Raw genomic sequence first — 55,709 nt, 5'->3', positions numbered from 1 at the left:
CGCCGGCGACGATCACGCACAGCAGGAAGAAGGCCTGGAACGCGAAGCGCAGGTGGTCGGGGCCGACGATGCCCCAGACCAGCCCAGCAGCCAGGAAGCCGTTGTAGAGCCCCTGGTTCCCGGCGAGGACCTTGGTCTGCTCGGCGAACTCCGGCGTCAGGCCGAAGGCGACCCGGCCCCGAGGAGTCGTCCAGAGCGCCATCTCGAGCACGACGATGTAGACGTGGATCAGGGCGACGAGGGCGACCAGCACCGTGGCGACTGCGTTCATGGCCTCAGGGTGGCAGACCCGGCCGGCCCGCGTGCCCGACTCGCTGGTTCAGGTGGTCCGAGTGCTGGCCTCAGGCGGTCAGCAGGATCTTCCCGATGTGCCCGCTGGCCTCGAGCTCGCGGTGCGCGTCCACGGCCTGTTCCAACGGGTAGCGGCTGTGGATGACGGGCTTGACGCGACCGGCCGCCACGAGCGGCCAGACGTGCTCGCGCACCGCCGCGACGATGGTGGCCTTCTCGTGGGCAGGGCGGGCCCGCAGGGAGGTGGCGATGACGGCGGCTCGCTTGCGCAGCAGCAGCCCGAGGTCGAGCTCCGCCTTCGCGCCACCCTGCAAGCCGATCACGACCAGGCGTCCGTTGGGGGCCAGCGCGTCGACGTTGCGGGCGAGGTACTTCGCTCCCATGTTGTCGAGGATGACGTCGGCCCCGGCCCCGGCGGTCGCGGCGCGCAGCTCTTCGACGAAGTCCTGCTCTCGGTAGTTGACGAGGATGTCGGCGCCCAGCTGGCGACACACCTCGAGCTTGTCCGCCGACCCGGCCGTGACGGCGACGCGCGCTCCCACCTCACGGGCCAGCTGGATCGCCATCGTCCCGATGCCCGACGATCCACCATGAACCAGAAAGGTCTGTCCCGGAAGGAGATTCGCCGTCATGAACACGTTGGACCACACCGTGCTGACCACCTCGGGCAGGGCTGCCGCGTCCACGAGCGAGACACCGGTCGGGACCGGCAGGAGCTGTTCGGCGGCCACGCACACCAGCTCGGCATAGCCACCACCCGACAGCAGCGCACAGACCTCGTCGCCGACGTGCCAGCCGTCGACCCCGTCGCCGACCTCGTCCACCGTGCCGCTGACCTCGAGCCCGGGATAGTCCGGCGCCCCGGGTGGGGGTGGGTAGAAGCCCATCCGCTGCATGACGTCGGCCCGGTTGACTCCGGCCGCCACCACGCGGACCCGGACCTCGCCGGGAGCGGGGTGCGGGTCGGGGACCTCGGTCTGCACGAGCGCCGAGGCGTCGCCGGGCTGCGGGATGGTGATCGCCTTCACGGGTCGAGCCTATGGCGCGCCGACTCGAGGTCAGCGGTGGTGTCGACGTCAAGTGCCGCACCCTCAGGAAGGGTCACCACGAGGGTGCGCAGCGCGTCGAGCAGCCGCATCAGCGGCGTGCCCGCCGGCGGGTCCGGCAGCGCGTCGCGCAGTGCAGCCGCCCGGTATGCCGCGAGCAGCGGTTGCAGCCGTCCGTCACCGTCCCTGCCGAGGACCGCTTCGACGTCGGGGGACGCCGCGAGGCGGGAGGCGAGGCTGGGAGCCGGGCCCGCGGCATACGGCATGTCACCGCCGAGGACGACGACGAGGGGCCGCTCGACGTGGGCCAGGGCAGCCGCGATCGCGGCGACCGGGCCACCCCCTGGAGGGGACTCGCGGCACCAGGTCGCCGGTCGTCGGGTGGGGCGCGGTTCGCCGACGCAGATGACCGCCCAGTCGGACGGCAGGCCGTCGAGGACGTGGTCGAGCACCGGGCTCCCGGCCAGGTCGGCGCGGGTCTTGTCGCCCCCGAAGCGCCGCCCCTCGCCCCCGCAGAGCACGACCGCCGTCACGAGGGCACCCACCGGTGCGGTGGAGACGAAGGCCGAGGTCACAGGCCCATTGTGGGGGGTCCGGGAGGGCGCTGTGGGGGTTCCGATGCGCGCGGGTCCGGTCTAGGTTGGCGAGATTCGACGATCTCGAAGGGAAGAGGATCATGACGCTCGAAAGACGCACATTTCTGAAGGGGAGCGCTGCGGTCGCGGGAGGGGCGGCGTTGGCCGGCCCGTTCGCCGGTCTGGTCGCGGGTCCCGCATCGGCCATCGGTGCGGCGCCTTTCCGCGGCCTGCGTGCCACGCCTGACCTGCGTGACGGCAAGGTGCGGTTGCACCTCCCGGAGGGGTTCAGCTACCGCTCCTTCCACGACACCCAAGCGGTGCCGCCGCCCCTCGTGGACGGCAAGCCCATGCCGGGACGCCACGACGGCATGGGTGCCTTCGAGGGCCCCGACGGCGCCGTCACCCTCATTCGCAACCACGAGGTCGCGGGCACCGGAACGCCTTTCGGCGCCGTGGGCTCGTGGACCTACGACACCGGCGCCCGGGGCGGGTGCATCCACGTCGACGTGACCGGCGAGGGTGAGGTCCTGGGGGAGTTCACCGCCATCAACGGGACCGCGAACAACTGCTCCGGTGGGCAGATGCCGTGGGGTGCCTGGGTGACCTGCGAGGAGACGGTCAACGGCCCCGACGTCGGGCCGGACTTCACCGGGGCGTCCAATGTCCCGTTCGCCAAGAAGCACGGCTACGTCTTCGAGGTCCCCGTCACGGGCCGCTCGGCGGCGATGCCGATCACGAGGGCAGGTCGGTTCTCCCACGAGGCGGTGTCCTTCGATCCGCGCGAGGGACGGCTCTACCTCACCGAGGACAACTTCGCCTTCCCGTCCGGCTTCTACCGGTACACCCCGGGAACCAACCCGATGGAGAGCGGCCACCTCGACAACGACGGCCACCTGCAGATGCTCGCCGTCAAGGGTCAGCCGAACGCCCACCTCGAGGCACACCAGGACAAGGGAGCGGTCTACGACGTCGAGTGGGTGGACATCGCCGACCCCGACCCGACCTTCCCCTACACGCCGGGCCAGCCGGCGCCGACGAAGAACGACGACGCACTGGTCCACGTCAGCAACCAGGGTCGAGCGCTCGGCGCGGCAGGCTTCTCCCGGCTCGAGGGCCAGATCTACGACAACGGAGTCGTCTACTTCACCTCGACGCAGGGCGGTGGCGACGCCGAGACCGGGCCCGAGCTCATCGCCGGGTACGGCAACGGCTTCGGCCAGGTGTGGGCCTACGACACCCGCTCCGAGAAGCTGCGGCTCGTCTACCAGTCGCCCGGCAAGGAGACGTTCGACTTCCCGGACAACATCACCGTGAGCAACCGCGGCACGCTCGTCGTGTGCGAGGACCACGACGTGGACAACTACATCCGTGGACTGAACAAGGGCGGCCAGCTCTGGGACATCGCACTCAACCGAGCAGCCAACGCCAACGGCACGCCGAGGTTCGACGACGAGTTCGCGGGGTCGACGTTCAGCCCAGACAAGTCGACCTTGTTCGTCAACATCCAGGCCAGCGCCGGACTGAGCTTCGCGATCTGGGGGCCCTGGCACACGATCGGCGTCTGACCCGCCCCCCGTCAGCCGGCTGCGGTCGGCTGGCGGGGCGGGCACGTCGAGGTGGCGAGGTACTCGAAGTGCCACCACTCGTTGTCATAGGTGCGACAGATGCCGTATGCCGCGCCGTGCGTCTGGAGCCACGTCGCCGCCGCCTGCGGGTGCACGTCGACCGCATAACCCTTGACGTGCGCCGACTTGGCCGGGGCGAGTACCCACTTGGCAGCCTCCCCGCGTGAGCCGTACTTCGTCACGGCCCGGTCGAACAGGATCTGCTGCCACTCGGCGCTGCGCCAGGCCGACCTGATCTCGGGAGCCAGCCCGTCAGCGCGCGCGTCGGCGAAGGCACGGGTGAAGGCGGCTGCGGCTGCGGCCTGCATGTTCGTGGTGCCCGGGATCGGAGCGGACAGTGCCAGGCTCGTCGTCGGCGCGGGGATCCGGTCGGTGACGACTGGCGCAAAGCCTTTGCCAGCAGCGGTTTTCGGTCTCCCCGTCTTCGTCTTCGCCTTCGACGCGGCGAGCGCCGCCCCCCGGTCGGCCTCGCTGGTGGCTGACGCCTGCGGCCCCGCGGCAGCCGAGGAGTCGTCGTGCCACGCGGCATACCCGGCTGCTCCGCCGAGCCCGACCAGGACGGCGGTCACGACGAGGGTGCGGCGCAGCCGTTGGCGCCGTCGCCGACCAGCCGACACGTGCGTCGTCGTCATGGACTCACCCCCTCTGCTGCGGCCCTCTGGAGTCTGGCAGGCCGGGGGTGGATGTCAGCGGACGCCGCCGATTCGCGCGGACAGCGTGGCGGCGGCGCGGGACACGGCGGCGACCAGCCGACTGCGTTCCGTGTCGTCGACCCCGTCGCGCGGGAACGTCAGCGCCACACCGGCCACCGGGTGTCCGGTGTGGTCGAGGACGGCCTGCGCCACCGACGACAGCCCGGCGCTGACCGAGTCGTCCTCGAGGGCGTAGCCGCGGGTGCGGACCTCGGTCAGCTCACGCCGTAGCTCGCTCACAGTGGTGGGGCCGTGTCCGTCGCGCTGCACCAGGGTGTCGCGGTGTGGGAACAGGGCCCGCACCTGGGCCGCCGGCAGCTGGGCGAGCATCGCGAGGCCGCTGGCGGTGAGGGTCGCGGGCAGCCGCACCCCGACGTCGGTGACGAGAAGGGGACGGCCGGGGGCGCGTTCCTCGATGACGTAGAGGACGTCGCGGCCGTGCAGCACCGCGAGGTGGGCGTTGTGCGTCGTGGTGTCGACGAGGCGGCCGAGCAACGGCCGGGCGATCCGCTGCAGGGGCGCCTGTCGCTGGTAGGCAGAGCCCAGCTCGAACGCCGCGACACCCAGGCCGTAGCGCCGCTCCTCCTCCAGGTGGGTGACGAAACCGTGGTCGCGCAGCACTGCGAGCAGGTGGTACGTCGTCGAGCGCGGCAACCCCAGCTCGCGCGCGATCGACCCCGCCGGAAGCGGTTCGGTGTGCCGCGCGAGGAGGGTCAGCAACTGGAGCGTGTGCGCGGCTGCGGGTGCGTTGGCCACGCCACCAGTGTCTCAGGTGTCAGACATCCTCGGACGCGACGCGCGAACCACGACCGGGTGTGCCGCGAGCGCAGGGCGCGCACGCGGCATACCCGAGGTGGTGGTCGTGAGGGGTGAGACGCGCGGTCAGGCGCGGGTGGCCAGGACTCCGTCCTCGTCGGCGAAGAGTCGCTGGCCGGGGGCGAAGTCGACCCCGCCGAAGCTGACGACCACGTCGCGTTCGCCGACCCCGCCCTTGGCGCTCTTGCGCGGGTTCGACCCCAGGGCGAGGACGCCGAGCGGGAGCTCACGCAGCGCCACCACGTCGCGGACCGCGCCGTGGATGACCACGCCCGCCCAACCGTTGGCGACCGCGCTCGCAGCGATGAGGTCTCCCATCAGCGCCGACTCCAGCGAACCGCCGCCGTCGACCACGAGCACCCGGCCGGAGCCGTCCTCGGTGAGCGTGGACTTCACGATGGCGTTGTCGCGGTGACATCGGATCGTGGTGATCACGCCCTCGAAGGAGGAGTGGGCACCGTAGTGACGGAACTGCACCGAGCAGGACTGCAGGTCGTCACCATGTTCGTCGTAGAGGTCGGCGGTGGACACCGAGGCCATCAGTCCCTGGCCGCCTTGACCGCCAGGACCGGCGCCTCCGCCTCAAGCAGCACGGTCTGGGCGGCACTGCCCATGATGAGCTTGCCGACCGGTGACCGGCGCCGCAGCCCGATGACGATGAGCTCGGCGTTCGTCTCCTCCGCGACACGCAGCAGCTGGTCGGCCGGGTCCCGGGCCTCGACTGCCTGGGCAACCTCGTGCTCCACCCCGGACTCCTCGAGCTGGGCCTTCACGGCGTCCCAGTCCGAGGACGACGCGAACCTCGAGTCGACCAGGGCGTCTCCCCGGCTGACGTTGAGGACGACCAGCCGGGCACCGCGCAGCCTGGCTTCCTCGATCGCTCGGTCGAGGGCTGCGTGACCCTCCGGACGGGGGACGAAACCCACGACGATGGCCATGACTACTGCCCTTCCTGGTTGGCGTGCTGGTGGCCGAGCGGGGACACGTCCTGGATGCCCCTGTCGCCGTCGCCGCCACCGCGCCGCGACCGCACGCGATCGATGACCACGGGGACCACGAGCAGGAGGACGACGATGACGTAGACGATCTTGGAGAAGGGCGTGTTGACCAGACCGGACAGCTCGCCGTCGCTGATCTGCAGTGCCCGTCGCAGCTGCTCCTCAGCCACCGGGCCGAGGATGATCGCGATGATGGCCGGGACCACGGGCAGGCCGAAGCGGCGCATGAAGAACCCGAGACCGCCGATGATGAGCAGCAGCCACAGGTCGAAGGTCGAGGTGTTGGCGGCGTAGGCCCCGATGCTGGCGAAGAACAGGATGCCGGCGTAGAGGTAGGGGCGCGGGATGTTGAGCAGCCGCGCCCAGATGGTCGCGAGGGGCAGGTTCAGGGCGAGCAGGATCGTGTTGCCGATGAACAGCGAGGCGATCAGGCCCCACACCAGCTCCGACTGGTCGTCGAGCAGGCGCGGTCCGGGCTGGATGCCATAGGACTGGAACGCACCGAGCATCACCGCCGCCGTCGCGGTCGTGGGGATGCCGAGGGTCAGCAGTGGCACCAGGCCACCGGCGGCCGAGGCGTTGTTGGTCGCCTCGGGCCCGGCCACGCCCTCGATGGCCCCGTGACCGAACTCCTCGGGGTGCTTCGTGAGCTTCTTCTCCATCGCGTACGACAGGAAGGTCGGGATCTCCGCTCCACCCGCGGGGATGGCACCGAAGGGAAAGCCGATCACGGTGCCGCGCAGCCAGGGCTTCCACGAGCGCCGCCAGTCCTCGCGGTTCATCCGGGCGCCGTCGACGTGGATGATCTCGGCGGGGTTGCGGCGCAGGTGCGCGGCGATCCAGAGAGCCTCGCCGACCGCGAAGAGGCCGACGGCGACCACGACGACGTCGATGCCGTCGGCGAGCTGGGGGATGCCGAGGGTCAGCCGCTGCTGGCCGGAGGTCGGGTCGATGCCGACGGTCCCGATGAGCAGTCCGATGCCGAGTGAGGCGAGGCCACGGATCTTCGACGACCCCAGCACCGTGGTCACGGCGATGAAGGCCAACATCATGATGGCGAAGTAGTCGGGTGAACCGAGCTGGATCGCGAGCTTGACGATCTGGGGGGCGACGAGGGCGAGGGCCAGGGTGCCGATGGTGCCCGCGATGAAGGAACCGATCGCCGCCGTGGCCAGGGCAGCTGCGCCCCTGCCCTTCTTGGCCATCAGGTTGCCCTCGATCGCTGTGATGACCGACGCGCTCTCGCCTGGCGTGTTGAGCAGGATCGACGTCGTCGATCCGCCGTACATGCCGCCGTAGTAGATGCCCGCGAACATGATGAACGCCTGGGTGGGCTCGAGCGTGAACGTCAGCGGCAGCAGCAGGGCGATGGTCATCGCCGGGCCGATGCCGGGGAGCACGCCGATGGCGGTGCCGAGGACCACGCCGATGACGGCGTAGAGGAGGTTCGTCGGCGTCAGCGCGGTGCCGAAGCCGTCGATGAGGGCGTTGATTCCGTCCATCAGAGGATTCCCTTGAGCAGCCCGACCGGGAGCTTGATGCCCAGGCCGAGGAAGAAGAGGTACCAGGATCCCACCGAGAGCACGATCGAGATCAGGGCCATGCGGACGTAGTGCCGCGCACCGAGGGCGTAGGTCGTCCCGAAGAACAGGATCGCCCCCGAGATCGGCCAGCCGAGCGGGTCGATGAGCAGGGCGTTGGCGGCGAACGAGCCCACGAGCAGGCCGATCGTGCGCCAGTCGCTGCCGTGGCTGAGGTCGACGTCCTCGCCACCCTCGGCCTCACCCCGCCCACCACGGACCAGGTCCACGGTGAGCAGGGCCGCCATCAGGATGAGCAGCAGCCCGACCGCGATCGGAACGGTGCGGGCATTGACGGGACCACGGGACGCGGTGTCGGTCACCCCGAGCGCGTCGACGATCGCCCAGGCGCCGAGGCCCAGCAGGAGGAGGGCCACCCCGTACTCGGAGCGGCCCCCCTTCTCTGCCGCAGTCGGGCTGCTGGACATCAGGCCAGTCCCAGTTCCTTGAGAACGCCGGCGACGCTGTCGTTCTGCGCGGTGAGGAAGGTCTTGAACTCGTCACCGGTCTGGAAGGAGTCCGTCCAGCCCTGGTCGGCCAAGGTCTTCTTCCACTGGTCGGTAGCGTGCATCTTGGTCAGCAGGGCGACGTACTCCTTGGTCTTGGCGTCGCTGAGCCCGGGGGGACCCACGATGCCGCGCCAGTTGGTGAACTCCATGTCGACACCGAGGCTCTTGAGGGTGGGAGCGTCCACGCCCTCCACGGGCTTGGCACTGGTGACGGCAAGGATCTTCACGTCGCCGGACTTCGCCTGCTCGGCGACCTCGCCGATGCCGGTCGCCGCGAAGGCGACCTTCTTGCCGAGGACCCCGGTGAGCAGCTCGCCACCACCGTCGTACGCCACGTAGTTGACGTCCTTCGGGGTGATGCCCACGGCCTTGGCGAGGAGCATCGGGGTCAGGTGGTCGGGGCCACCGGCGTTGGAGGCACCACCGACGGGGACCTTGCCCGGGTTGGCCTTCCACGCCGCGACGAGCTTGTCGAGGGTGTCGTAGGGGGAGCCCTTCGGCACGACGATCGCCTCGGACTCCTCGATCAGCTTGGCGATCGGGACGGTGTCGTTGAGCGTGGCCTTCGACTTGTTCGTGTAGACGGCGCCCACGACCCCGAGCCCCATCTGCATGAGGATGTCGTCGTGGCCCTTCTCGTTGACGAGGCGCTGCAGACCGACGGTGCCGCCGGCGCCTGCCGAGTTGAAGACCTCGATCGTCTCGCTGAGCTTGGCGTCCTGCATGGCCTTGGCCGCGAGGCGGGCGGTGGTGTCGTAGCCGCTGCCGGGTGAGTTCGGTACGAGGATGCGCAGCCCCTTGACGGGGCCAGAGGAGCTGCTCGTCTCGGTTGACGAGTCGTCGCCGCTCACGCCACAGGCGCTCAGGGCGAGACCGGCGACCGTGGCGGCTGCCACGACCTTGAGGGGGGTCCGTACTTGCACGGGAGACTCCTTTGTCTGAGGGGGTTCGAAGCACACCGTGCCCGGCCTCGATCGCGGTGTCACGGTTAGGTGCGCAAACTCTGTTTTGTCCTTTGTGCTCACGCGGTGCTGGTCGGACGCAGGCAGCCCAGACACAATCGAGCCGTGGACGATCGATGGCGCGCGTGGCTGGCCCGACGGCGCTGGCCCTGGCGGCGGCGCTGGACGCTCGCCAGCCGCATGCTGGCGATGCAGCTGGCCATCGTGTGCGTCGTCCTCGTCGGAGTGGCCGCGGTCTCCCTGGCCCAGTCCGACGCCCGCGCCCGCGAGACCGAGGGAAGCCGGGCCCTTGCCGTCGCGGAACGCCTGGCGGTCACCGCTGGAGTGCGGGAGGCCGCGGCATCGGGCGGTGAGGACTTCCTGGGCCAGGCCCAGTCGGTGGTCGAGTCGGGGCGCACCTTCTCGAGCTCGACCACGGTGCTGCTCGCGCTCAGGGACCGGCGGGTCATTGCCTCCAGCGACGCGCTTCCGCGGAGGGCCATGTACCTGCAGCCGACCGACGCCTTCGAGGGGCGGTCGTGGGTCGGTGCGCAGAAGGGCACGGGAGCGGCACTCGCGATGGCCCCGATCATCAACGTCGACACCCGTGAGACCGACGGTGTGGTGGCGGTCGTCCGCGCCTATCCCTCGATCCTCGACAACTTCGAGACCGCCCTGCCCAACCTGCTGACCTACCTGGGGATCGCGAGCCTGCTCGGGGTGGTGGGTTCGCTGCTCCTCGCCGGGCGCGTGAAGCGCCAGACCCTGGGGCTCGAACCACGCGAGATCGCCGGACTCGTCGAGCAGCGCGAAGCCCTCCTGCACGGCATCAAGGAAGGCGTGCTCGCGGTCGACCTCGACCACCGCATCACCATGGTCAACGACGAAGCGGCGCACCTGCTCGGCATACCCCTCACGTCCGGGGGGCGGACCCTCGCGGAGGTGGACGGCACGGGGCGGGCTGACCAGATCTTCGACGACGGGACCGAGCTCACCGACCATGTCATGCCGGTCCGTGGCAGGGTGCTCACCGTGAACCGGATGCCGGTCACCAGCCGTGGCAGGCACATCGGCTGGGTGGCCACGATGCGCGACCGCACCGAGATGCTCGAGCTCCAGCGCGAGCTCGACCTGACCAAGAGCACCACGGACACGTTGCGGGCGCAGGCCCACGAGTTCAGCAACCGGATGCACGTCGTGAGTGGTCTGATCGCGCTGGAGGAGTTCGACGGGGTGCGCAGCTACATCCGGCAGATCACCGACGACTCGAGCACCCTGACGACCAATGTCGCTGCGCACGTGCAGGATCCGGCGGTTGCCGCCCTGCTCATCGCCAAGGCCAGCCAGGCGGCGGAGCGCGGCGTCGAGCTGGTCGTCGACGCCACCAGCAACGTGCCCCCTCTCGACGACGCGCTGGCGGCGGACGTCAACACCGTGATGGGCAACCTCATCGACAACGCCTTCGACGCGGCCGCCGGTGGTGGCGCCGATCCCGTTGTGCAAGTGACTCTTTCGCACTCCGGCGACGCGATGACCGTGACCGTGCGCGACAGTGGCCCGGGCATCGACTCCACGATCGGTGAGCTGGTCTTCACCCGGGGGTTCAGCACGAAGTCCACGACGACGGCGCAGGAGCGCGGCATCGGACTGGCGATCGTGCGGCTCATCTGTCGCAATCGCGGCGGGGACATCATCGTCACCAACGACGAGGGCGCGGTCTTCGTCGCCACGCTGCCCGTGCTGGTGCACCAGGAGGCATCGTGATCAGGGTGCTGGTCGTCGACGACGACTTCATGGTGGCGCGGCTGCACTCCAGCGTCGTGGCGAGGCAGCCGGGCTTCGAGGTCGCGGGCATTGCCAGCACGGGCACCGACGCCCTCCGGGCGGTCGAGGTGACCCGGCCCGACCTGGTCCTGCTCGACATCTACCTCCCCGACATGACCGGGCTGGAGGTGCTGGCGCGCCTCCGCGAGGGGAGCGGCGAGGACGTCGACGTCATCGTGATCAGTGCCGCGCGCGACCTCGACACCTTGCGAACCGCCTTGCGTGGCGGGGTTTTCCAGTACCTCGTCAAACCGTTCGAGATCGAGTCCCTCCAGCAACGACTCGGGGAGTATGCCGTGCACCGGGCTGAGCTCGCCGAGCTCACCGAGGCGGGTCAGGACGACGTCGACCGGGTGTTCCGGGCGAGCGGGGCCCGCCTGGTGGGAGGCTCACCCAAGGGCATCAGCCCGGAGACGACGGACCTGGTGCGCCAGGCGCTCGAGGCGGCCGACGAGGACGGGCTGTCGGCGACGGAGTGTGCCGAGTCGACGGGCCTGTCCCGCAGCAGCACCCGGCGCTACCTCGAGCACCTCGTGTCGGTCGGCACGGCCGAGATGCGCCCGAGGTACGGCGCGGCCGGGAGGCCCGAGCGGCGCTACCGGATTCGCTGACGCCGTGGACCGGCCGCGGCAGGTCAGCCGGACTGCTCGAGCCGGTCTGAGATGGCGCTGAGCGCGGTGTCGCGCGCCGCGAGCACGTGCGCCTCGGCAACGGCGTGGGCGCGGACGGGGTCCCGGGCCACCAGGGCCTCGAGGATGTCCTGGTGCTCGCGCAGGGCAGTGGTCCGGCGTTCCTGGGACTGGTTGGTGAACGCGCGGTAGCGCGCCATCTGCCCGTCGACCTGGCCGTGCAGCCGAGAGGCCCACTCGTGCCCTGCGATCGCGCCGATCGCCAGGTGGAAGTCGTGTCCCGCGTTCATCGCATCGCTGGGCAGGTCGACGAGCTTCTCGTTGCGGTCCACCAGTCGACGCAACGTGGCTGCGCCCTCGTCGTCGAGGCGGGCCGCGGCCTCGGCGGCCATCAGGCCCTCCAGCGCGGCGCGCACCGAGTAGAGCTCCTCGATCTCGCGGGCGCTCAACAGCCGGACCACCATCCCGCCGGTGGGCAGCTGGTCGAGCAGGTCCTCGGCGAGCAGCAACCGCAGCGCCTCGCGCAGGGGCGTGCGACTCACCTGCATCCGGGCGGCCAGCTCTGGCTCGTAGAGCCGCTCTCCAGGCTTGAGCTCGAGGTCGAGGATCTGGCGGCGCAGCTCGCTGTAGACGAGCTGTCCGCCGGACGCCCGGCGTGGACGATCCACCATCTGGTCTCTCCCATCTTGCACACTTGTATACAAGTATGCTTTCGTTCACCCAGTCTCGCACAGTCCCACCAAGGAGCCCCACGTGACCCAGCCCGAGCCCGCCGGAGGCGCTGCCCCTCGAGGGGCCAGCTTCGCGGCCACGGACCTCGCTGACTTCGCGACCCGCCTCCTGCACGCCGACGGAGTGCCCGACACCGACGCCGCGCTCCTGGCCGACTCCCTCGTCACCGCAGAGCTGTGGGGCCACGCCTCGCACGGGATGCTCCGACTGCCCTGGTACCTCACGCGGCTGCGCAGCGGAGCGATGGCGGCGGTCACCGCCCCGGACGTGGCGCGGGACGGTGGCGCCGTGGTCGTGCTCGACGGACGGCACGGCATCGGCCAGGTCATCACGCAGCGGGCGGTCGACCTGGGGATCGAGCTCGCCCGGGAGCACGGCATCAGCGGGGTCGCGGTCCGCAACTCCGGACACTTCGGCACGGCGGCGTACTTCACCCGACAGGCGGCCGAGGCCGGCTGTGTCGCCCTGCTGGTCACCAACGCCAGCCCTGCGATGGCGCCCTGGGGCGGGACCGCGAAGAGCATCGGCACGAACCCTTGGTCCATCGCCGCCCCCGCAGGTCGTCATGGCGTGGTCGTCATGGACCTGGCCAACACGGCGGTCGCCCGCGGCAAGGTCTACCTGGCTGCCGAGCGTGGCGAGGAGATCCCCCAGGGCTGGGCCGCCGACAGCGATGGCGCGCCCACGACCGACCCTGCGGCGGCGATCGCGGGCCTGATCCTGCCGATGGCCGGCCCCAAGGGCTACGTCATCTCGTTCATGATGGACGTGCTGGCGGGGGTGCTCACGGGCAGCGCGTTCGGTGACGGCGTCGCGGGCCCCTACGACCCGGAGCGTCGCAGCGGCGCCGGGCACCTCCTCATCACCATCGACGTGGCCGCGGTGTCCGACCCGGACGAGTTCTCGGCCCGCATCGAGGCGTTGGTCGACCAGACCCGCGGTGGGGCCCTCGCGACGTGGGCGGACGAGATCCTCGTCCCCGGTGAGCTGGAGGACCGCAGCCGGCGCCGGCTCTCCGCCGACGGCATACCCCTGGCCGATGGCACGACCGAAGCGCTCGCAGCGCTCGGGCGGGAGGCGGGCATCGCCCTCCCCGCCCCACTCGCCGCCAACCCGACCGCCCCTGACGGACCGGAGGTCCCCGCATGATCGCCCTCGTCGTCTCCCTCGACGTCGTCCCGGCGAGGCTCGACGAGTTCGTCGCCGCCATCGCCGTGAACGCCGAGCGCACCTTCGCCGACGAGCCGGGGTGTCTCTACTTCGACGTGACCCAGGACGTCACCGACGACCACCACTTCGTGTTCTACGAGGTCTACGCCGACGACGACGCAGTGGCCGCCCACCGCGCGACTCCGCACTTCGCCGACTGGCGCGCGGCCGCGAGCCGGTGCGTGGTGCCGGGCAGCCAGGTCAACACCCTCGCCACACGACGGTTCCACCACGACGGGAGCGAGCTGTGAGGATCCTCGTCCTGCCGGGGGACGGCATCGGCCCCGAGATCACCCGGGCGACCGTCGAGGTCCTGCTCGCCCTCGATCGCCGGCTGGGTCTGGGGCTCGAGCTGGAGCACCGTGACATCGGGCTGGCCTCGCTGGAGTCGGTCGGCACGACCCTGCCGGACGACGTCCTGCAGCGGGTGACCGAGGTCGACGGCACCGTCCTCGGACCGGTCTCGCACTACGACTACCCGGCGCGGGAGCAGGGTGGCATCAACCCCAGCGCGGAGCTGCGGACCCGCTTCGCGCTGTACGCCAACATCCGCCCGTGCCGGTCGGTCGACGGCCTGAGCGTGCTGCGCACCCCGATGGACCTGGTCATCGTGCGGGAGAACACCGAGGGCTTCTACTCCGACCGCAGCATGTATGCCGGCAGCGGCGAGTTCATGCCCGACGAGGACTCCGCGTTCGCGATCCGCAAGATCACCGCCCCAGCCTCGCGACGCGTGGCTCGCGCAGCCTTCGAGCTGGCGCGCACCCGCCGGGGTCACGTGACCGCGGTGCACAAGGCGAACGTGCTCAAGCTGTCGGACGGGCTGTTCCTGCGCTCGGTGCGGGAGGTCGCGTCCGACTTCCCCGACGTCGAGCTGCGCGAGCTAATCGTCGACGCTGCCGCGGCCAGGCTGATCCGCGACCCCGGGTCGTTCGACGTGCTCGTGACCACCAACATGTTCGGCGACATCCTCAGCGACGAGGCCTCCGAGCTCTGCGGCAGTCTCGGCCTCGGTGGGTCGGTGAACGCCGGGGACGGGGTCTGCGTGGCGCAGGCCCAGCACGGGTCCGCGCCCGACATCGCCGGGCAGGGCAGCGCCAACCCCACCTCGCTGATCCGTTCGGCCGGGATGCTCCTCGACTGGCACGGCGCACGATCCGGCAGGCCGGAGCTGCGCGAGGCAGGACGACTGCTCGACGCCGCGGTCACCGCCACCATCGCCGACCCGGCCACCCGCACCCGCGACCTCGGCGGCCCCCTCGGCACCGACGACTTCACCAGCGCCCTCGTCGGCACCCTGACCCAGGAGCCCTCCCATGCCTGACCAGCCTCTGGCCCCGACCCTGCTCATCCGCCCCGACGAGGTGCGGCCCTTCGACCGTGGCAACGGCGTCGTGACGGTCCCGTACGTCGGGAAGTGGAACTGCGAGGCCAACAGGATCACCACCGGCCAGACCCAGTTCCAGCCCGGCACCGGCCTGCCGCTGCACAGCCACAACGTCGAGGAGTCCGTCCTGGTCCTCGAGGGCGAGGCCGTTGCCGAGATCGGTGACGAGCGGTTCGACCTCGTCGCCGGCGAAGCCACGTGGGTGCCGGCCGGCATCCCGCACCGCTTCTACAACCGCGGCGCCGGGCCGATGCGCATCTACTGGGTCTACGGCGGTCGCGACGTGACCCGGACGATCACCGCCACCGGTGAGACGTTCGAGCACCTGTCGGAGAGCGACCGGGGCGGCCTGAGCACGCCATGACCACGATCACGACGGTCAACCCCGCCGACGGGAGGGTCCTCGAAAGCTACGACTCGATGGGGGCCGACGACATCGAGAAGGCGCTGGTCGCCGGCGCCGCCGCAGCCCGTGCCTGGGGCCAGATGGCGGTGGCAGACCGCGCAGAGCTGCTCGTCCGGCTCGCGGCACACCTCCGCGCCGATGCCGAGAGGTATGCCTCGCTCGTCACCTCCGAGATGGGCAAGCCGCTGGCCCAGGCCCGCGGCGAGGTCGAGAAGTCAGCGGTCACCGCCGACTACTACGCGAGTCAGGCGGCCTCGATCCTGGCGCCCCGCCACGTCGAGATCGACTCGCCCGCAGGGGTTTCCGCCTTCGTGTCACCAGAACCCCTGGGGCTGGTGCTGGCCGTGATGCCGTGGAACTTTCCCGTCTGGCAGGTGATGCGCTTCGCCATCCCTACCCTGGCTGCTGGCAACGGGGTCCTGCTCAAGCACTCGCCCAACGTCACCGGCTCCGCCCTCGCCCTCGCCGAGGCCTTCGTCCTGGCAGGGTTCCCCAGCAACCTGTTCACCACCCTGGTCGTGGCCGAGGAGGACGTTCCCGCGACCGTCGGGCGGCTCATCGAGGACGAACGCATCGCCGCGGTCACCCTGACCGGCAGCAACCGAGCGGGTGAGATGGTGGGCGCGGCCGCGGGTCGCGCGTCCAAGAGGTCGGTCCTCGAGCTCGGTGGGTCGGACGCGTTCGTCGTCCTCGCCGACGCGGACGTGCCCGCAGCGGCGGCGGCTGCCGTCGGCGCCAGGTTCACCAACTCGGGCCAGAGCTGCGTCTGCGCGAAACGGTTCATCGTCGAGGCGCCGGTCGCCGAGGAGTTCACCCGGTTGTTCCTCGCGGGCGTGCGGGCGCTGGTCGTCGGCGACCCCACCGACCCCACCACGACGGTCGGGCCGCTGGCCCGCTCGGACCTGCGCGACGCCCTGCAGCGACAGGTCGACCTGTCGGTGACCGCAGGGGCGACCCTGGCTGCCGGCGGGCACAGCGTCGACGGCGCGGGCTACTTCTACGCACCCACCGTGCTGCTCCACGCAGGTCCCGGGATGCCGGCGTTCGACGAGGAGACCTTTGGTCCGGTCGCGGCCGTCGCGGTGGCTTCCGACGAGGCCGACGCGATCCGGCTCGCCAACGCGACCCCTTACGGACTGGGCCTCAGCGTCTGGAGCCGCTCCCCCGAGCGGGCCGTTGCCGTCGCGCGACAGGTCACCTCGGGTGCGGCGTTCATCAACGCGGTGGTCGCTTCCGACCCCCGGGTCCCCTTCGGGGGCACCAAGCGCAGCGGTTACGGCCGTGAGCTGGCCGACGCGGGGATCCTCGAGTTCACCAACCAGCGCACCTACTGGGTGTCCGCCTGACCCATCGTCTCGCATCCGAGACGGTATGCCGCCTGCGCAGGGCGCGCACGCGGCATACCTCCGCTGCAATGGAGGCATGACCACCACTGTCACCTCAACTCCGACCGTCACCGTCGGGACCGGGCCCGTCTCGTTCGACGACGTCGTCGCGGTCGCCCGGCACGACGCCAGGGTCGAGATCTCCCATGAGTCGCTGGCGGAGGTGCGCCGCACCCGCGAGGTGATCGAGGCGCTCGCCGACGACACGGTCGCGCACTACGGCGTCTCCACCGGGTTCGGTGCGCTGGCGACGCGGCACATCCCGGTCGAGCTGCGCGCCCAGCTCCAGCGCTCGCTGGTGCGCTCGCACGCCGCTGGGTCGGGCGCCGAGGTCGAGCGCGAGGTGGTTCGCGCGCTGATGCTGCTGCGCATCTCCACGCTTGCGACCGGGCGCACCGGCATCCGCGAGGAGACCCTGCAGACCTACGTCGCGATGCTCAACGCCGGCATCACCCCGGTCGTCCACGAGTACGGCTCGCTGGGCTGTTCGGGCGACCTCGCGCCGCTGTCCCACTGTGCGCTCGCCCTCATGGGCGAGGGAGTCGTGCGTGACGCGGACGGGGAGAAGATGGACACGGCCGCGGCTTTCGCCGCCGCCGGCATCACCCCGGTCGAGCTGCGTGAGAAGGAGGGCTTGGCCCTCATCAACGGCACCGACGGCATGCTCGGCATGCTCGTGCTCGCCATCACCGACCTGCGCTCACTGCTCAAGACCGCCGACATCTCGGCCGCGATGAGCGTCGAGGGCCAGCTCGGGACCGACGACGTCTTCGCGGCGGACCTCCACGCGCTGCGCCCGCAGCCGGGCCAGGCCAGGTCCGCCGAGAACCTGCGAAAGATGATGCAGGACAGCGGGATCCGCGACAGCCACCGCGACCCCGAGGCTTGCACGCGCGTCCAGGACGCCTACTCGCTGCGCTGTTCACCGCAGGTTGCGGGCGCGGTCCGCGACACCGTGGAGTATGCCGCGACGGTGGCGGGCTTCGAGCTCGCCTCCGCGGTCGACAACCCCGTCGTCACGCCGGACGGCCGGGTCGAGTCCAACGGCAACTTCCACGGGGCGCCGGTCGCATACGTCCTCGACTTCCTCGCGATCGTCGCCGCCGACCTGGCCTCGATCTCGGAGCGGAGGACCGACCGGTTCCTCGACGTGTCGCGCAACCACGGGCTCAACGCCTTCCTCGCGGACGACCCCGGTGTCGACAGCGGCCACATGATCGCGCAGTACACCCAGGCGGCGATCGTGTCCGAGATGAAGCGCCTGGCGGTGCCCGCCTCGGTCGACTCGATCCCGAGCTCGGCGATGCAGGAGGACCACGTGTCGATGGGCTGGTCCGCGGCCCGCAAGCTCCGTCGCTCGGTGGACGGGCTGACCCGCGTCCTCGCGGTCGAGCTGCTGACGGCCGCTCGCGCCATCGACCTCCGCGCCCCCCTGACCCCGGCACCGGCCACCGGGGCCGTGGTCAAGGCGCTCCGCGACGCGGGCGCCCCCGCACCGGGTACCGACCGCTTCCTGGCCCCTGAGATCGAGGTGGCCGTCCAGCTCGTCGCGAGCGGCGCGGCCGTCGCAGCGGCAGAGTCGGTCACCGGCCCCCTCAACTGACACCACGGCATACCCCGCTCGTCACTGAACCGTCTGACCAAGGCACTGAAGGAGAACGACATGGAAGGCGCCCGCCCCGTCCGCTCACCCCGCGGCTCGCAGCTCACCGCCCAGCACTGGGGGGCCGAGGCCCCGATGCGCATGCTGATGAACAACCTCGACCCCGAGAACGCCGAGCGTCCCGACGACCTCGTCGTCTACGGCGGCACCGGCCGAGCTGCGCGTGACTGGAAGTCGTTCGACGCCATGGTCCGCACCCTGACCACGCTCAAGCAGGACGAGACGATGCTCGTGCAGAGCGGTCGTCCGGTCGGCGTCATGCAGACCCACGAGTGGGCGCCGCGCGTGCTCATCGCCAACTCCAACCTCGTCGGCGACTGGGCGACCTGGCCGGAGTTCCGGCGGCTCGAGCACCTCGGGCTGACGATGTACGGGCAGATGACCGCGGGCTCGTGGATCTACATCGGGACCCAGGGCATCGTGCAGGGGACCTACGAGACGTTCGCCGCGATCGCCGAGAAGCGTTTCGGCGGAACGCTCGCCGGCACCCTCACCCTCACCGGCGGTTGCGGTGGCATGGGCGGCGCGCAGCCGCTCGCCGTCACGATGAACGAGGGCGCCTGCCTCATCGTCGACGTCGACGAGTCGCGGCTCCGGCGCCGGGTCGAGCACCGCTACCTCGACGAGGTCGCCTCGTCGCTGGACGAGGCGATCGACAAGGCCGTCGCCGCCAAGAACGAGCGGCGCGCCTGGTCGGTGGGTGTGGTCGGGAACGCCGCCGAGATCTTCCCCGAGCTGCTGCGTCGCGGGGTGCCGATCGACATCGTCACCGACCAGACGTCTGCGCACGACCCGCTGTCCTACCTCCCCGAGGGGATCGAGGTGGGCGACTGGCACGAGTACGCCGAGAAGAAACCCGAGGAGTTCACCGACCGCGCGCGCGAGTCGATGGCCAAGCACGTCCAGGCGATGGTGGAGTTCCAGGACGCAGGGGCCGAGGTCTTCGACTACGGCAACTCGATCCGCGACGAAGCGCGGCAGGGCGGCTACGAGCGCGCCTTCGAGTTCCCCGGGTTCGTGCCGGCCTACATCAGGCCGCTGTTCTGCGAGGGCAAGGGCCCCTTCCGCTGGGTGGCCCTGTCAGGCGACCCCAAAGACATCGCGGCGACGGACAAGGCCGTCCTCGACCTGTTCCCCGACAACGACCGGCTGCACAAGTGGATCCGCGGCGCCCAGGACCGGATCGCCTTCCAGGGTCTGCCTGCCCGCATCTGCTGGCTCGGCCAGGGGGAGCGCGACAAGGCGGGTCTGGCGTTCAACGAGCTCGTCCGCACGGGAGCAGTGAGCGCCCCCATCGTCATCGGGCGCGACCACCTCGACACGGGTTCGGTGGCCAGCCCCTACCGCGAGACCGAGGCCATGCTCGACGGCTCCGACGCCATCGCGGACTGGCCGCTGCTCAACGCCCTCGTCAACACCTCTTCCGGCGCCTCGTGGGTCTCGATCCACCACGGTGGCGGCGTCGGCATCGGTCGCTCCCTGCACGCCGGCCAGGTCTCGCTCGCGGACGGCACGGAGCTCGCGGCGCAGAAGCTGGCCCGCGTCCTCACGAACGACCCGGCGATGGGCGTCATCCGCCACGTCGACGCCGGCTACGACATCGCCGAGCGCACTGCCCGGGAGCAGGGCGTGCGGATCCCCATGCGCGAGAGCTGATCTCGCACCAACGCGAGGTGTGCCGGGTGGTCACCACCCGGCATACCTCGCGTTGGGGGTGGGTCCAGGCGGGGGTTCAGGCCGGGTCGGTGACGTCGGCGACCTGGGCACCCAGGGCGGCGACCACGTCGTCGGCCTGCGCGGTCGCGGCGACGCCGTGGGCACCCGCCCCGATGGAGATGAGGCGTCCGGCCACGGAGGCGTCCGCCACGACGGGCCACGCCGTCAGCGAGCCGAACGGCGTGATGGTCCCGCGCTCGTAGCCGGTCACGTCCTTGGCGGTGGCGGCGTCCGGCATCGACATCCGGTTGACGCCCAGCAGGGCGCGCAGCTTGGGCCACGAGATCTCACGACCACCCGGCACGAGCACGAAGAGGTAGTCGTCCTCCGCCCGCCGCACCACGAGGGTCTTGATGATGTCGCCCGGTTGAACGCCCCGTGCCGCGGCCGCCTCCTCCAGCGAGTTGACCCGGCCGTGGCGCGTGATGGTGTGCTCGATGCCGCTTGCGGCCAGGGCTTCCGCCGCCCGCGCCGCGCCGTCGTCACTCACGCCGAAAGCCTAGCCGCCACCCTGGGCGCGACCCTCTCGCCCGGCGCCTGTCTGTGATCCGAGACGGAATGGTGGAGGAGCCCGCACATCATCACGCCCGCTGGTGTGGAATGGTCTGGTCGTCGGTCTGCGTCCACCGCGGACCGGCCCCAGTCCTGCCGCCGCCGCCAGAGAGGGCACCGTGAGCTTCGAGTCGATGTGGGCTGACCTCCAGCCCGTCGGACGCAGCGCCCAGTCAGGTGGCTACCGACGCTTTGCCTGGACCCGCGAGGACCACGACCTGCGCGAGTGGTTCACCGGCGAGTGCGGCGCGCGCGGGCTCGACCTCACCGAGGACCGGATGGGCAACCAGTGGGCCTGGTGGGGCGACCCCGATGCGGCGGCCGCCCGGGGGGACAAGGGTGTCGTCACGGGGTCGCACCTCGACAGCGTCCCCGACGGCGGTGCCTTCGACGGCCCGTTGGGGGTCGTCAGCGCGCTCGCGGCCATCGATGTGTTGCGGGACAGGGGGTTTGAGCCCTCCAGGCCGATCGGGGTGGTGAACTTCGTCGACGAGGAGGGCGCCAGGTTCGGCGTGGCCTGCGCCGGCTCCCGGGTCATCACCGGTGCCATGACCGCGCGTCGCGCACGCAGCCTGACGGACGCCGACGGCACCACCATGGCTGACGCGCTCAAAGCAGCCGGTCGCGACCCGCACCAGATCGGTCGGGACGACGACGCGATGCGCCGCATTGGGAGCTTCGTGGAGCTGCACGTCGAACAGGGACGCGGCCTCATCGACCTCGACCACCCAGTCGCCGTCGGCAGCGACATCTGGCCCCACGGCAGGTGGCGGCTCGACTTCACCGGCGAGGCCAACCACGCCGGGACCACCCGGCTCGAGGACCGCCACGACGCGATGCTCGGGTATGCCGGTGCGGTGCTCGCCGCGCGCGAGGCCGCCATCACGAACGGCTGCGTCGCGACCATCGGCAAGGTCGTGGTGACGCCGGGCGGTGTCAACGCCATCCCGAGCGCCGTGACGGGATGGCTCGACGCCCGTGGCGCCAGCCCTCGCGCCGTGCGCCGCGCGGTCGCCGACATCAGCGCGATGGTCGAGCAGTCCGGCGGGCGGATCACCGAGGAGTCGTGGACCCCGTCCACGCCCTTCGACGCCGGGCTGAGCGCGCGGCTGGGGACCCGGCTCGGCGGCATACCTGTCCTGGGCACGGGGGCCGGGCACGACGCCGGCATCCTCGCCAACGCCGGCATCCCCACCGCGATGCTCTTCGTCCGCAACCCCACGGGCGTCTCGCACTCACCCGAGGAGCATGCGGAGCTCTCCGACTGCCTCGAAGGGGTGGCGGCCCTGACGGCCGTCCTCGAGGACCTGACGGGGGCGCAGGCGTGACGGCTGGATCAACCCAGTACTGGGCGGAGCACGCGTGGCTCCCCACCGGACTGGCCACGGGTGTGCGGTTCGAGGTGGTCGACGGGGTCTTCGCAGGGGTGCACCGGGCCCGCCCCGAACCGGGTGACGAACGGCTGCACGGAGTGGTGCTGCCGGGCTTCGCCAACGCCCACAGCCACGCCTTCCACCGCGCCCTGCGCGGGCGCACCCACGGAGACGGCGGCAACTTCTGGACGTGGCGACAGCAGATGTATGCCGTCACGCGGCACCTCACGCCGGACACCTACCTCGCCCTGGCCAGGGCGGTGTTTGCCGAGATGGTGCTGTCGGGGATCACCGTCGTCGGGGAGTTCCACTACCTCCACCACAGCGTGGGTGGCCGCCCCTACGCCGATCCCAACGCGATGGGGGAGGCGCTCATCGCGGCCGCGCGGGACGCCGGCCTGCGGCTGACCCTGCTCGACACCTGCTATCTCGCGGGTGGGCTGGCAGGGGACGGGCACGTGCCACTGGACGATGTCCAGGTGCGGTTCAGCGACGGCGATGTCGACGCGTGGGCAGCCCGGGTGGCCGCCCTGGCTCCGGACGCCACGACCCGGATCGGCGCCGCGGTGCACTCGGTGCGCGCCGTGCCGCGGGACGACCTGCGGGCGATGGCCGAGGTGACGCGTGGCCGCACGGTGCACGCCCACGTGAGCGAGCAGCCGGCCGAGAACCTCGCGACGCAGATGTTCTACAACGCCACGCCGACCGAGCTCCTCGACGAGGCCGGTCTGCTCGGAGGGCGGTTCAGTGCCGTGCACGCGACGCACCTGTCCGACCGGGACATCAGCCTGCTGGGCGAGTCGGGCACGACGGCCTGCTTCTGCCCGACGACCGAGCGCGACCTCGCCGACGGCATCGGTCCCGCGAGGGCGCTGACCGCTGCGGGCGCGCGCCTGTCGCTCGGCTCGGACCAGCACGCGGTGATCGACCCGTTCGAGGAGGTGCGGGGGCTCGAGATGCACGAACGGCTCGCCAGCAACGAGCGCGGCCGGTTCAGCCCCGACGAGCTGCTGACGGCCGCCACCTCGGACGGCTACCGCAGCCTCGGCTGGCAGGACGCCGGTGTGATCGCGGAGGGGGCCGCGGCGGACTTCGTCGTCGTGCGCACCGACACCGTCAACACCGCTGGCGCCAAGGCGGGTCAGATCCTCTACTGCGCCACGCGATCCGACGTCGACCGGGTGGTGGTCGGCGGCAGCACGGTCGTGGAGGCGGGGCGCCACCGGCTGGGCGACGTGGCGGCGCTGCTCGGCAAGGCGCTGGCCGACGTGAGGGAGCACCAGTGAGCAGCACCGTCGTCACCGGGATCGCCGAGCTCGTCACCTGCGACGGGTCGACCCCTGACCGGCTCGGCCTCGTGCGCGACGCCGCAGTGGTCATCGAGGGAGGGCACGTCGCGTGGATCGGTCCGGCGTCGGGCGCCCCGATGGCCGATGACCAGGTCGACGTGGGGGGTCGAGCAGTACTGCCGGGCTTCGTCGACTCGCACTCCCACCTGGTGTTTGCCGGGGACCGCGGTGACGAGTTCGCCGCGCGGATGGCCGGCACGCCCTATGACGGTGGTGGCATCGGGGTGTCGGTGGCCGCCACACGGGCCGCCACCGACGACGAGCTGCGATCACTCGTCGCCATGCGGGTCGCCGAGATGCGCGCCCAGGGCACGACGACCGTCGAGATCAAGAGCGGCTACGGCCTGACCATCGAGGACGAGGCGCGGGCCCTGCGCATCGCCCGCGAGTTCACCTCCGAGACGACCTTCCTCGGGGCCCACGTGGTGCCGCGCGAGTACGCCGAGGACCGGGCGACCTACCTCGAGCTCGTGGCCGGCCCGATGCTCGAGGCGGCCGCTCCGTACGCGAGGTGGGTGGACGTGTTCTGCGAACCACACTCGGCCCACGCGTTCACCGAGGACGAGGCGCGCACCGTGCTGCTCGCCGGACGTCGTGCGGGACTCGAGCTGCGGGTGCACGGCAACCAACTGGGTCACGGGCCCGGGGTTCAGCTGGCCGTCGAGCTCGGAGCGGCCAGCGTCGACCACTGCACCTACCTCTCGGCCTCCGACGTCGACGCGCTGTCCTCCGCAGCTGACACCACGGTGGCGACCCTGCTGCCCGGGGTGGAGTTCTCCACGCGCTCGCCCTACCCCGATGCCGCTGCCCTGCTGGCGGCCGGCGTGTCGATCGCTCTCGCCACGGACTGCAACCCGGGGACCTGCTACTCGTCGTCGATGCCGTTCGTCATCGCGCTGGCGGTTCGCGAGATGGGCCTGACGCCCGGCGAGGCGGTGCTCGCGGCCACGACGGGTTCGGCGAAGGCGCTGCGGCGCAATGACATCGGACGGATCGTCGTGGGGGCTCGAGCCGATCTCACCGTCCTCGACGCGCCGTCGCACGTCCACCTGTCCTACCGTGCGGGCGTACCGATCGCCAAGGCCCTCGACCTGGACGGGGCCTGACGCTCAGGAGTCGTGGAGGTCTGCGCGGTCAGACCTCGTGGAGGTCTGCGCCCTCAGGCGTCGCCGTGCTGCATCGCCTTGGGCAGGTGCCCGGCGGACTTCTCGTAGTACTCGGCGGCCTTGCGGGTCGCGATCACCCGGGCAGCACCCGCCGCCAGTCCGGTCAGCGCAGCGAACGCGATGGCGTCCTTCCACGGGGTGCGCGGGTCACGCGGGTCGACGACGGCGTCGCGGCCGGCCTTCTTCCACGCGGTGGTGACCAGCTTGTTGGCGACCACACCCGCGAGCACCGCCGATCCGGTCCCCAGCAATCGCCACACCAGTGGTCCCATGTCGCACACCTCTCCCGTACCTGTCGCGGACCCGTTGAGGATCCGTGTCCCCGCGTCGCGACCCGTCGCCACGCGAAATTGCCGCTGACCTGCGACTCCACCCTGCCACACCCAGGAGTATGGTTCGACGGGTAACGACAGGGGAGCGCGCAAGCGCTGAGAGTGCGGGAGACCGCAGACCCTCACACCTGATCCGGTTCGCACCGGCGTAGGGAGTCGAGAATCTCAGACACCTGTCGGGTGAGGTGCGCCACCACAGGTGTCTTCTCCCGGCAAGGGGTCTCCCCGAGGCATCCACCGGATTCCACGGGAGAAGAACACATGAGCACCAAGAACACCCCGGCCACTTCGGCCGACACGGCACCATCCACCCCGGCCACCCAGGCCGACACCACCATCCCGGCCACCTCGGCCAGCGCGACCTCCACCGCTTCCACCGGGACCCGCCGCGGCAGCATCCGCGCCAGCGGGAACCTCTGGGGTTGGCGCACTGTCGACCTCTTGACGGTCTCCTTCCTCGGCGCCGCGTTCGGTGTCGCGTACTGGGCCTGGGGTCTGGCCTACACCGCACCGGCGGCTGGGCTCGAGGCCCTCTTCCCACCGCTTCAGGGCATCACGGGAGCCCCCTGGCTGATGGCCGGGGTGGTGGGCGGCCTCGCCATTCGACGCCCGGGCTCGGCCTTGCTGTGTGAGGTGGTGGCGGCCCTCGTCTCGATGCTGCCCGGCACCAAGTGGGGTTTCACCACCCTCGTCTCGGGCATCGTGCAGGGTCTCGGCGCGGAGATCGCCTTCCTGATCCTCGGCTACGCGGCGTTCGGCCTCGGCGCCGCCCTGCTTGCCGGAGCCCTCTCGGCTCCGCTGGAAGCTCTCTACGAGTGGCAGGTCTACTGGACCGACTGGGACATGGGCTACAAGCTCGCCTACGCCGGGATCCTCACCGTCGCGGGCGCGATCGTGGCCGGCGGTCTCGGGTGGCTGCTGACGCGCGGCCTGGCCCGAGCCGGCGCCCTGGGAGCGTTCCCGGCTGGGCAGGAAGCCCGGGAGTCACGCGCTGTCTGAGCACCCTCGTCCCGGCGCCCCCAAGGAGCGTCGGGGACATCTCGAGGTCCGGGGACTGACCTGGCGTCCGTACGGCCGCCGCGAACCGGTCATCCCCGGCCTCGACCTCGACATCCCCTCGGGACAGCGGGTCCTGCTCGTCGGTCCGAGCGGCTCCGGCAAGTCCACCCTCCTGCGTGGACTTGCCGGGGTGCTCGAGGTCGCCGACTCCGGGGAACGCACTGGCACCGTGCTGCTCGACGGCGCGGTTCCCGGGACGCGGGCCGGCGACGTCGGCCTCGTCCTCCAGGAGCCGGGCGCGGGCATCGTGTCGGCCACGGTCGGCCGCGACGTCGCGTTCGGCCTCGAGAACATCGGTATGCCGCGTGCGGACATGTCGGCGCGCGTCACCGCCGCGCTGGCCGCCGTCGGCCTCGACCTGCCCCAGGACACTCCCACCCATGCCCTGTCCGGCGGTGAGCAGCAGCGGCTTGCCCTGGCGGGGGCCCTCGCCCTCGAACCCACGGTCCTGCTGCTCGACGAACCCACCGCGATGCTCGACCCCGCCAACGCCGACTCCGTCCGCAGGACCGTCGACGAGGTGACCCGGTCCCGCCGGCTGACGACGGTCGTCGTGGAGCACCGGCTCGGTCCGTGGCTCGACGTCGTCGACCGGCTCGTCGTCCTCGACCACAGCGGCCGGGTCGCAGCCGACGGCGAACCACTCGCCGTCCTCGCCCAGCACGGAGAATCCCTCGCGGCCCAGGGGATCTGGGTGCCCGGATTCCCCGACCCGCAACCACGCGGCATACCTGCGGGTGTCTTCGACACCTCGTCGACCGGAGCCAACCTGCTCACCCTCGACGCCGCCGACGTCACCAGCACCCGGTCCGTGCAAGCGCTCGACGGCTCGACCCGCACCACGGTCGCGGTGCGGGACCAGTGGTTCCAGGCGCGCGCCGGGCAGGTGCACGCGCTGGTGGGCCCGAGCGGGGCCGGCAAGTCGACCTTGCTGCTGGCGCTGGCCGGGCTGCTGCGACGGCAGGCCGGTGAGGTGCGGCTGCGGCCCGACCTCGCCGTCGACGGGGAGCGCGACCCGCACGCGCTGGGCACCCTCGACCTGGCCCCGCGGGTTGCCTGGGTGCCCCAGTGGGCGAGCTCGACGATCGTCAGCCACACCGTGCTCGACGAGGTGATGACCACCTCGCGAGCGGTCGGGCTCGTCGAGTCCGAGGCGCTGGAGCGCGCCCGGGCCCTCCTGGACCACCTGGGCCTGGCCCACCTCGCGCAGGCTGACCCACGACACCTGTCCGGCGGAGAGCAGCGCCGGCTCGCCATGGCGTCCGCGGTGGTCCACCAGCCGGATCTCGTCTGCGCCGACGAAGCCACGGTCGGCCAGGACCGGCTCACCTGGGCCGCCGTCATGGGCATCGTCGAGGGCTTGCGGGACGCGGGTTCGGCGGTCGTGCTGACCACGCACGACGACGCTGTCATCACTCGGGCGGACGCGGTCACGACGATCGACCGGCCCGTGCAGCCACCCGTCGAACCGGCACGTCGACGCCCGCTGGTGGCGCGGGCCGGTCCCCTGTCGCTGATGGCGGGGGCGAGTCTCGGGATCCCCGCGGGCGTGGTCTCGCCGCGCTGGTCCACCAGCCTCGTGGTGCTCGCGGTGCAGGTCGCGCTCGCGGGCCTGGCGCTATGGGCGCCCGGCGACGGGCCAGCGCCCACCGGTCGGCTGCGCGGGGGGCTCCTGCGGCTCGGCCCAGGACTCCTCGGCGCCCTGTCCGTGGCGTGGTCGACGTGGCTGCTGGGGGGCCACGACCTCGACACTGCCTTGACCGGGGGACTGCGGGTGCTCATCATCGTGCTGCCGTCGGCGGTGCTCATCCAGCACGTCGACGCGGATGCCCTCGGCGACCACCTCGGGCAACGGCTGCGGCTGCCCGCCCGTCCCGTGGTGGCCGTGGCGGCAGCACTGCAGCGGGTACACACGTTCGGCGAGATCTGGTCGGAGATCGCGCGGGCCCGACGGGTGCGGGGGATCGGCGCCACGGCACGGTCGCCCCGGTCGGTGCTGGCCGAGCTCTGGGCCCTCACCATCGGGATCCTCGTGCGGTCGCTCCAGGCCGCGGCCACGCTCGCCGTCGCCATGGACGCCCGCGGGTTCGCCACGGCATCGCGCCGCACATGGGCCGCGCCGGCGCCGTGGCGGGGTGCGGACTGGCTGGTCGTCGCGGCGAGCGTGCTGCCGGTGGTCGTGGCGGCCGGCTGGCGCTGACCGGGTGTCGTCCGGGTCTTGTGCGCCGTGGGTGACCGGAGCAAGGTGAACCCATGAACCGTGTCAGCGACGCCGCGGGTCCCTCATCGCCCGAGCAGATCCGCAACGTGGTCCTGGTGGGGTCGAGCGGGGCCGGCAAGACGGCCCTTTTCGACCAGTTCGTGGCGGCTCGGATTCCGGGCCGCCGCGCTCGTGAAGGGGACTCTTCGGCGACGTTGTCGCTCATGGCCGCGTCGGTCCCGACGCGTGGGCTGACTGTGAACCTGCTCGACACCCCGGGCCACCCGGACTTCATGGGCGAGGTGCGCGCCGGGCTGCGGGCGGCCGACGCGGCAGTGTTCGTCGTCTCCGCCGCCGACGGTGTCGACGAACCCACCCGGCTGCTGTGGCGCGAGTGCGACGTCCTCGGTATGCCGCGCGCGGTCGTGGTCACGCGCCTCGAGCAGGCGCGGGCGGACTTCGAGGCGACGGTCGACGCGTGCCAGCGGGCGTTCGGTGACGCCGAGCCGCTTGCCCTCCCGCTGGTCGTCGACGGTTCGGTCAAGGGCCTGCTCAACCTCCTGCGTCGCACCGTGACCGAACAGCAGCCAGGGGGCGGTGAGGCCGACAGGGAGCCGAGCGTCGACGAGGGTGAGCTGATCGACGCCCAGCGTGGTGAGCTGATCGAGTCCGTGATCGAGGAGTCCGAGGACGAAGGGCTCCTCGAGCGCTATCTGGAGGGCGAGGAGATCGACACCGAGGTGATCGCCGCCGATCTGCGCATGGCCGTGGCCACGGCTCGGTTCTTCCCGATCCTGCCGACGCATGCACCCACGGGCGTGGGCATCGAGGCGTTGATCGAGCTGTGCGAGAAGGGATTTCCCTCACCCGTCGGAGCGGCGATCCCCACCGTCTACACCTCGGCCGGTGGGGACTTCGGTGCCGTGACCTGCGACCCGGCCGGCCCGCTCGTGGCCGAGGTGGTGCACACCACGACCGACCCGTTCGTGGGCCGGCAGTCGCTGGTCCGGGTGTTCTCGGGGACGCTGCGCCCCGACGAACCGGTGCACATCTCGGGGCACCTGCAGCACTTTGCGACCCACCTCGTCGACGAACACGCCGACCACGACACCGACGACGAGCGCATCGGGCCGCTGGCTGCCCCGCTCGGCGACGAGACCCGACCTGTCAGTGCGGGGATCGCCGGTGACATCGTCGTCGTCTCGAAGCTCGCGGGCGCGGAGACCTCCGACACGTTGTCGCGCAAGGACAGGGCCGCTCTGGTCGAGCCGTGGTTGTTGCCGAACCCGTTGCTGCCCGTGGCGATCCACGCCCGTTCCAAGGGGGACGAGGACAAGCTGGCCACGGCCCTGCAGAGACTGGTCGCCGAGGACGTCACGATGCGGCTCGAGCACAACTCCGAGACCCACCAGCTGGTGCTCTGGGCCATGGGGCCTGCCCACGTCGACCAGCTCATCGCGATGCTGGAGTCGCGCTACCACGTGCCGGTCGAGGTGGAGCCGGTGCGGACATCGCTGCGGGAGACCTTCGTGCGGCCCATCAAGGTCCAGGGAAGACTGGTGAAGCAGTCCGGCGGTCACGGGCAGTACGCCGTGTGCCACCTCGAGATCGAGCCGCTGGAGCGAGGGGCGGGGATCGAGTTCGTCGACAAGGTGGTCGGCGGGGCGGTGCCTCGCAACTACATCCCGTCGGTGGAGAAGGGCGCCCGCGTCCAGCTGGAGAAGGGCGTGCTGGCGGGCTACCCGGTGGTGGACGTGCGGATCACCCTCGTCGACGGCAAGGCCCACTCGGTCGACTCCTCGGACATGGCCTTCCAGACCGCAGCGGGGATGGCGCTGCGCGAAGCCGCCAACGACTCGACCGTCGCGATGCTCGAACCCGTGGACGAGGTGCACATCGAGGTCAGCGACGACGCCGTCGGCGGGGTCCTGGCCGACCTCCGCGGACGCCGCGGGCAGGTGCACGGCACCGAGCCTGCACAGGTCGGGGGACGCACCCTGATCCATGCCGAGGTGCCCGCGCACGAACTGGCTCGCTACCCGGTCGACCTGAGGTCGGTCTCCCACGGCACCGGCACGTTCACGCGCAGCTTCGTCCGCTACGACTACATGCCGCCTGCCCTCGCCAGGGAGATCACCGCCGGCTGACGCCTCCCGGGCCGTCGGGCCGAGCCCGCTCTCGTTCTCCGGCGAACAGGTCGCTGGGGGTCTCGGCCCGGCCGCGACGCACGAGGTAGCCGTGCCACAGCAGTCGGGCAGCCGTCGAACGGTGCGGCCGCCAGCGCTCGCCCAGGGCTTCGAGGGCAGCCTGGTCGGGAACGGTGTCGAGCCCCAGGGTCTCGGCAGCGGCCACCTGCAGGGCGCGGTCGCCGACGGGCCACAGGTCCGGACGGCCCAGACAGGCCAGCAGGTAGACGTCGGCGGTCCACCGGCCGATGCCCGGCAGGGCCGTCAGCGCACGACGGACGGCGGCGTCGTCGAGGTCACCCAGGCCGTCGAGGTCCAGGGTGCCCGTCTCGACGGCCGTGGCCAGGGCGCGCAGGTAACCGTCCTTCTGCCGGGACACCCCGTCGAGCCGCAGCTCCGCCGGGGTGCTGGCGAGCAGTGCGCTGGGAGCCATGTCCCCGATCCGCTCCACGACCTTGCGGTAGGCCGCAGCGGCACTGGCGAGGGAGACCTGCTGCTCGAGGATGAACAGGACCAGACTCGGGAACCCCGTAGGCCGCAACCACAGGGCAGGAACCCCGTGGGTCGAGACGAGCTCGGCGAGCTGGGGGTCGGCAGCCGTGAGCCCCGCCACCGTCCGTCCGAAGAGGTCGTCGTCCACGTCGCGACGCTACCCGAGAGCCGTCGCGGCTCCGAGCCACGTCGGGCGGACAAAGAAGTGGCGTCCGGCGGAGGGGACACCACCGCCGGACGCCACCCGCCAGCCTGCGGGCAGGGGACCCGTTCAGGCTGGCTCGCCCTCGACCTCACGGGCCGCGACCGTAGGGGATCGGTCGCGCCGGGGTCGGGCGAGGTGCAAGGTCCCCTCGGGGACGGTGTGGTGCGTGCCCGCCGCACGTTCGGCTGCGGCGTCGTAGGCGTACGCCGTGCGCCACAGGACATCGGACCAGTCGTATGCCGGGCGCACAGACGTGTTGTACCGCTGGATTCGCGTCCGCAGACCGGCATCCGTGCAGAGCCGGACCAGCTGCCCGGCCAGCTCGGCGTCACTGCCGGCCAGCAGTCCCTCCACGCCGTCGGAGACGAAGTCGGCCACCCCGGTCCCGGATCGCGCGACCACGGCCAAGCCGGACGCGCGGGCCTCCAAGGCTGCGATCCCGAAGGACTCGAGCGTGGCAGGGGCCACGAACACGTCGGCTCCTGCATAGAGGGCCCGGATCTGCTCGTGCGCCAAGGCTCCCGGGGCTTCCACCCAGCCCTGCATGCCCCACTGCGAGAGCCGACCCCTGACCTGGCCGAGCTGGGGTCCGTCACCGACCAGCACGACGCGAACCTCCACGTCCGGGGGAAGGGCCGCACGCATCCGGCGCAGGGTCGACACCAGCTGCAACGGCCGCTTGCGGCGGGTCATCCGCATGACGCTGACGATTGTGACCTGGCCGGCAGGGCGATCGATGGGTGCGCCACCGGCCCCCAGGGGCCTGCCGTGCGCGGTGCGCCGGTCGGCGGGCGCCCACAGCGCTGTGTCGACGGCATTCGGCAGGACCAGCACGGGACGACCTCGCAGGGCGCGACGTAGCGGTTCGGACGCCGCCTCGCTCACGGCTGCCCACTGGATCGGCAGCTCGGCCCAGCCCCGCACCGCGGAGGTCGCGCGATACAGCGGCCACGTGCCCGTCCACATCGAGTGGACCGTCGCCACGACCGGGATCCCTTGGGCAGCAGCGAACTCCGCAGTCCGCAGGGCGAGCGGGGAGATGGCCGACACGTGGGAGTGGACGGTGTCCGCCTGCGACGCCAGGGCCCGCGATGCGCGGACGTCACGCACGACGACCACGCCGTTCGCGCCCGGGCCGGTCGGGCCGGCGGTGCGGGTCAGCACGGTGACCTGGTGCCCTTCGGCTGCCTGGCGGCCGGCGAGGTCGTGGACCATCACCTCGATCCCGCCCACCGTGGGGGCATACGTGTCGGTGGTGTGCAGGATCTTCATCGCAGCACCCGGGCCATCCGGCTCCTGGCAACCAGCCAGCCCCCGAGCCACACTGCGCCGACCGGGATCTCGAGCAGGAAGATGAAGCCGCGGTAGAGCAGGACCCCCGATGTCACGGCCAGCGGGTCACCGCCCAGGGCCACCAGCGCCGCGACCGTCCCCGCCTCGGCCGTCCCGGTGCCGCCGGGTGTGACGACGACGAGCGAGAGGAGTCGTTCGACCGCGAAGGCCGCCAGCACGGCATACCAGGGCACGGTGGCCGCCACCACGTGCAGGCACCCCCAGAGCAGCGCCCCTTGGAGCAGCACGTAGGCGCCCATTCCTGCGCTCAGCTGCGGCCACGTGCGGGCCGCAACGGCGCACACCTGGGCACGCGTCTCGAGGACGCCGCGGGTGGCGCCCTCGAGCCACCGCTCGCCCCTCCCGCGCAGCAGTGCGCGGAGCACCCGCACCACGGCGCCGACGGAACGGCTGGCAGACCGTTCGCTGCGCAGCGCACCGAGGACGGCGGCCAGCACCGCCGCCAGCAGGAGCACGGCCCCGGCAGCGGTGGTTCGCACGAAGTGCCCGCTGCCGTGGCCGGCGAGGAGGAGGGCGCTGAGCGCAAGGACGGGCAGCAGCAGCTTGGAGAGGACGTCCCAGATGTTCGTGACCACGGTGAAGGCGGCGAAGGCGGTCTCGCGGAACCGCCAGGCCCGGACCATCGCCAGGTTGGTCGCCACCCCGAGGGCCCCGCCCATGGGCGCGACGTTCGAGACCGCGCTGCCCGTGAGGCTCAGGGTCAGCGCACGGCGTCGACTGAGCCCGGGGAGGGCGCCGGTGAGGACGAAGGAGTGGGCTACCAGGCCGGCGGCCCAGACCAGCGTGAGGACCACGAGCTCAGGTGTCCCGACCTTGGCGAGCACCCCGCCGATCGCGGACCACCGCGCTCCGGCGAGGGCGGGGAGGGCCCACCCGAACACCGCCCCGATGACGGCGGCCGCCGCACCGAGACGCAGCACGGCGCGACTCCACGGAGCTCGGCCCCATGGGGCGCGACCCGACGGCGCCCCTCGCCCCGGAGCGCGACCCGGCGGGGTGGCCCGTGGGGACGTCGGCGCTGCCAGTGCTGCCATGGGACCCCCTCGCTCGGCAGGTACCCACGGTGGCTACCCCGTCCACCATGATGCCTCGAACCTGAGCCATTCCTGAGAGTCACCTCGATGAGCTTCGCAGGGGTCCTCTCGCCAGTCCCGGGAGTCACTTCCTCAGGAATCGCTCAGACTCCGCGCCTGACACTGAGCACCCGAACCCCTGAGGAGCTCCGCCCATGAGTCACCCCGCCGCCCTGCCGACGTCGGCCGGACGCACGCCGCCATTCCCCTCGGTCCCGGGCGCCGTGGTGGCGTGTGCCGTGGCCGCCGTCGCCGCGGGACTCGGCGTCGTGGCGCTCGCGGACGGCGCCGGCGAGCACGGTGACCTCTCCGCCCACGACCCCGCCGTCACCGATGCGGTCGTCAGCCACCGGACCCCGGTCCTCACCGTGCTGGCCCACGCCCTGACCGCGATCGGCAGCGAGGTCTCGATCGGACTGCTGACCCTGGTCGTCGTGGCGTGGCTGGTGCTCCGCCGGCGCGACCTCGCCGCCGCAGCGGTCGTGGGCGGTGCGATGGTGGTCGGCTCGGCGTTGACCCTCGCCCTCAAGCACGTCGTCGGACGCGCCCGTCCCCCGGCCTCGACGATGCTGGGCGCCTTCGACTCGGGGTACTCCTTCCCCTCCGGGCACACGGCCTTCTCCACGGTCTTCTTCGGGCTGGTCGTCGGTCTGCTGCTCCGAGGGGCCTGGAGTGCGGCGCGCCGCTGGCTGGTCGTGTCGGCGTGGGTCGTGGTCAGTGGGGCGATCGGGGCCAGCCGGCTCTACCTCGGCTACCACTGGCTGACCGACGTGCTGGCCGCGTGGGCGCTGGCGGTGTGCGTGCTGGCCGTGACGGCGGCGGTGGTCCTGCTGTTCGGGCGGCGACTGTCGGACCTGTTGCGGCCCTACGCTGGGCGCTGGCAGTCCACCGACACCCGAGCCGACGAGAGTCGATCCGACAGAGGGGCAGGGTCCGATGCGCGTCTTGCTCGTTGAGGATGAGCTGGCCCTGGCCGACACGGTCCGCCGCGGCCTGACCAACGAGGGCTTCGTCGTCGACGTGGCCCACGACGGCATCACCGGTCAGTGGATGGCGACCGAGAACCCCTATGACGTGATCGTCCTCGACATCATGCTGCCCGGGCGCAACGGCTATGACGTGCTGCGCAACATCCGCTCCCTCAAGATCTGGGCGCCCACGCTGATGCTCACCGCCAAGGACGGGGAGTACGACCAGACGGATGCCTTCGAGCTCGGCGCCGACGACTACCTCACCAAGCCGTTCAGCTTCGTGGTGCTCGTGGCCCGGTTACGAGCGCTCGTGCGCAGGGGCGCCCCTGCCCGACCGGTCACGCTGACCGTCGGCGACCTCGAGCTGGACCCGACGAAGCGCACGGTATGCCGTGCCGGTCACCAGATCTCGTTGACGGCTCGCGAGTTCGCGGTGCTGCACTACCTGATGCGCCACCCCGAGTCGGTGTTGTCGAAGGCCGAGATCCTCGAGAACGTCTGGGACCCGGCTTTCGACGGCAGCGAGAACATCGTCGAGGTCTACGTGGGCTACCTGCGCAAGAAGATCGACTCGGCCTTCGGGGTGACGTCGATCGAGACCGTGCGCGGCATGGGATACCGGCTGATGCCGGTCACGTCGACGGCCCCGGGTCCCGGGGGAGCCTGATCTCGAACCGGCACTGACCTGTCGGCGAGACGCCCGCCTGCGCAGTGCCGCCGTGGGCCTCCACCACCGTGCGGACGATCGCCAGCCCGAGCCCGCTGCCTCCGCGGTCTCGCTCGCGCGCCTGCTCCAGCCTGGCGAAGCGGTCGAACACCCTCTGCCGCTCGGTCTCCGGGATCGGTGGGCCGTCGTTGTCCACCGTCACCACCACCTCGCCACCCTCGACGCTCACCCCGAGGTCGACGCCGCCGGTGGTGTGCCGGGCGGCATTGTCGACGAGGTTGCGGATCGCCTGGCTGAGTCGCGCCGGGTCGCCGGTCACGCGGGCGGCCGCGATCGAGCCGGTGACCGGGAACTCCACGGTGGCGCGCAGCCGTCGTACCTCGACGTCCACCAGGTCGTCGACGTCGACTTCACGCAGGGACAGGGGTAGTCCGTCGTCGGCCTTCGCCAGGGTCAGCAGGTCGTCGACGAGCCGTTGCATGCGCAGCGCCTCGGACGCGATGACCTCGTCGCGGGCCGGGTCGGGGGTCGAGCTCCGGTTGGCGACGTCGATGGCGGCGATGATCGTGGCAAGCGGGCTCCGCAGCTCGTGCGACGCGTCGCTGACGAACCGCCGCGTCGTGGCGTCCGCCTGCTCCAGCCGGTCGAGCATCAGGTTCATCGTCTCGGCAAGTCGGGCGATCTCGTCCCCCGAAGGCGGCACCGTGAGGTGACCCCGACCGCGCACCTGGGTGATCCTGGCGACCTCACTGCGGATCCTCTCGACCGGTCGCAGGGCCTGCCTGAGGATGCGCCAGATGAGGAAGAGCAGCAGCACCAGCATGGCGGTCGCCCCGACCGCCAACAGACCGGTCGCGGTCTGCACCGTGGTGGTGGCCACGTCGAGTGGCGCGCCGACCACCACCACGAACTCGCTGCCGGCCGGGTCCCGGACCCCCTGCGCCACGATGGCGTGCGGCTCACCGGTCTCCCCGGGTATGCCGGTGACCTGGTCGACAGCGACGCTGCCGGGAGCGGGGCGCAGCTTGGTGATCGGTGCCCGCTGGGCCACCTCGGACGAGGCCACGACAACACCGCGACGCTCGATGATCTGAAGGATCGAGCCCGAGCCGGGGATCTGCTGGAGGGCGGCGCGGGCAGGCGCCTCACCGTCGGCCACGACCGCCGCGACCTGGGCGGCCTGGACCCGGGCGGCATCCTGCGCCGAGCGGTAGAGGATGCGGTCCAGGGTCAGGCCGAAAGCAGCCAGGCCCAGCACGAGCACGACCGTCGCGACGGCAGCGGCGACGACGAGCACGCGCCGCTGCAGCGACCAGGACCGCCACCGCTTCACGTCGGTCCCCCTCGTGGGCGTCTGCCGGGGTGGAGACCACGCGGCTCGGATCGTGCGCACCGGACTCTACCTTCGCGACCTGCTCCTCACCTGAGCAGGCACTGAACGGCAGCACGTCCGAAGAGAAAACTTCGCGGGAGTGGGAACACCCCGGCGCCGCACGAAGTTGAGTCGAGTGAACGCAAGTTTGGCGCCTCGATTTGCCACACGGCACACCGGCTTCTAACTTGAGTGCAGGCAACTCAACCCAGAGCTCTACCCAGACGTAACCCAGATACAACCCAGACACACAGGAGATTCACCATGGCACGTGCGGTCGGCATCGACCTCGGTACCACCAACTCGGCTGTCGCCGTCCTCGAGGGCGGGGAGCCGACGATCATCGCCAACGCGGAGGGCGGTCGCACGACCCCGTCCGTCGTGGCGTTCTCCAAGGGCGGTGAGGTCCTGGTCGGCGAGATCGCCAAGCGCCAGGCCGTCACCAACGTCGACCGGACGATCCGTTCCGTCAAGCGCCACATCGGCCGCGACTGGACCTCGCCGGAGATCGACGGCAAGACCTACACCGCGCAGGAGATCAGCGCCCGCATCCTGCAGAAGCTCAAGCGCGACGCCGAGTCCTACCTCGGTGAGGTCGTGACCGATGCGGTCATCACCGTCCCCGCGTACTTCGACGACCACGAGCGCCAGGCCACCAAGGAGGCCGGTGAGATCGCGGGCCTCAACGTGCTGCGCATCATCAACGAGCCCACCGCCGCGGCCCTGGCGTACGGTCTCGACAAGGGCAAGGAGGACGAGCTCATCCTCGTCTTCGACCTCGGTGGCGGCACCTTCGACGTGTCCCTCCTCGAGGTCGGCAAGGACCCCGAGGACGGCTTCTCGACCATCCAGGTCCGCGCGACCAGCGGCGACAACCAGCTCGGTGGCGACGACTGGGACGAGCGCATCGTCAACCACCTCCTCACCACCGTGAAGAACACGTCTGGAGTGGACCTGTCCAAGGACAAGATCGCCATGCAGCGGCTGCGCGACGCGGCGGAGCAGGCCAAGAAGGAGCTCTCCTCCTCGACCACCACCAACGTGTCGATGCAGTACCTCTCGATGTCCGAGAACGGCCCGATCCACCTCGAGGAGACGATCAGCCGCGCCCAGTTCGAGCAGCTGACCAAGGACCTGCTCGACCGGACCCGTCAGCCGTTCCAGAACGTCATCAAGGACGCCGGCATCGCGCTGGCCGACATCGACCACGTGGTCCTCGTCGGCGGTTCGACCCGCATGCCCGCCGTGAGCACCCTCGTCAAGGAGCTCACCGGTGGCAAGGAGCCCAACAAGGGCGTCAACCCCGACGAGGTCGTGGCTGTCGGCGCGAGCCTGCAGGCCGGTGTCCTCAAGGGTGAGCGCAAGGACGTCCTGCTCATCGACGTCACGCCGCTCTCGCTCGGCATCGAGACCAAGGGTGGGCTGTTCACCAAGCTCATCGAGCGCAACACGGCCATCCCGACCAAGCGCTCCGAGGTCTTCTCCACTGCCGAGGACAACCAGCCGAGCGTGCTCATCCAGGTCTTCCAGGGCGAGCGTGAGATCGCGCAGCACAACAAGCAGCTCGGCACCTTCGAGCTCAGTGGCATCGCGCCGGCGCCCCGTGGCGTCCCGCAGGTCGAGGTCACCTTCGACATCGACGCCAACGGCATCGTCAACGTGTCCGCCAAGGACCGTGGCACCGGCCAGGAGCAGAAGATCACCATCTCCGGCGGCTCGGCTCTCGCCAAGGAGGACATCGAGCGGATGATCAAGGAAGCCGAGGCCCACGCCGAGGAGGACAGGAAGCGTCGCGAGGAGACCGAGGCCCGCAACACCGCGGAGAACCTCGTCTACACCACCGAGAAGTTCCTCGGTGACAACGCCGACAAGATCCCTGCCGACGGTCGCGGCGACGTCGACGCGGCGCTCGCGGACCTCAAGGAGGCCCTCAAGCCGGAGTCGGGCGCGACGCCCGAGGACATCTCGGCGAAGAGCTCGAAGCTCTCCGAGGAGTCGCAGAAGCTGGGCACCGCGATGTATGCCGCGGCCGCCGAGTCCGAGCAGGCCGGCGCCGCCGGTGACGGTGCGCCTTCGGGTGACGCCGGCTCCGCCGACGAGGGTTCGTCCGACGACGACGTCGTGGACGCCGAGGTCGTCGACGACGACGAGACCGATGGGGCCAAGAAGTGACCGAGCAGCACCAGCCTGCTGAAGGTGCCGAGGAGGTGGTGGGCGCCGACGAGACCGTCGCGCCCACCACCGCCGAGGCGGCCCCCCTCGACGACGACATCCTCGCCGGCGACATCCTCGACGACGAGGCCCCCGTTGAGGCGGGCACGCCGCCCGAGGAGTCGGGGAGCGACACCGCTGCGTCCGACCTCCACCCGGACACGTTCCTGGCGGCGGAACGCCTCAGCGACCTCCAGCGGCTGCAGGCCGAGTACGTCAACTACAAGCGCCGCGTGGACCGCGACCGGGCGCTCGTGCAGGAGCGCGCCGCCCAGTCGGTGATCGAGGCGCTGCTGCCGGTGCTCGACGACATCCACGCTGCGCGGGAGCACGGCGACCTCACCGAGGGGCCGTTCTCCGCCATCGCCGACAAGCTCGAGTCCACCCTCACGAAGTTCGGGCTGCAGCGCTACGGCGCGATCGGCGAGGAGTTCGACCCGACCCTGCACGAGGCGCTGATGCACACCGCCTGGCCGCAGGACGGTTCCGTGGAGCCCACCGGTTCGACGACGGTCGTGCGCGTCCTGCAGCCCGGCTATCGCGCCGGGGAGCAGATCCTGCGGGCGGCGCGCGTGGCCGTGGCCGATCCTGAGTGACCAGGGGATGACCGCAGGTTTCCCACCCACTCGGAACGAAACCTGCACGACTCAGCAGAGAGGAGGGCGCCGACATGGCTAGCCAGGACTGGTTCGAGAAGGACTTCTACGCGATCCTCGGTGTTCCCAAGGATGCTGACAGCGCAACCATCAAGAAGGCCTACCGCAAGCTCGCCCGCAAGCACCACCCCGACCAGAACGCGGGGGATGCGGCAGCCGAGCAGCGCTTCAAGGACGTCGGCGAGGCGAACTCCGTCCTCTCCGACCCCGAGAAGCGCCGCGAGTACGACGCGATCCGGCAGATGGCGCACGGTGGCGCCCGCTTCACCGCGGGCGGTCCGGGCGGCGGCTCCGGGGGGTTCGACGACGTGTTCTCGGCGATGTTCGGGGGCGGCGGAGGTCGTGGCGGTGGCACCAGGGTGCGCTACTCGACTGGTGGCGGAGGCGGCGAGCCCAACCTCGAGGACCTGCTCGGGGGGATGTTCGGGGCCGGTGCCGGCCCGGCATACGGAGGGGCGGGTTTCCGTGCGCCGCAGGGGCCGCGCAAGGGTGCGGACCTGACTGCTCGCACGAGCCTGTCCTTCCGCGATGCGGTCGAGGGCGCGACGGTCACTCTGAGCACCACTGGCGGCGGCCAGATCACCACGCGGATTCCCGCCGGTGTCAAGGACGGCCAGAAGATCCGGCTGCGCGGCAAGGGCCAACCCGGCGACTCGGGCGCCGCGCCCGGCGACCTCATCCTCACCATCACGGTGGAGAAGCACCCGGTGTTCGGTCGCGACGGGAACAACCTGACGATCGACCTCCCGGTGACCTTTGCCGAGGCGACCCTCGGGGCCACCGTCTCGGTACCGACCCTCGACGGCTCGGCCGTCAAGGTGCGGGTGGCTCCGGGCACCCCCAGCGGCCGGGTGCTGCGCCTGAAGGGTCGCGGCGTGCCCCTGAAGGACAAGCCCGGCGACCTGATGGCCCGGGTCACCGTCGTGGTGCCGCAACGGCTGTCGGACGAGGCGAAGGCCGCCGTCGAGACGCTGAAGTCGCTGGACGAGGGCTTCGACCCCAGGGCCGAGCTGTTCGCCAACGCGAGGGCGTGACCGGGCGATGACCGAGGTGCGCGGTTTCTCCCCCGACGACGATGCGCCCATCTTCGTCATCTCCGTGGCGGCCACGTTGGCCGGCATGCACGCCCAGACGCTGCGCCAGTACGACCGGCTCGGGCTGGTCAGCCCGTCGCGGACCCGCGGAGGCGGCCGTCGCTACTCCGGCCGTGACGTCGCCATGCTCCGTGAGGTGCAGCGGCTGTCGCAGGAAGAGGGCGTGAGCCTCGCAGGCATCCAGCGCATCCTGGAGCTCGAGAACCAGGTGGCCGCTCTGCGGGGTCGGGTGCTCGAGCTCTCCGACGAGCTCGAGCGAGCACGGGTGTCGGCGGGGATGCGCCCGGCCTCGAGGGTCTTCGCCGTCGGCCCCACCGGAGATGTCATCGCCGTGCGGGCCGGTCAGCGCCCGCGCCTGCAACGGTCACAGGCACTGGTCGTCTGGCGTCCCTCGTCGCACTGACGACCAGGGCGAGAGCCCTCAGGCGTGGCGCAACGGTGCGGTGGCCAGCAGGGCGCGGTAGTCCTCGATCTGCAGCTCGCGCAGGAGAGCCGTGTAGAGCTCCGGGCTGACCCGCAGCTTGCTGCCGTTCTCGAGGTGCCTGATGTAGGACCTGTCGACCTCGAGCGCCGCGGCGAGATCTGCGACGCCACGCCCGCGGGCTTGGCGGATCACTCGAAGTGCGTAGCCGTGCACCTCGATGACACGGTGTGGCGATGTTCCCCCAGACATGACCATGAATGTAGTCAGGCACGGTCATTCGGGCAAGCGCCGCGCCTGGGAAACCACAGAAAGACGGCCCATCACGCGGCTGGTGGTCAGGAAGGGTGGTCGTGACGGGTCGTGATGTGACTGAGCAGGACCAGGAGTGACTGGATGTGACTGGGGGTGACTGGCAAGATGACGGCCATGAACCCGGAGCACCTGGAACAGCTGGGACACCGCGTCGAGCGCGCGCGGCTGGCCCGTGGCTGGAGCAAGGAGCAGGCGGCGAGGGAGGCGCGGATCTCCTCGATCACGTGGAAGCGGGTGGAGGACGGGCTCGGTGTCCAGGACGTCAAGCGCGCGCAGGTCCTCGACGCGCTGGGACTGGACGACCGCGGCGAGCCTGTCGGTGGGTCGACGCACAATGGCGGCTTCGTGACCGCTCCCGGTCCACGAGTCCGGCCAGGGGTCGGCGACGAGGAGGTCCTCGCGCTGATCGACGAGATGAGGAGCAGGCTTGATGCCCTCGAGCGACGAATCCGGGGTTCCTGACCCCTGGAAGCTGCTCCGCGAGATGCGTGACGTCGTCATGCTGCGGCAGCCCATTGCCGAGCCCGCCCGCTACTACCACGGTCGTCGCGCGATCGTGCTCCGCTCCGGACGCAGCCTCGAGCAGGAGCGGCAGTCCCTGTGGCACGAGCTCGTCCACGCCGAGCGCGGCGACACGGAGTGCACCGGCTGGGCAGGGTCGACCATCGAGCGCCGGGTCGAGCGTGAGGCGGCTCGCAGGGCCATGCCCGTGCCGGTCATGGAGCGACGTCTCGCCGTCGCCAGCGACTGGGAAGACTTCGTGTGGCACATGAAGGTGCCTGAAGCCTGGGTCCGGTTCCGGCTCGCGCAAGCCCGGCCGGCCGAACGGGTCCGACTGCAGCGGGCCTGTCGGTGGTCCGACTGGACGATGACCGCCTGACAGGCCTCCACGCGGCCACGCGGCATGAACGCGGCTCCACGCGGCCTCGACGCGGCATACTCCTGTCTGTGAGTGAACACCTGCTGGTCTTCCCGGACCGTGAGACCGCTGACGACGTGGCCGCGGAGCTGGCCCACGAGGGATTCTCCGAAGTGCGCGTCGTGCGGGAAGCGCTTGCGGGAGAGGACGACTCCGAGGACCACGAGTGGGCCGTCCACGTCGTGGAGGAGATGGTCGCCGACGAGTCGGGGCCGGTCGAGTCAGGTCTTCGCGACCGGTTCAGCGCGCTCGCCGAGGAGCACGGCGGCTGGTACGACCCGGAGCCACGCACCGACTCCTGACGACAGCCAGCGTGTTCGGTCAGGGCGCCGGCGTCAGAGGGGTGAGGTCGAGGAAGTCGCCTACGTCGAGCAGGCCGAGGGCGGCCCGCTCGACCGGCCGGATGCCCTGACGCCCGGGGTCCCGGTAGACACGGGGCTGCCCACAGGCGACCAGCCTGCCGCGGGTCTCGATCGTGCAGCCGCCGGCGGCGAGGACGTTGCGCACCCAGTCGGTGTGCGGGCCGTAGGCGAGCGCGATGACGAAGCGGTCGCCGATCGTGAACAGGTTCACCGGTGTCTGGTACGCGCGGCCCGACCGCCGTCCGCGATGGTGGACCACGGCGAAGCCGGGCAGGTGTCGCGCCACGGGCGTGCTCAACCGGTTGAAACCGACGCGGTTCCACCGCCCGACGACCAGGGGGATGGGCACGCCCCCACGGTATGCCGCGTGGCCGGCGCGCGCACGCGAGGTGCCCCGGTCCGGCTGGAGTCGGGGCACCTCATGGGTGGCCTCCTCCGGCGACGGGCTTCGGGGCGCCTGAGGAGGCGTTGGTAACTTGAGTGGAATAGACTCAACTTTGGTCCAGTTGTCGATAGTGGACCCAGTCACCGATCACAGGAGAGCATCCACGCATGGAGCTGAAGCCCACCGCCAAGGTGGCCGAGGCGCTCGCGCTCGCCCAGCGGGCGGCCCAGAGCGCCGGCAACCCCGAGATCACCCCCGACCACCTGACGAGCGCCCTCGTGCAGCTCGACACGGCGCAGGCCGACGCGCTGCTGCAGGCCGCCGGGACCGGCGCCGCCCACGTGCTCGGCCAAGCCGACGCCCGGCTGCGCGCCCTGCCGTCGACGACGGGCGCGACCCAGCCGCCCACGTTCGGTCGTGAGGCGCTGGCCGTCCTCCAGCAGGCGGACACCCTCATGCGCGCGAAGGGCGACACCTACCTCGCCCTGGACCTGCTCCTACTGGCCCTCGCCGAGACCGGCCACCTCGCCGCTGTCCAGAAGCGCGGCGCCAAGGACATGGAAGCCAAGATCGAGGCGACCCGGGGCGGACGCACCGTGACGAGCGAGACGCCGACCGAGGGCGGTGAGGCCCTCGAGAAGTACGGCACCGACCTCACGCAGGAGGCCCGGGACGGCAGGCTCGATCCCGTGATCGGGCGCGACTCGGAGATCCGCCGCGTCGTCCAGGTGCTCTCCCGCCGCACCAAGAACAACCCCGTCCTCATCGGCGAGCCCGGCGTCGGCAAGACCGCCGTCGTCGAGGGACTCGCCCAGCGGATCGTCGACGGCGACGTGCCGGAGTCCTTGCGCGACAAGCGGTTGATCAGCCTCGACCTCGGCGCCATGGTCGCCGGCGCGAAGTACCGCGGGGAGTTCGAGGAGCGGCTCAAGGCCGTGCTCGAGGAGATCCGTGAGAGCAACGGGCAGGTCGTCACCTTCATCGACGAGCTGCACACCGTCGTCGGCGCCGGCGCCACCGGCGAGGGCGCCATGGACGCCGGCAACATGCTCAAGCCGCTGCTCGCCCGCGGAGAGCTGCGGCTGGTCGGCGCCACCACGCTCGACGAGTACCGCCAGCACATCGAGAAGGACGCCGCCCTCGAGCGACGCTTCCAGCAGGTGTTCGTCGGCGAGCCGTCGGTCGAGGACACCATCGCGATCCTGCGCGGCCTCAAGGAGCGCTACGAGGCGCACCACAAGGTGGAGATCGAGGACGCGGCCCTGGTCGCGGCGGCCTCCCTGTCCGACCGCTACATCAGTGGTCGACAGCTGCCGGACAAGGCCATCGACCTCGTCGACGAGGCGGCCTCGCGCCTGCGCATGGAGATCGACTCCAGCCCGGTCGAGATCGACGAGCTCCGCCGCGCGGTCGACCGGCTCAAGATGGAGGAGCTGCACCTCGAGCGCGAGACCGACGACGCCTCCGTCGAGCGGTTGGCCCGGCTCCGCGAGGACCTCGCCAACAAGTCCGAGGAGCTGGCCGCACTCAACGCCCGTTGGGAGTCCGAGAAGTCCGGCCTCAACCGGGTGGGTGACCTGAAGACCCAGATCGACGAGGCCCGCACCCGGCTCGAGAAGGCGCGCCGTGAGTACGACTTCGAGACCGCCAGCCGGATCGAGTTCGGGGAGATCCCCGAGCTCGAGAAGGCACTGGCCGTCGCCAATGAGGACGAGGTCGCGTCGGGCCGCGCCAGCGCTGACCTCATGGTCAAGGAGCGCGTGGGGGCCGACGACATCGCCGAGGTGATCTCGGCCTGGACGGGCATCCCGGCCGGCCGCCTGCTGCAGGGCGAGACCGAGAAGCTGCTGTCCATGGAGTCCATCATTGGTTCGCGGCTCATCGGGCAGACCGCCGCCGTCGAAGCCGTCAGTGACGCCGTCCGTCGTTCCCGTGCCGGCCTCGCCGACCCGAACCGCCCGACGGGCTCCTTCCTGTTCCTGGGCCCTACCGGGGTCGGCAAGACCGAGCTTGCCAAGTCCCTCGCCGACTTCCTCTTCGACGACGAGCGGGCCATGGTCCGCATCGACATGAGCGAGTACTCCGAGCGGCACGCGGTCGCCCGCCTCATCGGCGCACCGCCCGGCTACGTCGGCTACGAGGAGGGCGGTCAGCTCACCGAGGCGGTCCGCCGCCGTCCTTACTCGGTGGTGCTGCTCGACGAGGTCGAGAAGGCGCATCCCGAGACGTTCGACATCCTGCTCCAGGTGCTCGACGACGGGCGGCTCACCGACGGCCAAGGCCGCACGGTGGACTTCCGCAACGTCATCCTCGTGATGACCAGCAACCTCGGCAGCCAGTTCCTCGTCGACCCGAGCATGGCCGACGAGGCCAAGCGCGAGGCGGTCATGGGGATGGTCCGGGCGAGCTTCAAGCCCGAGTTCCTGAACCGGCTCGACGAGGTCGTCATCTTCGACCCCCTCACGTCCGCCGAGCTGGGCCACATCGTCGAGCTCCAGGTCCGGGAGCTCGCCACCCGCCTGGTCGACCGCCGGATCACCCTCGAGGTCACCGATGCGGCACGCGAGTGGCTGGCGATCACCGGCTACGACCCGGCCTACGGCGCCCGCCCGCTGCGCCGGCTCGTGCAGAAGGAGATCGGCGACCGACTCGCCAAGGCCGTCCTCGGTGGCCAGGTCCGCGACGGCGACACGGTGACGGTCGACCTCGACCAGGAAGCCGACGCCCTGACCCTGCGCTGAGGCCACAGCGACGACCCGAGGGGTATGCCGCGTGGTGACCACCCGGCATACCCCTCGCCGCTGTGCCGCGTTGCGGCCATGGGGGGCGCTCCCTTCCGACTACCGTGGGTGGCATGCGCCTCAAGGGAATCGCCATCGCCGCCATCGCGGCACTCGCCCTCGTGGGTTGCTCGTCCAACGACAAGGCCCCGGCCAAGGAGGGCACCCCGGCCGAGCAGCTCGCGGCGGCGCGCACGAACCTCGAGAAGAGCCCGGCGGTCACGTTCACCCTCGATGCGACCGACCTGCCCAGCAAGGCGGTCGGCGTCTCGGCGGCCAAGGGGACGGGGCTGTTCACCCCGCCGTCGTTCCAGGGCACCCTCAACGCCACGATCGCCGGCGTGACAGGGACGGTCGACGTGATCGCCGTCGAGCAGGACGTCTACATGAAGTTCTTCACCCCGGACTACAACAAGATCGACCCGGCGACCTACGGAGCCCCCAACCCGGCGCAGCTCTTCAACAAGCAGACCGGGATCACCAGCCTGATCGGCAAGACCCAGTCCCTCGCCAAGGGTGAAAAGGTCCGCGACGGGGCGGATGTGCTCACGGCCTTCACGGGCAAGCTCCCGGGCGCCGCCGTGGCGGACCTGCTCGTCATCGGAGACCGCTCCGGGACGTTCGACGTGACCTACGGCGTCACCCAGAGCGGCCAGGAGCTGCGCACGGTCGTCCTCAAGGGACCGTTCTACGCCGGGGCCACCTCGACCTACTCCCTGCGGCTCAAGAGCCTGCCCCAGCCCGTTGCGATCACCCGCCCCTAGGGCGCTGCTCGCCACGGCGTCCGTGGCGGTGGCACTTGCAGCGGCGGACACCTACGTCGTCGTCCTGGCCCTGACGGACATGATGACCGGCGTCGGTCTCGGCATCGACGCCCTGCAGAAGGCCACGCCGATCATCTCGGGCTTCCTGCTCGGCTACATCGCCGTGCTGCCCCTCATTGGCCGTCTCGCGGATCTCGTTGCCAGACAACGGATCCTGGTCGCCTGCCTGACGATCTTCGTCGTCGGGTCCGCGATCACGGCCCTTGCTGTCGAGCTGCCGGTCCTGGTGACCGGGCGGGTTCTGCAGGGCATCGGGGGTGGTGGTCTCGTTCCAGCCACGCTCGCCATCGTGGCCGACCTCTGGCCGCCTGACCGGCGGGGCACCCCCTTGGGCGTGGTCGGCGCGGTGCAGGAGGTGGGCAGCGTCCTCGGGCCGGTGTTCGGAGCCGCCGTCCTCGCCATCTCCGGCTGGCGGACGATCTTCTGGCTCAACGTGGTGGCCGGTCTCGTCCTCGCTGGAGCGGTACTCGTCATCGGAGGCGTGCGGCCAGGACGACCACGCGGCATACCCCTCGTGCTCGGCGCCTCGGCGCTCGTCGTGGGCGGGCTCGCACTCGCTGCGCCGTCGCGGCTGGCGGCCGACGTGACGCTGGGAGTTCCGTTCGTGCCGTTCGGCGACTCGACGTCGCGGGTGTTGACCCCGATCGGGGTGGTCGCCCTGACCCTCGTGCTGGCGCTCGTCGTGGTGACGGCACCGCGGTGGTGGGTACTGCTGCGGCGCGCCGACCTGCCCGGTGCTGTGCTCCTCGGGCTGGCCCTCGGCAGCGTGGTGCTGACCTTTGCCGCCAGCGATCCCGAGCGTGAGGTGGTCGGGCCGCTGGGGTTCGCGTTGCTGCCGGTCGGGGCCCTCGCCCTGGGGCTCTACCTCTGGAGGCACCACACCGTTGCCGAGCCCCTCGTGGCGCGCGGTGTCGTGCGAGGCCGGGCGCGGACCTCCCTCGTCGTGAGCCTTCTCGTGGGCGCCGCCCTCGTGGCGGTCATCGTCGACGTGCCGGTGCTCGCGAGGCTGACGCTCACCGACTCGCAGACTGTCGCGGCGTTCGTGCTGGTGCGGTTCCTGCTGGCCGTGCCCGTGGGTGCGCTGCTCGGGGGCTGGTCGCTGCGCAGGCTCGGTGACGGGCTGGTCAGTGGGGCCGGCCTGCTGGTGGCGACCGTCGGCCTGTTCGCGATGAGCGGGTGGGGGGAAGGCTCCCTCGACGGGCCGATGGCCACGGTGGTCCTCGTGGCCGTGGGGCTGGGGGTCGGGCTGGCGCTCGCTCCGGTCAACAACGCGGCCCTCGCCGACGCCCCGGCCGAGGCGCACGGCGTGGCCTCAGCCCTGGTCGTCGTGGCCCGCATGGTCGGGATGGTCGTGGGCCTGGCGCTGCTGACGGCGATCGGCCTGCACCGCTACTACGACACCGTCGCAGCGCTGCCCGACCAGACGGACACGAAGGCACTCCTCGCCGCAGGCCTCGTGCAGGTGCAGACGGTGTTCCTCGGCGCGGCGATCGCGGCCCTCCTCGGCGCCCTCGCGTCGGTGGGACTCGGTCTTCGCCGGAACCAGCAGCCGGTGGCTTCCCTCCAACCTTGGTGAACCCTTCTCGTGCGCTCGTGCTCGCCGGCGTGCTCGGCCTCGTGCTGACGACCGCGGCGTGTGTCCCACCGCCGCGGGCGTGCACGGAGATCGGCGCCACGAACGGTGTCCGCGTCACCATCGCCGGCTTTCCGCGGGCGTTCGACGCCCAGGCCCTCAACAACGAGATCAGCGTGCGCGCCTGCGTCAGAGGCAGGTGCGGGACGGCGGCCTTCATGGGTGCCGAGGAGGACTCGGCGTGGGTCGACCTCCCGGCCATCAGCTCCACCGAACCCGTCGACGTCACCGTCACCGCGCGCGACACGGCAGGCGCGGTGTTCGTCCCCGAGACCACGGTCCGCGTCACCCCGCGCAAGGTCCAGCCCAACGGGCCAGGGTGCGAGCCCACGGCCTTTCAGGCGCAGGTCACGGTCACGCCACCGGCGAGAGCAGTGTCGTGAAGGCCTCGACGACCTCGTCGGTGGCTTCGTACACCAGCATGTGACCGCGACCGGTGAGGATCCGCAGCTCTGCGTGGGGGATCAGCTCGGCGAGCCGTCGACCGTGCCGGGGCGGCGTGAGCCTGTCGCGGTCACCGACCAGCACCACGGTGGGTATGCCGGCCAGCTGGCTCAGTGCCTCGCTCTCGTCGTGCTCCCCGAGGGCGCCGAAGAACCGGCCCATGGTCGGCAGCGACGTCCGCGCCACCATGTCGCGGGTCAGCTGCACGTGTGACGGGTCGGCGTCGGCACCGAACAGCAGCCGTCGCTGGCCCCGGTTCGTGACGAACCGGCCCGCCGGGATCCCTGGCATCCGCGATGCGAGGGCCATCAGGCGGGCCTCGACGGCTGAGAGGCGGTTCTGCAGGTCACCCGCGCTGGTCGCCACGAGCACCGTGCCGGCCACCCGGGTTCGGAACTCGTCGGGGTGCAGCCCCGCGTAGGCCATCACCGTCATCCCGCCCATCGAGTGACCTCCGAGGAGCACTCGTCCCCGCGGCGCCACCACGTCGAGCACCGCAGCCAGGTCGCCACCGAGCATCCGCACCGTCGGCCGGCCACGCAACGGGCTGGACCCGCCGTGCCCCCGCTGGTCGTAGGTCACCACCCGCACCCCCGCCGCGACGAGCTGCTCGACGACCGGGAGCCACGACGCCCGCGTGAGCGTCCACCCGTGCGCCAGGACCACGGTGGGGGCGTTGCCGACGGAGGTGGCGGCGCCCTTGGAGGCCGTGCCCGCGGCATACTCCTGCACCTGGAGCAGGGCTCCGTCGGGAACGGCGACGGTGAAGGTGCGGGACGTCATCCGCTCAGTCGTCCAGCTGCACGACGACGGGGGCGTGGTCGGAGGCGCCCTTGCCCTTGCGCTCCTCGCGGTCGATCACGGCGCCGGCCACCCGGGCCGCGAACGCCGGGGTGCCGAGGATGAAGTCGATCCGCATCCCGCGACGTTTCTGGAAGCTCAGCATCTTGTAGTCCCAGTAGGTGAAGGTCCCGGGCTCGGGGGTGTGGGGCCGCACGACGTCGACGAACCCGGCGTCCAGGAGCGCCTGAAAGGCCGCCCGCTCACCGGGGGAGACGTGGCTCTTGTCGAGGTAGTACTCCATCGACCAGACGTCCTCGTCCTGCGGTGCGATGTTCCAGTCGCCCATGAGCGCCGCCGTCTCGCCGGCCTCGACGGACGTCCTCGCCTGGTCGCGGAGCCGGGCCAGCCAGTCGAGCTTGTAGACCATGTGCGGGTCCTCGATGTGGCGACCGTTGGGGACGTAGACCGAGGTGACCTTGACGCCCCCGCACGTGGCGGTGAGGGCGCGTGCCTCGACGACCGGCGGGTCGCCCCACGCCGGGGCGTCGGGGAAGGACGGCGTGACGTCCTCGATCCCGACCCGGGACACGATGGCGACGCCGTTCCAGTGGTTCAGGCCGTGGTGGGCCACCTCGTAGCCGAGGGCCTGAAGCCGGTCGAACGGGAACTGGGCGTCGGTCGCCTTGGTCTCCTGGATCGCGAGCACGTCGACGTCGCTGCGCTGCAGCCAGGCCTCGACACGGTCGATGCGGGAGCGGATCGAGTTGACGTTCCAGGTGGCAATGCGCACGCAGGCAACCCTATGCGGACCCGCCTAGAGTGAGGACATGAGCACTGCCCTCGTCACCGGCGCCACCGCCGGCATCGGCCTGTCCTTCGCCCACGCCCTCGCGGAGCGCGGGCACGACGTCGTCCTCGTCGCCCGTGACCGTGCGCGGCTGGAGAACGTCTCCGACGAGCTGCACGCGAAGTACTCCGTCGGGACCGAGATCCTCGTCGCCGACCTTTCCGACCGGGCCGAGACGGGCAAGGTCGCCGAGCGGCTGGCCGACCTCGCCCGTCCCGTCGACCTGCTGGTCAACAACGCGGGTTACTCGCTCAAGGGCTCGTTCCTGCGCCACGACGTCACGGAGGAGGAGGCCAACTTCGACGTCCTGTGCCGGGCGGTCCTGGTCCTGTCGCACGCCGCGGGCAACGCGATGCGCAGCCGCGGGCACGGCGCCATCATCAACGTCTCGTCGGTCGCCTCGTTCATCACCGCGGGCACCTACTCCGCCAACAAGTCCTACGTCACGGTCTTCACCGAGGGCCTCGCCGCGGAGCTGCGCGGCACCGGCGTGACGGCCACCGCCCTCTGTCCCGGGTTCACGCACACCGAGTTCCACGAGCGGGCGCAGGTCGACATGTCGAGCATCCCCGACTTCATGTGGCTCAATGCCGACCGGCTGGTGCGCGACTGCCTCGACGACGTCGCCAAGGGCCGCGTCGTGTCGGTGCCGTCAGCGCAGTACAAGGCGATCGTCGCCGCGCTGCGCGTCGTGCCCCGCTCACTGGTGCGCCGCCGCGCCCGGAGCGTCCACCGCCCAGGGAAGTAGGTCTGTGCCGCGTGGCTGAGCCACGCGGCATACCTCGGCGTGGTCAGGGGTGGTCATCGGTGGCCCGCGGCGTAGTGCCGGGCCAGCAGGTCGCCACCCCAGTCGTCTGTGAGGTCCCGCCACACGCTGTGGATGTGGTTCGCGTCGTCCTGCGTGTTGTCGTACTCGAGCAGGAAGGTCGGTCCGAGCACCGAGTAGTAGTGGCCCTCGCCGGGACTCGTCCCGCCTGCCCACGCGAACCGGATCTCGTCGAGATCCGCCTTGTCGGCCGCTGCCCACGCGGCTGCCGCGGCTGTCTCGGGCGTGCGGCCGAAGTAGTGGCGCACCAGTTCGTGCAGTCGCTGCTGCTGCGTGGTGGTCAGGTCCGCGTGCCCGATGCCCGCGCTGATGCGGGAGGAATCGGCGACCGGGTCGTAGCGGGTCAGGATGTCGCGGGGGGCCTTGGCGGACGTGATGGCCCGCTGCCGCTGGGTTTCGTCGAGGGAGGCGAGCAGGTCGCGGGCGAGGTCCTCTTCGGCGGTGAGCGCACTCATTCCCTCGCGTGGACCCGTGGGCACCCGCGCCGGTTCGGACCCGAAGAAGCTCGGCGTCACGCTGAGGTCGTCACCGACGGCCGTCACGTGGACCGCCAGGTGGTGGCCGTTGACCCGCCAGGCCCACGCGCCCCCGTCCGACGGCGTGCCGAAGACCCGGAACCAGAACCGGTCGTCGCCCGGTTGTGGCTCGCCCCCGGCCAGCTGTCGGCGAACGAAGTCGAGCTCGATCACGGCCCGCGCGGTCTTCGCCCCTGCGGCACTGCAGCCGGTGTCGAGCAGGTTGAGAGCCGCCTCCCGCTGGTCCGTCGTCAGCTCGGCGAGCGACAGGCCGGGTCGGGGCCCGGGCAGGTAGGACCAGTCACGGAACCCCGGGTCGTCGAGGTCGGCAGCGAGGGCCCCCTGCTGTGGAGGCGTGAGCAACGCAACCAGTGCGGAGGCAGCGTCTGCCATCCGACCGGTGAGGCGCCGCGAGGTCGAGGCCATGACGTTCACCCTAGGCAGGGCGAGCGCGCTGACAAGGTCTGAGGCGGGGCCAGAACGGGCCTCGGTAGGCTGGCCAACCGTGACCGACACTGCCGCCGCCCGTGCCCGCCTGCTCGAGATCGTCAAGGAGAAGGCCATCGTCCACGGCCGGGTGACGCTGTCGTCCGGCAAGGAGGCCGACTACTACGTCGACCTGCGTCGCATCACCCTCGACGGCGAGGCCGCGCCGCTGGTCGGGATCGTCATGCGCGACCTGGTGGCCGACCTCGACTATGACGCCGTGGGCGGGCTGACGCTCGGAGCCGACCCCGTCGCCACCTCGATCCTGCACGCGAGCGCAGCTGCAGGGGATCGCAAGGACGCGTTCGTCGTCCGCAAGGCGGGCAAGGCCCACGGGCTCCAGCAGCGCATCGAGGGGCCCTCGATCGAGGGCCGCCGCGTCGTCGTCGTCGAGGACACGACGACCACCGGCAACTCACCGCTCGACGCCGTGGACGCCGCCCGCGAGGCCGGGGCCGAGGTCGTGGCCATCGCGACCATCGCGGACCGCGCGACCGGTGCCGGGCAGCGGTTCGAGGACGCCGGGCTCGAGTACCGGTTCGTCTACGGCCTCGACGAACTCGGTCTGGCCTAGGCTGCACTGCAGAAGGCGCACCGTGGAAGCTGCACCGCTGTAGGCGAGACGCCGCACAAGACGACGCCGCACAAAACAAGGGGATTGCTCATGTGGGTCTGGATCATCATCGCGGTCGTGCTCGTGCTGCTCGTCCTGTGGGCGGTCGGTGTCTACAACGGGCTGATCAAGCTGCGCAACCTCGTGCAGGAGGCGTGGCGCCAGATCGACGTCGAGCTCAAGCGCCGGCACGACCTCATCGGCAACCTCGTGGAGACGGTCAAGGGCTACGCCGCCCACGAGCGGGGCACGCTCGAGGACGTCATGAAGGCCCGCTCCGCCGCCATGGCCGGTGGTCAGAGCCCCGCGCAGCAGGCCCAGAGCGAGGGCTTGCTGAGCCAGGCGCTCGGCCGGCTCATCGCGGTCGCCGAGGCCTACCCCGACCTGAAGGCCAACCAGAACTTCCTGGCGCTGCAGCAGGAGCTGACCTCCACCGAGGACCGGATCGCCGCGGCCCGGCGCTACTACAACGCCAACGTGCGTGAGCTCAACACCAAGGTCGAGACCGTCCCGTCCAACATCATCGCCGGCATGTTCAACATCGGCCGCGCCGAGTACTTCGAGGTCGAGGGCGAGGAGCGCGACCCCGTGAAGGTCGACTTCGGCCAGCGCGACGCAACGATCCCCCCGCCCAGCGGGTATGCCGGGGGCACGCCAGCAGGCGCCCCCGCCACCCCGCCCGCCCCGCCCACGCAGGACACCCCGCCAACCCCGTAGGCGCGGCTGGGGTCCACCGGTCGGTGGACGGGGAATCAACCGGGTGGGGCTGACGCCGGCGCCTGCGGGCACGACAGGCTGTAGCCATGTCAACACCAGACGCACCCATCCGTTTGACCGGACTGCGCAAGACCTACGGAGCTCGCGAGGCCGTCGACGGCATCGACCTGCAGATCGAACGAGGCGAGGTGTTCGCGCTGCTCGGCCCGAACGGCGCGGGCAAGACGACGACCGTCGAGATCCTGGAGGGTTTCCGCAAGCGCGACGGCGGCACCGTCAGCGTCCTCGGCGAGGACCCGCAGACGGCGGGTCTCGCCTGGCGCAACCGGCTCGGCGTCGTGCTGCAGTCCTCGACCGGGCTGGACCTCATCACGCCTCGCGAGGCACTGGCCAGCACCGCCAAGGTGTTTCGCACCCCACGCGATGTCGACGAGGTGCTCGCCGCGGTCGGGCTCGTCGACAAGGCGAACGACCGGGTCGGCAAGCTCAGCGGTGGCCAGCGTCGCCGGCTCGACGTCGGCCTGGGCATCGTCGGCACCCCCGAGCTGCTGTTCCTCGACGAACCCACCACGGGCTTCGACCCCCAGGCCCGACGCGACTTCTGGGAGCTGATCGGCTCGTTGGCCGACGGCGGCACGACGATCCTGCTCACGACCCACTACCTGGACGAGGCCGAGCAGCTGGCCGACCGGGTGGGTGTCATCGCCGCGGGCAGGATGCTCGCCCTCGACACCCCGGCCAACCTCGGTGGTCGGGCCTCGTCCGAGGCCACGGTGACGTGGGAGGACGACGCGGGCACGCGGCATACCGAGAAGACAAGCACGCCAACGCAGTTCGTCGCGCGCCTCGGCGCCGAGCTCGGCGGCGAGGTCCGCAAGCTGACCGTGACCCGGCCCTCCCTGGAGGACACCTATCTCTCCCTGATCACCCCGCACCTCGCCGCCGCCGTGACCGGCCGCGAACCCGAACTGGAGGTCGTCGCGTGAACACGTTCGCCATCGGCTGGGACCGCACCGTCCTCGAGCTGAAGATGTACTTCCGCGAGAAGGAGGCGGTGTTCTTCTCCTTCGTCTTCCCGATCCTCATGCTGAGCATGTTCTCGGTGATCTTCGGCGACAGCTTCAGCAAGGGCGACGCTGCTGACGCCGGGGTCACCGCTGCCCGCTTCTTCCTCCCGGGGATGGTCGCGGCCGGCGTGATGCTGACCAGCTTCCAGTCGATGGCGCTGTCCGTCGCGGTCGAGAGGGACGACGGCACCCTCAAGCGGCTGCGGTCGACGCCGATGCCGCCGGTCGCCTACTTCCTCGGCAAGGTCGGGCTGGTGGCGATCACGAGCCTCGCGCAGTTCGCGCTGCTCATCGCCGTCGCCAAGCTCGGGTTCGGCGTCCAGCTGCCGACCGACGCGGGGCGGTGGGGCACCTTCGTGTGGGTGTTCCTGCTCGGTGTCGCCTCAGGCACGGTGCTCGGGATCGCCTTCTCCTCCCTGGCTTCCTCGTCCCGCTCTGTCGGCGCCATCGTCATCGCACCGACCCTCATCCTGCAGTTCATCTCCGGCGTCTACTTCGCCTTCACCGACCTGCCCGAGTGGCTCAAGCAGGTGGCTTCGGTCTTCCCCTTGAAGTGGATCGCGCAGGGCATGCGGTCGGTGTTCTTCCCCGGCGACTGGCAGGACCAGGAGATGGCCGGCGGGTGGGAGCACGGTCGCACCGCCCTCGTGCTCGCCGCGTGGCTGGTCGCCGGGCTCATCGTCTGTGCCCGCACCTTCCGCTGGACCAAGCGCGGCACGACATGATGGTCACGTGAGTGCCGGGATGAGGGCCACATGAGCACCGACAGCATCGGGCCGGCTGACTGCTCGGAGCAGGGCGCATCAGCCGATGCCCTCGACGAGATGTGGCGCGGCCAGATGCGTTGGTGGCACGGACTGTTCGCCGTCCTCGTCGTGACGACCGTCGTGGTGATGGTGGCAGAGGACAAGGAGTACCTCGGCTGGCGGATCGCCTGCGTGGTCGCCATCGGCGCGGCGTATGCCGTGTGGGGCCGCCGCGGGATGGGTGAGCGTGACCCCGTGGCGGGCATCGCCTACACAGGGGTCGCCTGGGGGCTGATGATCGTCCTCATGTCGCTCGACGGCACGGGCACGGCCTGGATCCTGACGTTCGGGCTCTTCCCGCAGACCTGGGCGATCCTGCCGCGCAACAAGGCTGCCGTGACGGTGATCCTCGCTGTGGTCGGGATCGGGCTCGCGCGCCTGTTGCAGGGTCCCCGCACCGGCGACGACGCCATCGGCATCGCGATCAGCACCGTCATCATGCTCGTGCTTTCGCTCACCCTGGGCCTGTTCATCCACCGGATCATCCGGGAGGCCGACGCCCGGGCGCGGACCATCGACGAGCTGCACCGCACGCAGGACGAGCTCGCCGCGGCCGAGCGCGCGCAGGGCGTCGCCGGCGAGCGTGAGCGCATCTCGCGCGAGATCCACGACACCTTGGCGCAGGGCT

Annotated in this window: 57 protein-coding genes and 1 riboswitch (2 of these 58 running past the window's edge); of the genes, 35 read left to right on the top strand and 22 right to left on the bottom strand. The window is 71.1% G+C overall.

Features of this window, described 5'->3' with window-relative positions; genetic code table 11:
- The 3 genes from AC1DWP_RS09030 to mobA form a co-directional block, all read right to left on the bottom strand.
- On the bottom strand, positions 1 to 271 hold the 5' portion of the coding sequence (locus AC1DWP_RS09030) for a DUF1304 domain-containing protein (RefSeq protein WP_477614131.1). It extends 92 nt beyond the left edge of the window; the window shows 271 of its 363 coding nt (coding positions 1–271); the start codon lies at positions 269 to 271; the stop codon falls past the left edge of the window.
- Between the two features lie 70 nt (positions 272 to 341).
- A complete protein-coding gene (locus tag AC1DWP_RS09025) occupies positions 342 to 1,319 on the bottom strand; it encodes an NAD(P)H-quinone oxidoreductase (RefSeq protein WP_477614130.1) in 978 nt (325 codons plus the stop codon).
- Entirely contained in the window at positions 1,316 to 1,912 is a 597-nt protein-coding gene (gene mobA / locus AC1DWP_RS09020) for a molybdenum cofactor guanylyltransferase (RefSeq protein WP_477614129.1), read from the bottom strand. The genes AC1DWP_RS09025 and mobA overlap by 4 nt, the downstream gene beginning before the upstream one ends.
- A 101-nt stretch (positions 1,913 to 2,013) precedes the next feature.
- On the opposite strand from mobA, the gene AC1DWP_RS09015 reads away from it, so the two are divergent.
- Positions 2,014 to 3,480 carry a PhoX family protein gene (locus tag AC1DWP_RS09015; protein ID WP_477614128.1) on the top strand — a complete coding sequence of 489 codons (1,467 nt, stop codon included), beginning with the start codon at positions 2,014 to 2,016 and terminating at the stop codon, positions 3,478 to 3,480.
- Positions 3,481 to 3,491: 11 nt separating this feature from the next.
- On the opposite strand, the gene AC1DWP_RS09010 is transcribed toward AC1DWP_RS09015, so the two are convergent.
- From AC1DWP_RS09010 to AC1DWP_RS08980, 7 genes are all read right to left on the bottom strand, one after another.
- Positions 3,492 to 4,172 (bottom strand): D-alanyl-D-alanine carboxypeptidase family protein, encoded by a 681-nt coding sequence (locus AC1DWP_RS09010; protein WP_477614127.1) that lies wholly within the window; start codon positions 4,170 to 4,172, stop codon positions 3,492 to 3,494.
- A gap of 54 nt (positions 4,173 to 4,226) precedes the next feature.
- Entirely contained in the window at positions 4,227 to 4,988 is a 762-nt protein-coding gene (locus AC1DWP_RS09005; protein WP_477614126.1) for an IclR family transcriptional regulator, read from the bottom strand.
- Positions 4,989 to 5,114: 126 nt separating this feature from the next.
- Positions 5,115 to 5,588: a ribonuclease E activity regulator RraA gene (rraA, locus tag AC1DWP_RS09000; protein ID WP_477614125.1), complete on the bottom strand. Its 474-nt coding sequence runs from the start codon at positions 5,586 to 5,588 to the stop codon at positions 5,115 to 5,117.
- A complete protein-coding gene (locus AC1DWP_RS08995; protein WP_477614124.1) occupies positions 5,588 to 5,986 on the bottom strand; it encodes a universal stress protein in 399 nt (132 codons plus the stop codon). Before AC1DWP_RS08995 ends, rraA begins: the two co-directional genes overlap by 1 nt.
- 2 nt (positions 5,987 to 5,988) lie before the next feature.
- The gene (locus AC1DWP_RS08990) at positions 5,989 to 7,548 is read right to left on the bottom strand and encodes a tripartite tricarboxylate transporter permease (RefSeq protein ID WP_477614123.1); all 1,560 of its coding nucleotides are present in this window, start codon (positions 7,546 to 7,548) and stop codon (positions 5,989 to 5,991) included.
- Complete coding sequence (locus AC1DWP_RS08985) at positions 7,548 to 8,054, bottom strand: tripartite tricarboxylate transporter TctB family protein (RefSeq protein ID WP_477614122.1); 507 nt, start codon at positions 8,052 to 8,054, stop codon at positions 7,548 to 7,550. Before AC1DWP_RS08985 ends, AC1DWP_RS08990 begins: the two co-directional genes overlap by 1 nt.
- Complete coding sequence (locus AC1DWP_RS08980; RefSeq protein WP_477614121.1) at positions 8,054 to 9,058, bottom strand: Bug family tripartite tricarboxylate transporter substrate binding protein; 1,005 nt, start codon at positions 9,056 to 9,058, stop codon at positions 8,054 to 8,056. The genes AC1DWP_RS08985 and AC1DWP_RS08980 overlap by 1 nt, the downstream gene beginning before the upstream one ends.
- A gap of 144 nt (positions 9,059 to 9,202) precedes the next feature.
- Here AC1DWP_RS08980 and AC1DWP_RS08975 point away from each other — a divergent pair, with 144 nt between their 5' ends.
- Both AC1DWP_RS08975 and AC1DWP_RS08970 read left to right on the top strand, forming a co-directional pair.
- Positions 9,203 to 10,840 carry a sensor histidine kinase gene (locus tag AC1DWP_RS08975; protein WP_477614120.1) on the top strand — a complete coding sequence of 546 codons (1,638 nt, stop codon included), beginning with the start codon at positions 9,203 to 9,205 and terminating at the stop codon, positions 10,838 to 10,840.
- Positions 10,837 to 11,511: a response regulator gene (locus AC1DWP_RS08970; protein ID WP_477614119.1), complete on the top strand. Its 675-nt coding sequence runs from the start codon at positions 10,837 to 10,839 to the stop codon at positions 11,509 to 11,511. Before AC1DWP_RS08975 ends, AC1DWP_RS08970 begins: the two co-directional genes overlap by 4 nt.
- A gap of 23 nt (positions 11,512 to 11,534) precedes the next feature.
- Here AC1DWP_RS08970 and AC1DWP_RS08965 read toward each other — a convergent pair whose 3' ends face one another.
- Positions 11,535 to 12,200 carry a GntR family transcriptional regulator gene (locus tag AC1DWP_RS08965; protein WP_477614118.1) on the bottom strand — a complete coding sequence of 222 codons (666 nt, stop codon included), beginning with the start codon at positions 12,198 to 12,200 and terminating at the stop codon, positions 11,535 to 11,537.
- An 82-nt stretch (positions 12,201 to 12,282) separates the two neighbouring features.
- On the opposite strand from AC1DWP_RS08965, the gene AC1DWP_RS08960 reads away from it, so the two are divergent.
- The 7 genes from AC1DWP_RS08960 (at position 12,283) to hutU (ending at position 19,967) form a co-directional block, all read left to right on the top strand.
- Entirely contained in the window at positions 12,283 to 13,410 is a 1,128-nt protein-coding gene (locus AC1DWP_RS08960; protein ID WP_477614117.1) for an Ldh family oxidoreductase, read from the top strand.
- Positions 13,407 to 13,721 carry a putative quinol monooxygenase gene (locus AC1DWP_RS08955; protein ID WP_477614116.1) on the top strand — a complete coding sequence of 105 codons (315 nt, stop codon included), beginning with the start codon at positions 13,407 to 13,409 and terminating at the stop codon, positions 13,719 to 13,721. Before AC1DWP_RS08960 ends, AC1DWP_RS08955 begins: the two co-directional genes overlap by 4 nt.
- Positions 13,718 to 14,794, top strand: coding sequence for an isocitrate/isopropylmalate dehydrogenase family protein (locus AC1DWP_RS08950; protein WP_477614115.1), 1,077 nt, complete (start codon positions 13,718 to 13,720; stop codon positions 14,792 to 14,794). Before AC1DWP_RS08955 ends, AC1DWP_RS08950 begins: the two co-directional genes overlap by 4 nt.
- Positions 14,787 to 15,221, top strand: a complete 435-nt coding sequence (locus tag AC1DWP_RS08945; protein ID WP_477614114.1) for a cupin domain-containing protein — start codon at positions 14,787 to 14,789, stop codon at positions 15,219 to 15,221. The genes AC1DWP_RS08950 and AC1DWP_RS08945 overlap by 8 nt, the downstream gene beginning before the upstream one ends.
- Positions 15,218 to 16,609, top strand: a complete 1,392-nt coding sequence (locus tag AC1DWP_RS08940; RefSeq protein ID WP_477614113.1) for an aldehyde dehydrogenase family protein — start codon at positions 15,218 to 15,220, stop codon at positions 16,607 to 16,609. The genes AC1DWP_RS08945 and AC1DWP_RS08940 overlap by 4 nt, the downstream gene beginning before the upstream one ends.
- A 76-nt stretch (positions 16,610 to 16,685) precedes the next feature.
- Complete coding sequence (gene hutH, locus AC1DWP_RS08935; RefSeq protein WP_477614112.1) at positions 16,686 to 18,251, top strand: histidine ammonia-lyase; 1,566 nt, start codon at positions 16,686 to 16,688, stop codon at positions 18,249 to 18,251.
- A 60-nt stretch (positions 18,252 to 18,311) separates the two neighbouring features.
- Positions 18,312 to 19,967, top strand: coding sequence for a urocanate hydratase (gene hutU, locus AC1DWP_RS08930; RefSeq protein WP_477614111.1), 1,656 nt, complete (start codon positions 18,312 to 18,314; stop codon positions 19,965 to 19,967).
- A gap of 76 nt (positions 19,968 to 20,043) precedes the next feature.
- On the opposite strand, the gene AC1DWP_RS08925 is transcribed toward hutU, so the two are convergent.
- On the bottom strand, positions 20,044 to 20,517 hold the full coding sequence (locus tag AC1DWP_RS08925) for an aminoacyl-tRNA deacylase (protein ID WP_477614110.1): 474 nt from the start codon (positions 20,515 to 20,517) through the stop codon (positions 20,044 to 20,046).
- A 181-nt stretch (positions 20,518 to 20,698) separates the two neighbouring features.
- Here AC1DWP_RS08925 and AC1DWP_RS08920 point away from each other — a divergent pair, with 181 nt between their 5' ends.
- From AC1DWP_RS08920 to hutI, 3 genes are read left to right on the top strand one after another with little or no spacing between them, the layout of a single operon-like run.
- Positions 20,699 to 21,907: an allantoate amidohydrolase gene (locus AC1DWP_RS08920; protein ID WP_477614109.1), complete on the top strand. Its 1,209-nt coding sequence runs from the start codon at positions 20,699 to 20,701 to the stop codon at positions 21,905 to 21,907.
- Positions 21,904 to 23,238, top strand: coding sequence for a formimidoylglutamate deiminase (locus AC1DWP_RS08915; protein WP_477614108.1), 1,335 nt, complete (start codon positions 21,904 to 21,906; stop codon positions 23,236 to 23,238). The genes AC1DWP_RS08920 and AC1DWP_RS08915 overlap by 4 nt, the downstream gene beginning before the upstream one ends.
- The gene (hutI, locus tag AC1DWP_RS08910; RefSeq protein ID WP_477614107.1) at positions 23,235 to 24,407 is read left to right on the top strand and encodes an imidazolonepropionase; all 1,173 of its coding nucleotides are present in this window, start codon (positions 23,235 to 23,237) and stop codon (positions 24,405 to 24,407) included. The genes AC1DWP_RS08915 and hutI overlap by 4 nt, the downstream gene beginning before the upstream one ends.
- 53 nt (positions 24,408 to 24,460) lie before the next feature.
- Here the strand turns inward: hutI and AC1DWP_RS08905 are convergent, their stop codons facing one another.
- Positions 24,461 to 24,739 (bottom strand): DUF4235 domain-containing protein, encoded by a 279-nt coding sequence (locus AC1DWP_RS08905; protein WP_477614106.1) that lies wholly within the window; start codon positions 24,737 to 24,739, stop codon positions 24,461 to 24,463.
- A gap of 129 nt (positions 24,740 to 24,868) precedes the next feature.
- A riboswitch (TPP riboswitch) is annotated at positions 24,869 to 24,971 on the top strand.
- Between the two features lie 89 nt (positions 24,972 to 25,060).
- On the opposite strand from AC1DWP_RS08905, the gene AC1DWP_RS08900 reads away from it, so the two are divergent.
- From AC1DWP_RS08900 to AC1DWP_RS08890, 3 genes are read left to right on the top strand one after another with little or no spacing between them, the layout of a single operon-like run.
- Complete coding sequence (locus AC1DWP_RS08900) at positions 25,061 to 25,798, top strand: ECF transporter S component (RefSeq protein WP_477614105.1); 738 nt, start codon at positions 25,061 to 25,063, stop codon at positions 25,796 to 25,798.
- On the top strand, positions 25,764 to 28,058 hold the full coding sequence (locus AC1DWP_RS08895) for an ATP-binding cassette domain-containing protein (RefSeq protein ID WP_477614608.1): 2,295 nt from the start codon (positions 25,764 to 25,766) through the stop codon (positions 28,056 to 28,058). Before AC1DWP_RS08900 ends, AC1DWP_RS08895 begins: the two co-directional genes overlap by 35 nt.
- Positions 28,059 to 28,111: 53 nt before the next feature.
- A complete protein-coding gene (locus AC1DWP_RS08890) occupies positions 28,112 to 30,205 on the top strand; it encodes an elongation factor G-like protein EF-G2 (protein ID WP_477614104.1) in 2,094 nt (697 codons plus the stop codon).
- On the opposite strand, the gene AC1DWP_RS08885 is transcribed toward AC1DWP_RS08890, so the two are convergent.
- The 3 genes from AC1DWP_RS08885 to AC1DWP_RS08875 all read right to left on the bottom strand — a co-directional run bounded on the left by AC1DWP_RS08885 (position 30,192) and on the right by AC1DWP_RS08875 (position 33,214).
- A complete protein-coding gene (locus AC1DWP_RS08885; RefSeq protein WP_477614103.1) occupies positions 30,192 to 30,884 on the bottom strand; it encodes a DNA-3-methyladenine glycosylase family protein in 693 nt (230 codons plus the stop codon). The genes AC1DWP_RS08890 and AC1DWP_RS08885 overlap by 14 nt on opposite strands.
- Before the next feature lie 123 nt (positions 30,885 to 31,007).
- Complete coding sequence (locus AC1DWP_RS08880) at positions 31,008 to 32,213, bottom strand: glycosyltransferase family 4 protein (RefSeq protein ID WP_477614102.1); 1,206 nt, start codon at positions 32,211 to 32,213, stop codon at positions 31,008 to 31,010.
- Entirely contained in the window at positions 32,210 to 33,214 is a 1,005-nt protein-coding gene (locus AC1DWP_RS08875) for a lysylphosphatidylglycerol synthase domain-containing protein (protein ID WP_477614101.1), read from the bottom strand. Before AC1DWP_RS08875 ends, AC1DWP_RS08880 begins: the two co-directional genes overlap by 4 nt.
- A gap of 308 nt (positions 33,215 to 33,522) precedes the next feature.
- On the opposite strand from AC1DWP_RS08875, the gene AC1DWP_RS08870 reads away from it, so the two are divergent.
- Both AC1DWP_RS08870 and AC1DWP_RS08865 read left to right on the top strand, forming a co-directional pair.
- Positions 33,523 to 34,323: a phosphatase PAP2 family protein gene (locus AC1DWP_RS08870; RefSeq protein WP_477614100.1), complete on the top strand. Its 801-nt coding sequence runs from the start codon at positions 33,523 to 33,525 to the stop codon at positions 34,321 to 34,323.
- Positions 34,304 to 35,005, top strand: coding sequence for a response regulator transcription factor (locus AC1DWP_RS08865; RefSeq protein ID WP_477614099.1), 702 nt, complete (start codon positions 34,304 to 34,306; stop codon positions 35,003 to 35,005). Before AC1DWP_RS08870 ends, AC1DWP_RS08865 begins: the two co-directional genes overlap by 20 nt.
- On the opposite strand, the gene AC1DWP_RS08860 is transcribed toward AC1DWP_RS08865, so the two are convergent.
- Complete coding sequence (locus AC1DWP_RS08860) at positions 34,971 to 36,338, bottom strand: sensor histidine kinase (RefSeq protein WP_477614098.1); 1,368 nt, start codon at positions 36,336 to 36,338, stop codon at positions 34,971 to 34,973. The genes AC1DWP_RS08865 and AC1DWP_RS08860 overlap by 35 nt on opposite strands.
- 303 nt (positions 36,339 to 36,641) lie before the next feature.
- On the opposite strand from AC1DWP_RS08860, the gene dnaK reads away from it, so the two are divergent.
- The 4 genes from dnaK to AC1DWP_RS08840 all read left to right on the top strand — a co-directional run bounded on the left by dnaK (position 36,642) and on the right by AC1DWP_RS08840 (position 40,741).
- Positions 36,642 to 38,549, top strand: a complete 1,908-nt coding sequence (gene dnaK / locus AC1DWP_RS08855; RefSeq protein ID WP_477614097.1) for a molecular chaperone DnaK — start codon at positions 36,642 to 36,644, stop codon at positions 38,547 to 38,549.
- On the top strand, positions 38,546 to 39,184 hold the full coding sequence (grpE, locus tag AC1DWP_RS08850; protein WP_477614096.1) for a nucleotide exchange factor GrpE: 639 nt from the start codon (positions 38,546 to 38,548) through the stop codon (positions 39,182 to 39,184). The genes dnaK and grpE overlap by 4 nt, the downstream gene beginning before the upstream one ends.
- Before the next feature lie 74 nt (positions 39,185 to 39,258).
- A complete protein-coding gene (locus AC1DWP_RS08845) occupies positions 39,259 to 40,278 on the top strand; it encodes a DnaJ C-terminal domain-containing protein (protein WP_477614095.1) in 1,020 nt (339 codons plus the stop codon).
- 7 nt (positions 40,279 to 40,285) lie between these two features.
- Positions 40,286 to 40,741, top strand: coding sequence for a heat shock protein transcriptional repressor HspR (locus tag AC1DWP_RS08840; protein WP_477614094.1), 456 nt, complete (start codon positions 40,286 to 40,288; stop codon positions 40,739 to 40,741).
- Positions 40,742 to 40,759: 18 nt separating this feature from the next.
- Here the strand turns inward: AC1DWP_RS08840 and AC1DWP_RS08835 are convergent, their stop codons facing one another.
- Complete coding sequence (locus AC1DWP_RS08835) at positions 40,760 to 41,011, bottom strand: helix-turn-helix domain-containing protein (RefSeq protein ID WP_477614093.1); 252 nt, start codon at positions 41,009 to 41,011, stop codon at positions 40,760 to 40,762.
- A gap of 177 nt (positions 41,012 to 41,188) precedes the next feature.
- On the opposite strand from AC1DWP_RS08835, the gene AC1DWP_RS08830 reads away from it, so the two are divergent.
- The 3 genes from AC1DWP_RS08830 (at position 41,189) to AC1DWP_RS08820 (ending at position 42,295) form a co-directional block, all read left to right on the top strand.
- Entirely contained in the window at positions 41,189 to 41,536 is a 348-nt protein-coding gene (locus tag AC1DWP_RS08830) for a helix-turn-helix domain-containing protein (RefSeq protein ID WP_477614092.1), read from the top strand.
- A complete protein-coding gene (locus tag AC1DWP_RS08825) occupies positions 41,505 to 41,954 on the top strand; it encodes a hypothetical protein (protein WP_477614091.1) in 450 nt (149 codons plus the stop codon). The genes AC1DWP_RS08830 and AC1DWP_RS08825 overlap by 32 nt, the downstream gene beginning before the upstream one ends.
- A 68-nt stretch (positions 41,955 to 42,022) precedes the next feature.
- On the top strand, positions 42,023 to 42,295 hold the full coding sequence (locus AC1DWP_RS08820; protein ID WP_477614090.1) for a ribonuclease E inhibitor RraB: 273 nt from the start codon (positions 42,023 to 42,025) through the stop codon (positions 42,293 to 42,295).
- A gap of 19 nt (positions 42,296 to 42,314) precedes the next feature.
- Here AC1DWP_RS08820 and AC1DWP_RS08815 read toward each other — a convergent pair whose 3' ends face one another.
- On the bottom strand, positions 42,315 to 42,704 hold the full coding sequence (locus tag AC1DWP_RS08815; RefSeq protein WP_477614089.1) for a nitroreductase family deazaflavin-dependent oxidoreductase: 390 nt from the start codon (positions 42,702 to 42,704) through the stop codon (positions 42,315 to 42,317).
- Between the two features lie 203 nt (positions 42,705 to 42,907).
- Between AC1DWP_RS08815 and clpB the strand changes: the two genes are divergently transcribed.
- The 4 genes from clpB to AC1DWP_RS08795 all read left to right on the top strand — a co-directional run bounded on the left by clpB (position 42,908) and on the right by AC1DWP_RS08795 (position 48,360).
- Entirely contained in the window at positions 42,908 to 45,481 is a 2,574-nt protein-coding gene (gene clpB, locus AC1DWP_RS08810; RefSeq protein WP_477614088.1) for an ATP-dependent chaperone ClpB, read from the top strand.
- Between the two features lie 113 nt (positions 45,482 to 45,594).
- Entirely contained in the window at positions 45,595 to 46,284 is a 690-nt protein-coding gene (locus tag AC1DWP_RS08805; RefSeq protein ID WP_477614087.1) for an LppX_LprAFG lipoprotein, read from the top strand.
- A 28-nt stretch (positions 46,285 to 46,312) separates the two neighbouring features.
- Positions 46,313 to 47,920: an MFS transporter gene (locus AC1DWP_RS08800; RefSeq protein WP_477614086.1), complete on the top strand. Its 1,608-nt coding sequence runs from the start codon at positions 46,313 to 46,315 to the stop codon at positions 47,918 to 47,920.
- Entirely contained in the window at positions 47,917 to 48,360 is a 444-nt protein-coding gene (locus tag AC1DWP_RS08795) for a hypothetical protein (RefSeq protein WP_477614085.1), read from the top strand. The genes AC1DWP_RS08800 and AC1DWP_RS08795 overlap by 4 nt, the downstream gene beginning before the upstream one ends.
- Here the strand turns inward: AC1DWP_RS08795 and AC1DWP_RS08790 are convergent.
- Positions 48,332 to 49,204 carry an alpha/beta fold hydrolase gene (locus AC1DWP_RS08790; RefSeq protein ID WP_477614084.1) on the bottom strand — a complete coding sequence of 291 codons (873 nt, stop codon included), beginning with the start codon at positions 49,202 to 49,204 and terminating at the stop codon, positions 48,332 to 48,334. The genes AC1DWP_RS08795 and AC1DWP_RS08790 overlap by 29 nt on opposite strands.
- Before the next feature lie 4 nt (positions 49,205 to 49,208).
- Positions 49,209 to 49,994, bottom strand: coding sequence for an exodeoxyribonuclease III (locus tag AC1DWP_RS08785; RefSeq protein ID WP_477614083.1), 786 nt, complete (start codon positions 49,992 to 49,994; stop codon positions 49,209 to 49,211).
- Positions 49,995 to 50,031: 37 nt separating this feature from the next.
- Between AC1DWP_RS08785 and AC1DWP_RS08780 the strand changes: the two genes are divergently transcribed.
- On the top strand, positions 50,032 to 50,799 hold the full coding sequence (locus tag AC1DWP_RS08780; RefSeq protein ID WP_477614082.1) for an SDR family NAD(P)-dependent oxidoreductase: 768 nt from the start codon (positions 50,032 to 50,034) through the stop codon (positions 50,797 to 50,799).
- 53 nt (positions 50,800 to 50,852) lie between these two features.
- Here AC1DWP_RS08780 and AC1DWP_RS08775 read toward each other — a convergent pair whose 3' ends face one another.
- On the bottom strand, positions 50,853 to 51,818 hold the full coding sequence (locus AC1DWP_RS08775; protein ID WP_477614081.1) for a DUF3500 domain-containing protein: 966 nt from the start codon (positions 51,816 to 51,818) through the stop codon (positions 50,853 to 50,855).
- A gap of 79 nt (positions 51,819 to 51,897) precedes the next feature.
- On the opposite strand from AC1DWP_RS08775, the gene pyrE reads away from it, so the two are divergent.
- The 5 genes from pyrE to AC1DWP_RS08750 form a co-directional block, all read left to right on the top strand.
- Positions 51,898 to 52,452: an orotate phosphoribosyltransferase gene (gene pyrE, locus AC1DWP_RS08770; protein WP_477614080.1), complete on the top strand. Its 555-nt coding sequence runs from the start codon at positions 51,898 to 51,900 to the stop codon at positions 52,450 to 52,452.
- 90 nt (positions 52,453 to 52,542) lie between these two features.
- A complete protein-coding gene (locus tag AC1DWP_RS08765; protein WP_477614079.1) occupies positions 52,543 to 53,208 on the top strand; it encodes a LemA family protein in 666 nt (221 codons plus the stop codon).
- A gap of 86 nt (positions 53,209 to 53,294) precedes the next feature.
- Entirely contained in the window at positions 53,295 to 54,194 is a 900-nt protein-coding gene (locus tag AC1DWP_RS08760) for an ABC transporter ATP-binding protein (protein WP_477614078.1), read from the top strand.
- Complete coding sequence (locus tag AC1DWP_RS08755; protein ID WP_477614077.1) at positions 54,191 to 55,000, top strand: ABC transporter permease; 810 nt, start codon at positions 54,191 to 54,193, stop codon at positions 54,998 to 55,000. The genes AC1DWP_RS08760 and AC1DWP_RS08755 overlap by 4 nt, the downstream gene beginning before the upstream one ends.
- A 30-nt stretch (positions 55,001 to 55,030) precedes the next feature.
- Positions 55,031 to 55,709, top strand: partial view of a sensor histidine kinase gene (locus AC1DWP_RS08750; RefSeq protein ID WP_477614076.1) — the 5' portion only. It continues 548 nt past the right edge of the window; only the first 679 of its 1,227 coding nucleotides appear in the window; the start codon lies at positions 55,031 to 55,033; its stop codon lies beyond the right edge, outside the window.

Source organism: Pedococcus sp. P2_F6, assembly GCF_056403675.1.
This window is presented reverse-complemented; position numbering and strand designations above follow the sequence as displayed.

Coding starts and splice junctions, on each gene's coding strand:
- AC1DWP_RS08840 (WP_477614094.1), top strand. CDS start 40,286: ATGACCGAGGTGCGCGGTTTCTCCCCCGACGACGATGCGCCCATCTTC.
- AC1DWP_RS08955 (WP_477614116.1), top strand. CDS start 13,407: ATGATCGCCCTCGTCGTCTCCCTCGACGTCGTCCCGGCGAGGCTCGAC.
- AC1DWP_RS08790 (WP_477614084.1), bottom strand. CDS start 49,204: ATGACGTCCCGCACCTTCACCGTCGCCGTTCCCGACGGAGCCCTGCTC.
- AC1DWP_RS08940 (WP_477614113.1), top strand. CDS start 15,218: ATGACCACGATCACGACGGTCAACCCCGCCGACGGGAGGGTCCTCGAA.
- AC1DWP_RS08985 (WP_477614122.1), bottom strand. CDS start 8,054: ATGTCCAGCAGCCCGACTGCGGCAGAGAAGGGGGGCCGCTCCGAGTAC.
- dnaK (WP_477614097.1), top strand. CDS start 36,642: ATGGCACGTGCGGTCGGCATCGACCTCGGTACCACCAACTCGGCTGTC.
- AC1DWP_RS08765 (WP_477614079.1), top strand. CDS start 52,543: ATGTGGGTCTGGATCATCATCGCGGTCGTGCTCGTGCTGCTCGTCCTG.
- AC1DWP_RS08845 (WP_477614095.1), top strand. CDS start 39,259: ATGGCTAGCCAGGACTGGTTCGAGAAGGACTTCTACGCGATCCTCGGT.
- AC1DWP_RS08890 (WP_477614104.1), top strand. CDS start 28,112: ATGAACCGTGTCAGCGACGCCGCGGGTCCCTCATCGCCCGAGCAGATC.
- AC1DWP_RS08945 (WP_477614114.1), top strand. CDS start 14,787: ATGCCTGACCAGCCTCTGGCCCCGACCCTGCTCATCCGCCCCGACGAG.
- AC1DWP_RS08990 (WP_477614123.1), bottom strand. CDS start 7,548: ATGGACGGAATCAACGCCCTCATCGACGGCTTCGGCACCGCGCTGACG.
- AC1DWP_RS08865 (WP_477614099.1), top strand. CDS start 34,304: ATGCGCGTCTTGCTCGTTGAGGATGAGCTGGCCCTGGCCGACACGGTC.
- AC1DWP_RS08760 (WP_477614078.1), top strand. CDS start 53,295: ATGTCAACACCAGACGCACCCATCCGTTTGACCGGACTGCGCAAGACC.
- rraA (WP_477614125.1), bottom strand. CDS start 5,588: ATGGCCTCGGTGTCCACCGCCGACCTCTACGACGAACATGGTGACGAC.
- AC1DWP_RS08830 (WP_477614092.1), top strand. CDS start 41,189: ATGAACCCGGAGCACCTGGAACAGCTGGGACACCGCGTCGAGCGCGCG.
- AC1DWP_RS08780 (WP_477614082.1), top strand. CDS start 50,032: ATGAGCACTGCCCTCGTCACCGGCGCCACCGCCGGCATCGGCCTGTCC.
- AC1DWP_RS08835 (WP_477614093.1), bottom strand. CDS start 41,011: ATGTCTGGGGGAACATCGCCACACCGTGTCATCGAGGTGCACGGCTAC.
- AC1DWP_RS09010 (WP_477614127.1), bottom strand. CDS start 4,172: ATGACGACGACGCACGTGTCGGCTGGTCGGCGACGGCGCCAACGGCTG.
- AC1DWP_RS08900 (WP_477614105.1), top strand. CDS start 25,061: ATGAGCACCAAGAACACCCCGGCCACTTCGGCCGACACGGCACCATCC.
- hutU (WP_477614111.1), top strand. CDS start 18,312: ATGGAAGGCGCCCGCCCCGTCCGCTCACCCCGCGGCTCGCAGCTCACC.
- clpB (WP_477614088.1), top strand. CDS start 42,908: ATGGAGCTGAAGCCCACCGCCAAGGTGGCCGAGGCGCTCGCGCTCGCC.
- AC1DWP_RS08880 (WP_477614102.1), bottom strand. CDS start 32,213: ATGAAGATCCTGCACACCACCGACACGTATGCCCCCACGGTGGGCGGG.
- AC1DWP_RS08825 (WP_477614091.1), top strand. CDS start 41,505: ATGCCCTCGAGCGACGAATCCGGGGTTCCTGACCCCTGGAAGCTGCTC.
- AC1DWP_RS08965 (WP_477614118.1), bottom strand. CDS start 12,200: ATGGTGGATCGTCCACGCCGGGCGTCCGGCGGACAGCTCGTCTACAGC.
- AC1DWP_RS09015 (WP_477614128.1), top strand. CDS start 2,014: ATGACGCTCGAAAGACGCACATTTCTGAAGGGGAGCGCTGCGGTCGCG.
- AC1DWP_RS08905 (WP_477614106.1), bottom strand. CDS start 24,739: ATGGGACCACTGGTGTGGCGATTGCTGGGGACCGGATCGGCGGTGCTC.
- AC1DWP_RS08775 (WP_477614081.1), bottom strand. CDS start 51,818: ATGGCCTCGACCTCGCGGCGCCTCACCGGTCGGATGGCAGACGCTGCC.
- AC1DWP_RS08870 (WP_477614100.1), top strand. CDS start 33,523: ATGAGTCACCCCGCCGCCCTGCCGACGTCGGCCGGACGCACGCCGCCA.
- AC1DWP_RS08995 (WP_477614124.1), bottom strand. CDS start 5,986: ATGGCCATCGTCGTGGGTTTCGTCCCCCGTCCGGAGGGTCACGCAGCC.
- hutH (WP_477614112.1), top strand. CDS start 16,686: ATGACCACCACTGTCACCTCAACTCCGACCGTCACCGTCGGGACCGGG.
- AC1DWP_RS08805 (WP_477614087.1), top strand. CDS start 45,595: ATGCGCCTCAAGGGAATCGCCATCGCCGCCATCGCGGCACTCGCCCTC.